This window comes from Novosphingobium sp. TCA1, from assembly GCF_009811895.1.
GTDB lineage: Bacteria > Pseudomonadota > Alphaproteobacteria > Sphingomonadales > Sphingomonadaceae > Novosphingobium > Novosphingobium panipatense_A.
In genome coordinates this window covers 1-57,671 of record NZ_BLJH01000017.1, presented here as the reverse complement: position 1 = coordinate 57,671, position 57,671 = coordinate 1, and the positions used below count along the sequence as shown (strand labels likewise).

Here is a 57,671-nt window from a genome sequence, read left to right as displayed (position 1 = left end):
AAGGCGAAGCTCTACGAGGCGGGGCTCAAGGCGGTGTTCGGTCGCTCCTACCTCTACCTCACGGGTTTCTATACCAGGTTCGACCCGCTCAACGCCAGCTTCGCCACGTACAATCCGGTGACCGGCCGCAGCGATCAGCCGATCCAGTTCCTCGGTTCTGCCGAGGACAAGGGCGTCGAGGCCGACGGCCTGCTGCGTGTGGCGGGGCCGTTCTCGATCGCGGGCGCGGTCACGGTGCAGGATCCGAAATATATCAACTTCACCAGCAGCACCGGTGCCGACGCCGGGGATGTGCTGGGCAAGCAGATCGTGCGCCAGCCGAAGATCTACGGCAACATCCGCCCGAGCCTGGACTTCGACTTCTCCAGCGGCGACCGGTTGAGCCTCTACGGCCGCTACGACTATATCGGCAAGCGCTACGTCGATGTCACCAATACCACCGCCCTGCCCGCCTACGGCTATTTCAGCGCGGGCGTGACTTTCGACCACGGACCGTGGAGCCTTCAGGTCGTGGGCGACAACATCACCAATGCCCATGGCTTCACCGAAGGCAATACCGCCGGAGACACATTGACCGGCCAGGGCACGCCCGAGGCGATCTTCGGTCGCCCGCTATGGGGCCGCAACGTGCGCTTCGTCCTTGGCCTGAAGTGGTGATCGCCGCCCGCTGACTTTCCCGGCCCGAACATTCGCGTCCGGGCCGCTCCATGCCGCGCCCTCGGTAGGTGGCGGCTCCCTTTCGATCATGGAATTGACCGATGAAGATCATGCCAATCGCCGTGGCAGCCCTCGCGCTCGCCTCCAGCACTGCCGCCCTGGCCGCCTCCCGCCCCGACGAGACGATAGCCGAGATCCGCAAGCCCCGGGGCCGCCTGATCGTCGTCGCCCATCGTGGTTGCCACGAAGCGGCGCCGCGTCACGGCCTGCCCGCCGCCGCCGAAAATTCGGTACAGGCGCTGGAACACTGCGTGACCATGGGTGCCGACATGATGGAAACCGACGTCCGCCTGTCGAAGGACGGTTATCTCGTCATCATGCATGACGAAAGCGTCGATCGCACCACGACCGGCACCGGCCGCGTCGCCGACCTCACGCTGGCCCAGCTCAAGACCCTGCGCCTCCGCGAAAACGAGGGCGGCGAGAACGCGGCGGCGACCGACCAGCACGTCCTGACGCTGGACGAGATGCTGGCGCTGGCCCGGGACCGGATCGCGCTCAACATCGACGTCAAGGACCCGATCTACCCGCAAGTCATCGATGCCGTGCGCAGGGCCGGAGTCCAGAACCAGGTCACGCTGAAGACCCGCGTCGGCATCGGCTCGCAGCCGCTGGCGTCGATGGCGCCTTACGATCAGGTGCCGTTCCTGGTCATCACGCAGGACGGTGACGACAGCGGCAAGGGTATCCCCGGAATGATCTCCGCGCAAATGGCCGGGAACACCAAACCCGTCGGCATAGAACTTCCCTACCGCCTCCCGCGCGAAGCCCTGCCTGCCATTGCCAGGCGCGCGCAATCGCTGGGCGTTCGCCTCTGGGTCAACATGCTGGACGGCAACTTCGTCGTCGGTGCGGGCAGCGACCGGGACGGGTTACGCGCGCCGGATGCCGTCTGGGGCGGCCTGGTGCGCAGCGGCGTTTCGATGCTCCTGACCGATGAGCCCGAAGCCATGCTCGCCATGCGCGACAGGAACTGAAGGCGTCTTCGTTCAGGCGGCGAGCGCTTCCGCCCGTGCATCCAGAACGACCCGATTGCGGCCGTCGCGCTTGGCACGGTAGAGCGCGGCGTCGGCGGCCTTGACGAGCGTGGAGCCATCGCGCTCCATGCTCTCTTCCCAAGTCGCGATGCCGAAAGACATCGTGGTCGATCCCAGCGTGCGACCGCCCTGGCTGACCATCAATTCGCTGATCGCCTGACGCACGGCTTCCACCCGCTTGGCGAGAACCCCCGCCGACGAGCCGGGCGCGATGATGGTGAATTCCTCGCCGCCGAACCGGCAGACCACATCGCCGTCCCGGAAGCGGCTGCGCATCTCGGCCGCAACGGCCTGCAACACGGCATCGCCTGCCTCGTGGCCGAACTCGTCGTTGAAGCGCTTGAAGTGATCGACATCGCACATGACGACGCTGAGCGGACTGCCGGTGCGCGTGGCCCGGGCGATCTCAAGCGCGAGCGTTTCCTCCATGTAGCGCCGGTTGAACAGGCCGGCGAGCGGATCGCGGATGGTCTGTTCGCGCAGGCCCCGCTGCAACCGGTGATTGACCAGGGCGGAGGCGATATTCTCGGTGAGCACCGTCAGGCGGAAACGATTTTCGGCGCCGACCACGCCCCGCAGATAGAGCACGCCGATCACTTCGCCGCCTGCCAGCAGAGGCTCGCAGTGATAGTGGTCGGCCTCGGCGCCAACGTGCGCGCAGACGATGTCGGAACCCGGCTCGACGACGAAATGGCTCTGCCCCCGGCGCAGCGCCCAGCACTGGTCCGGCGCAAAGCCCGCCGTCTCCACCTCGATCCCCGCCCATGCCGCGATCGGCACGAGGAGATTGCGCGAGTTGTTGTGCGCATAGAGCGCGCCGGGAATCTCGGGCAGGACGCGCGGCACGAAGACGCGGATGATCGAGGCGAGTTCCTCGTCGGTGCGGGCGGCCTGCATGCGGTGGGCCATGCCGCCGAGCAGCTCGATCACCTCGCCGCGCTCACGCAGGACATCGGCGTTGGTGCTGAGTTCGAGGTTGGCCAAGCGCAGGCGTTCTTCACTGACCACCTGGTCGGCCACGGCGGCCTGGAGTTCCTCGGCCATGGCATTGTAACCGCCGGCCAGACGCTCGAACTCGCTGGATTCCATGACGGCATCGATCCGGGCGCTGCGGTCTCCCGCGCCCAGCTGGCCCATCACCGTCATCATCGCATCGACGGGACGGCGAATGCGGCGGATAAGGGCCGCCGCCATCAGGGCGATGGCGACCACCGCAAGGGGCGTGCCGATCATCACCAGCCAGCGAATGTAGTTGAGCCGGCGCTCTACCGCCGCCATCCGCGACACCGAAAGCGCCCGCTCCTCGTTCAGGAGATCGCCCACGCGGGCCTCGACCAGCACCATGAGATTGCGGCCCCGCCCGCTGGCGGTGAGCGCCTGGGCGCCTGCAAAATCCCCGGCGCGCGTGAGTTCGGCCGATTCCGCCAGGTGGGCGCCGCGATCCTCGATCAGCATGCGGATCTGGCGCGAGCGCTCCGATTGCGCGGGATTGTCGGCAGTCAGGCGCACGAGTTCGGCGGCATCCCGCTTGGAAGCCGCGATTTCGGCAGCTACGGCCTTTCCGAATTCGGGATCACGCGTCAGCACGAAGCCGCGCTGGCCGGATTCCGCCTGTTGGAGATGTCCGAGCGCGCGGTTGGCGGTCTTGAGCACTTGCGCGGAATGGGTCACCCAGGTCAGGCTGCCGCGCATCTGCGCCGATCCGTCGAGCAGCAGCCCGGCCAGCACCGCCAGCATCAGACAAAGGATGCTGCACAGCACCACGATCCGGTTGGACAATGATCCGACCAAGGGAAACTCCGTAAATCCGCCAGAGGCACGCCTTTGGCCAATCAGGGAGGCGATGCAACCAAAAACGTTTGTTTTTACAGGATCTCACAGCCTGTCGCGGCAAGAGCATATCGTCCGCTTGGCCCAAGCGTGACCGTTTTGTCACCCGAGGCCGAGAAAATCGCGCCCATATCTCGCAGATAATGCGAATCTCTTGCAACAGTGTCGCGGATTGTTACAGAGCGCCGAAAAATGAGGGAAGCCATGCACCTTACCATTCGTCGCTCCATCTTGGTCCTGCCCCTCCTGGCAGGCGCTGTACCTGCCCTGGCCCAGGATATCGATCCCGACGCACCGATCGTGGTTACGGCGGCCCGCACCGCCCTGCCGGTGAACGCCCTGCCGCTCACCGTCGATGTGATCGACAACCAGACGCTCAACCAGCAGGTTGCCATCGGTGGATCGGTGGTCGATGCGGTCTCCGCCCTCACGCCGTCCTTCTCGCCGACCCGCCAGAAGCTTTCGGGCGCGGGCGAGACCCTGCGCGGGCGTTCGCCGCTCTATGCCATCAACGGCATCCCGCAGACCGCACCGCTGCGCGATGGCGCGCGCGACGGGTTCACCATCGATCCGTTCTTCGTGGACCGCGTGGAAGTGATCTACGGCTCGAATGCCTTGCAGGGGATCGGCGGCACCGGCGGCATCGTCAACCAGGTCACTGCCGGACCGCCCAGGCAGGACGGAATTTCGGGCCGCGTGCTGGTGCAGGGCAATGCGGACACCGGCTTCCATGGCGACGGAATCGGCGGCAAGGCCGCAGGCCTGCTCGGTTGGCGCGGCGGTCGCTTCGACGCCATGGTCGGCGCGGCCTTCGAAAAGCGCGGCGTGTTCTACGACGGCCACGGCGACCGGGTGGGCACCGACCTCACCCAGGGCGAAACCCAGGACAGCCGCTCCTGGTCGCTGTTCGGCCGCTTCGGCTATGCGGTTTCCGACACGGCCCGGCTCGACCTGATGTTGAGCCGCTTCGAGCTAAAAGGCGACGGCGATTTCGTTGCCGCCAACGGCGATTACACGAAGGACATTCCCACCACCTCGGTTCGCGGCACGCCACCCGGCGTACCCGCCACCAATCGCACGGAAAGCGTCGCGCTGACCTATACCGACAGCGCGCTCTGGGGCGGCAACCTCATGCTCCAGGCGTTCTTCAACCGTTCGCGCGACACTTACGGCGGTGAAATCGCCCCGATCGCCACGTTCCAGGATGCCTCGATCGCGCCGATCGGGACCCTGTTCGACCAGTCGCAGAACCGCAGCCGCAAGTTTGGCAGCAAGTTCTCCTACGAACGCCAGATCCCCGGCTTGGAGGCGCTGACGGCAACGGTCGGCCTCGACCTGCTGTTCGACAAAACCGAGCAGCGCCTGATCGCGACCGACCGGACCTGGGTGCCGCCTGCCGATTACCGCAGCCTAGCGCCGTTCGCCCAGTTCAACCTTGCGCTGCTGGGCGACAAGCTGCGCCTTGCGGGCGGCCTTCGCCACGAGGACGTGCGCATCAAGGTGCCGGACTATCATACCCTGGCGAGCTACGGCGGCGGCTTCGATGTGGACGGCGGCACCCCGCGCTTCAACGATACGCTGTTCAACAGCGGCGTGATCGTGGAACCCGTTCCCGGCATCCGCGCCTATGCCAGCTATGCCGAAGGCTACACCGTGCCCGACGTCGGCCGCATCGCGCGCGCCGTGAACCGGCCCGGCGTGGACATCGACAACTACGTGAACATCGAACCGATCGTTTCCAACAACCGCGAAATCGGCGTGGAAGTGAAGCGCGGCCCGCTGGACGCCAGCGCCGCCTACTTCTGGTCGACCAGCAAGAACGGATCGCTGCTGGTGCAGACCGGCGGCGTGTTCGAAGTGCAGCGCCAGCGCGTCGAGATCCAGGGCCTGGAACTCAACCTTTCGGCCAAGACCCCGATCCCGGGACTGGTGCTTTCCACCGGCTATGCGCACCTGATCGGCCGCACCGACGGTTCGGACGACGACGTCTTCTCGGTCGATCGCGATCTCGACGGCGCGAACATTTCGCCCGACCGCCTCAACCTGGCCGCCAGCTACCAGCACGGACCGGTTTCGGCACGGGTGCAGACGCAGTTTTATCTTTCCCGCAAGTTCGAACGCTCGCCCGGAAACTGGGACAATACCTATAGCTTCGGCGGCTACAACGTCACCGATCTCAGCCTGCGTTACGATACCGGCTACGGCGCACTGACGCTGGCGGCGCAGAACATCTTCGACAAGTTCTACATCGACTATTACACCCAGACAGTTCGCCCGACCGATAACGCGCATTTCTTCGCCGGACGCGGCCGCAACTTCACGCTGGGCTGGGACTACCGTTTCTGATGAAGCTGCTGGATACCCTGCATCGCTGGACGGGGGGCCTGATCGGCCTCCTCCTGGCGACGCTGGGACTGACCGGAACCGTGCTGATCCATCGCGATGCCTGGATCATGCTGCCCCATGCAGGCGACGTGCAGGCACAGCAGACCGACCTGCTGGCGCGAACGACCCAGGCAATCATGGCGGATCCGGCAGCGCGTCCGCAGTCGATCACTTATGCGGGCGCCGACTTCGGGCTGGACCGGCTCGCCTTCAAGGACGGGTCGGGTGCCTACGTCAGCCAGACCGGCATGCCGGTCGCAAGCTGGGACAGCCAGTGGCAACGCCCGGAGCTTTGGCTTTCGGACCTCCACCAGCACCTCTTCGCTGCCGAAACCGGCGAGACGCTGATCGGCATCGCCGGTCTCTGCGGTCTGTTCTTCGTTATCAGCGGCACGATACTCTGGTGGCGCACCCGGCGGACTTTCGAATGGCGGCTCTGGCCCGCGCGCATGACCCGGCCTTCGATCGTGCGCCACCACCGCGACCTCGGCGTGATCGCCGCGCCGCTTCTGGCCCTGTCGCTGGTGACGGGATCGGTTCTGGTGTTTCGCCCGTTGGCCTCCGTGCTGTTCGGCCCCGGCGCACCGCAGGAAATCGACCATGCCCTGGCGGCACCCAAGGCGGCGCCCAAGGCTGCATCGTCCGAACTCGGTGCCCACCTCGATTGGGGCGCGATGATCCGGCAGGCCAGAGCCCGCTTTCCCGATGCGGAAGTGCGCAGCCTTTCCTTGCCGCGCGGCAAGAGCGGCCTCATCACCTTGCGCATGCGTGGGTCCGGCGAATGGCTTCCCAACGGCCGTACCACCGTCTGGTTCGCAGCGAACACCGGACGAATGGTGGCTGCGCGCGATGCCGCGCAGCTATCGCGCACCGTCACCGGCTACAACATGCTCTACCCCCTTCACGCCGCGAAAGTCGGGCAGCTGCCTTTTCGCCTGCTGATGTCGGTATCGGGGCTGGCGATGGGCCTGCTGGGCACACTGGCGGTATGGACTTTCTGGTTCAAGCGGCCGAAGATTCGCCGTAGCTGAAAAGCCGGGCTGGAGAATGTGTGAGCGATCCCGATCGAATCCGGCATCTCGCGATCGAAGGCAGCGCCATCCGCGACATTCCCTCGTTCTACGACGAGATCAACCGCGTTTTCATGGCCGATGAGGACTGGCGCCTTGGCCCAAGCCTGGATGCCCTGAACGACATGCTCTACGGCGGCTACGGCGCGCTCATGGGCGCAGACGCGGCCTTCATCACCTGGCACGACATCGAAATGAGCCGCGCCGCGCTGGGCATCGAAACCACGCTCCGCTTCCTGCGCGCCCGCGCTGCGGAGCGAAGCCAGTTCAACGGCAGCCCGATCGCCGGGCAGATCGCCGCACTGGAAGGCCTCGGGGGAACGACCTATTTCGATGTGGTGATGGAGGTCTTCGCCGATCATCCGAACATCGCGCTCATCCACGCGTAACCCGGCAACTACCGTCAACCGGCAGCGAAAGTGAGAGCCTCGATCTTGTTGCCATCGGGATCGCGCACGAAGGCGGCATAATAGTGGGCATCATATTCGGGCCTCAGATCGGGAGCACCTTCGGCCAGCCCGCCCTGCGCGATCGCCACTCTGAAAAACGCATCGACAGCAGCCCGCGTTTCGACCTCGAATGCCGCATGAACGCCGTTACCGGGCGAAGCGGCATTCCCGTCTGACGGAAGATTGAGGCTGAACACCGTGATCCCCGCGCCATAGCCCACCGCATCCGCCACATCCAGCGTCCTGCGCATGCCCAGCTCCCGCATGACCGGGTCATAGAAGGCGCCGGCGCGTTTCAGGTCGCGCGTGCCCAAGGAAATGTGATGCAGCATCGAGCGGAAACGGCGTGCCTGACGGGAAAGTTCCGGGCTCAACCGTGATTTCACAAGAACCCTCGCTCTGGCCTTGCAAAGTGGTAGAACAGAATTTATGACCACATGTAAATACCAATTGGAGAGGATTGGATGGCATCCACTAAGTGGGCCTTGGCAGCAGGCAGCGTCCTGGCGGGTATCGTCCCGGCCGTTATGGCCCCTGCGACGAGCGCGGCTGACTACCTTGTGCGGGATATGCCCGGCTACGAAGCAGCGCTGCGCAAGGTGCAGCCGGGCGACTCGATCGTTCTGGCCGACGGAACCTGGCGCGATGCCCAACTTCTTTTCCAGGCAACCGGCACCTCGACGCACCCCATAACGCTCACGGCCCAGACCAAGGGCAAAGTCGTCCTCTCCGACGCATCCTCGCTGAAACTCGCAGGCCGATATCTAGTCGTGTCCGGGCTGGTCTTTCGTGACGGTCATGCGCCGGGTGAAGAAGTGATCAGTTTCCGGCGCGATTCCCGCAATGTCGCCGTGCATTCGCGCCTGACCGAAGTGGTGATCGACCATTACAACCAGCCCGATCGTCGCAAGGAAGACCGCTGGGTCTCACTCTACGGGCAGGACAACCGCGTCGATCACAGCTGGTTTGCAGGTAAGGGCAATGCCGGGGTGACGCTGGCCGTCATCCGGCCCAAGGGGCAGCCGGAAGCCAATCGCCACCGCATCGACCACAACTACTTCGGCCCGCGCCCGCCCCTCGGATCCAACGGCGGCGAGACGATCCGCATCGGCACGAGCGATGAATCGCTCTCGGATTCCGCCACACTGGTGGAAAGCAACATGTTCGACCGCTGCGACGGCGAGGTGGAGATCGTCTCGATCAAATCGGGGGCGAACGTGGTGCGGGGCAATCTGGTGTACCAGTCGCAAGGCGCGATCGTGCTGCGGCATGGCGACGGCAACCTCGTGGAACGCAACGTCTTCATCGGCGGCGGCAAGGCCCATACCGGCGGCGTTCGGGTCATCAACCGGCGACAGGTGGTGCGCGGCAACTACATGGAAAGGCTGGCGGGCACGGATTTTACCAGCGCACTCGCCGTGATGAACGGCGTGCCCGGCTCCACCATCAACCGCTATCATCCGGTTTCCGAGGCTGAAATAACGCACAACTCGATGTTCGCGATTGCGCGGGTGACCCTGGGCGCAGGCGCCGATGCCGAAAGGACCGCACCGCCTACAGGCAGTTCCCTGCGCGGCAACCTCTTCACGGCCGCCGATCCCGGCCCCCTGTTCCAGGTGGAAGCTGACACGAAGGGCATCGCCGCCACAGACAACGTGGCCGACCGACCCGCTCCGGCCGGACTCGCCGCCGGTATCCGGCACGCCCCCATTGCCTTGCGACGCGCGGAGAACGGCCTGCTCTATCCCGTGGATCCCGCGCTGGCGAAACTGGGAGCCCCGCGCGACCTTGCTCCGCTGCGCCCCGAAGATCTCGGCCCGGCGTGGTATGCAAAACCGGCAGGCACGAAGGCTTTTCCGGCAGGCCGCACCCTTTCGGTCTCGCCAGCCGGTCTGGTGCAGGCCATGGCACAGGCGCAATCCGGCGATGTCCTGCGCCTTGCCCCCGGCCATTATGAGCTGGCCTCCACCCATCATATCGCCGTGCCTCTCACCCTGAGCGGCCCCGCCGAAGCCGAGATTTCCTTCTCCGCGCCCACTCTCTTCACACTGGACGAAGGCGGCCGCCTTCGCCTCGAAGGACTGACCATTCGCGGCGGACGGGCACCCCGTCAGCCCGGCAATGCCGTCGTCCGGTCGTCCGCCGCATCGACCGTCGCCAACTACACCGTCGAGCTGGACGGAACGCGCTTCGCCGAGATGGATGCCGCCCCCGATTTCAACCTGATCGCCACCACGGCGGGCACTTTCGCCGACCGCATCGTGCTAAGAAACGTGGCAGTGTCCGGCCTTTCCGGCACGGTACTGGCCGCCGCCGCCGAAACCGGCGGAAAGGGATACTATGCCGCCGAACATATCGAAATCGACGGCTCCCGCTTCGACAGGATCGGCAGCCTGGCCGATATCCTGCGCGGCGGCACGGACGAAAGCACGTTCGGACCCGAATTCATCTTGCGAAACAGTCGAATCACCGGAAGCGGGCCAGTGTTGCTGACGCTGTCCGGGGTTCAGTCCACTCGGATAGAAAACAACGACCTCATCCGCAGCGGCGAGGTCCGCGTGGCGCACAGCGTGGGCGCGCCGGACACGCGCATTCTGGGCAACCGGTTCGATACGACGCCCGAACCCAAGATCACGCGGCTCTATCCGCAAGGCACGCCGAGCGTTCAGATATCCGGCAATACCCGTTCGGGAGAGACCTCATGATGCTCCGCTCGCTTCTGCTTGGCGCTGCAATGGCCGCGATGACGCCGCTGCCTGCACATGCCGCCACATCCGATGACGGACATCCGGTCCTGATGAACGCAGCCGCCCTTTCCGGCTTGGGCACCCAGGCAGCCCGCTATCCGCTCTATGCCGAGGAACTCGCGCGGGTCCGCAAGGAGGTGGAAGCGGCCATGCGCGCGGGCGTGAACGTGCCGGTGCCGAAGGACGCGGGCGGCGGCTTCAGCCACGAACAGCACAAGCGCAACTACATGGCGCTCTACGGCGCAGGCCTGCTCTACCGCCTCACCGGCGAGCGCCGCTACGCCGACTATGCCCGCGACATGCTGATGGCCTATGCCGGGCTTTACCCGACGCTTGGCCCGCACCCCGCCGCCTCGAACCAGGCTGCGGGGCGACTGTTCTGGCAGAGCCTCAACGACAGCGTCTGGCTGGTCTACGGCGTGCAGGGTTACGACGCCGTGCGCGAAGCGCTGACGCCGCAGGAGCGCAAGACGATCGACGACAAGGTCTTCCGCAAGATGGCGGAGTTCCTGTCCACCGGATCGCCCAAGGTCTTCGACCGCATCCACAACCATGCCACCTGGGCCAATGCGGGCGTGGGCATGACCGGCTATGTCCTGCGCGATGCCGACCTTGTCGAGAAGGCGCTGAAAGGCCTCGACAAGAGCGGCAAGGCCGGGTTCCTGCGCCAGTTGGACCTGTTGTTCTCGCCGGACGGCTATTACGCCGAAGGGCCCTATTATCAGCGCTACGCGCTTCAGCCATTCGTCATTTTCGCGGCCGCGATCGAGGCGAACGAACCGCAGCGCCATATCTTCGCCTATCGTGACGGGATCGTGCTCAAGGCCATTCGCACCACGATCCAGTTGACCTACGGCGGCTACTTCTTCCCCCTCAACGACGCCGTGCCCGACAAGAGCCTCAAGACCGAGGAACTCTACCAGGCCGTGGCGATCGGCTACGGCATGACCCGCGATCCGGCGCTGCTTTCGATCGCGCAGTGGCAGGATCGCACGGTGCTTTCGCCGCAGGGGCTGGAGGTCGCACGCGATCTGGCGGCGGGCAAGGCACGACCCTTCCCCTTCGCCTCGATGCTGCTGCGTGACGGGCCGCAAGGCGACCGGGGCGGCCTGGCGATCCTGCGCGACGGCCCCGGCAACGAGGATCAGGTCCTGCTTGCCAAGAACACCGCCCAGGGCATGGGGCACGGCCATTTCGATAAGCTGAACTGGCTGCTCTACGACAATGGGCAGGCCGTGGTCACCGACTACGGCGCCGCGCGCTTCCTCAATATCGAGGCCAAGGACGGCGGCCGCTATCTGCCCGAGAACGAGACCTGGGCCAAGCAGACGGTCGCGCACAACACCCTGGTGGTAGAAGAGACCAGCCATTTCGGCGGCGACGAGAAGCGTGCGGACGCGCTCGCACCGCGCCAGCTGTTCTTTTCGGCGGAAGGCGAAACCCGCGCTTCGATCGCGGAAATGAAAGAGGCCTGGCCCGGCGTGACGTTCCGCCGCGCGCTCTTGCAGGTTAAGGTCGAGGGCCTGAAGAGCCCGATGATCGTCGACCTGCTCAAGGTCACCGGCGGCAAGGCGGCACGCTACGACCTGCCGCTGCACTATGCGGGCCAGTTGATCGACACCGGCTTTCCTCTGCAATCGAACGTGACGACAAGGCCGGTGCTCGGAAAGGCCGACGGCTATCAGCACCTCTGGGTCGATGCGACGGGCAAGCCGGATGCCGCAAACGGCGTGGTGACGTGGATCCAGGCCGGGCGCTTCTACAGCTACCGTATCGCGACTCCCGGAGTGACGATGATCCTGGGCGAAAGCGGCGCCAACGACCCGCGCTTCAACTTGCGCCGCGAGCCTTTCGTGATGCAGCGGCTGGACGGCGCGAAAGACGCCGCTTTCGTCAGCCTGCTCGAACCGCACGGCCGTTACGATGCCGCGGCGGAAACCACGACAGGCAGCGACAGTGCCGTGTCCGCGTTCACGCATGCCCGGCAGGATGGGGTCGATGTCATCACCATAACCTTGCGCGACGGCAGGCGCGTGATCCTTGCAGTGGCGGACGATGTTGCCCCTGACACGGCCCATTCGCTCCTGGTGGCGGGGAGTTCCCTGAAATGGAAGGGCCCGGTCGGGCGTCTCGATCTGGCCGCGACGAAAGCCGGGGAGACGGCGAAGTGAAGAACTTGCGCTGGATGGTCATCGGCCTGATCGGGCTGGCCACCGTCATCAACTATATCGACCGCAACGCGCTCGCCGTGATGTGGCCCGCCGTTTCCCGGGAAATCGGCGCGGACAAGTCCGACTACGCGCTCCTGGTGACGATCTTCATGCTGGCCTATGCCGTGGGCCAATCCGCGTTCGGGCGGATATTCGACGTGATCGGCACGCGCATGGGCTTTGCCGTGTCGATCCTGTTCTGGTCGCTTTCCATCGGCCTTCATTCGCTGGTCCGCTCGCTCAGTCTGCTAGGCCTTCTGAGAGTGACGCTCGGCTTCAGCGAGGCCGGGAACTGGCCGGGCGCGGCCAAGGCCAATGCCCTCTGGTTCCCCCAGAAGGAACGCGCCCTGGCACAGGGGATCTTCAATGCGGGGGCCTCGCTCGGCGCGATCGTCTCGGCCCCGCTGGTCGCACTGCTGTTTACCGGCTTCGGCTGGCGGGTCACGTTCCTACTGATCGGCGTGCTCGGCTTTCTATGGCTGCTGCCCTGGCTGTTCCTCTACCGCGCCGATCCCGCCGCACATCCCTGGCTCACGCAGGCGGAGCGCGATCACATCGCGGGTGACGGCGAAGATCGTGCCGAGGCGGCAGGCTATGCCCCCGGCTGGACCGAAATGCTGCGCCACCGCGAAAGCTGGGCGATCATTCTCAGCCGCTTCTTCCTCGATCCGGTCTGGTGGCTCTTCGTGTCCTGGCTGCCGATCTACCTTGCCGAGACCTTCGGGTTCGACGTGCAGCAGATCGGCCTGTTCGCCTGGGTTCCCTTCGTGGGCGCCATGGCGGGCAGCCTGACCGGCGGCTGGCTTTCCGGCGCGCTGATCGCAAGGGGGCGCGGCGTGAACTTCGCCCGCAAGACCGCGATCACGCTGGGCTGCGCGATCATGCTGCCGCCCCTGCTGCTGACCATGCACGCCGCGACGCCGCTCTATGCCGTTCTGCTGATCGCGGTGATCCTGTTCGGCTTCCAGATGGCGATCAACAATATCCAGACCCTGCCCGCCGACTACTTCGGCGGCGGCACGGTCGGCTCGCTGGCAGGTCTCGGCGGCACGGCGGCGGTGGCGGGAACGCTCGTCACCACCTGGCTGGTGCCGGTCATGACCAAGGCCAGCTACGCCCCGATCTTCGCGCTCGCGGCAGCGCTGGTTCCGGCATCGCTCCTCTGCATCTGGCTGCTCGGCGGCCGGATCGCTCCACTTTCCTCCTCAAAGAACAAGGGCTAACCCATGCGTTTCAAGGACAAGATCGCCATCGTTACCGGCGGCGGGCGCGACATCGGCAAGTCGGTGTCGCAGGCACTGGCGCGCGAAGGCGCGAAAGTCGTCATCAACTATCGCAGCAACCGCGAGGAAGCCGCCCATACGCTCGCGCAGATCGAAGCCGCAGGCGGCACGGCGATCCTGCACCAGGCCGATGTCAGCAAGGCCGAAGACGTGGCGGGCCTGATCGCCGCCTCGATCGCCGCCTTCGGTGAGGGCATCGACTATCTGGTCAACCTTGCGGGCGGCATGGTGGCGCGCAAGACCCTGGCGGAAATGGACGAGGCCTTCTTCGACCATGTGATGGACCTGAACCTCAAATCCGCCTTCCTCGTCACCAAGGCCGCGCTGCCGCACTTCGCCAAGGGCAGCGCGATCGTCAACGTCGCCTCGCTGGCCGGGCGTGACGGCGGTGGCCCCGGCGCGAGCGTCTATGCCACTTCCAAGGGCGCCCTGATGACGCTGACGCGAGGCTGGGCCAAAGAGCTCGGGCCTCAGGGCATTCGCGTGAACGCGGTCTGCCCCGGCCTCATCGGAACCAGCTTCCACGACACGTTCTCCAAGCCCGAGGGCCGCGCCGCGACCGCCGGCAACACGCCGCTGCGCCGCGAAGGCCATCCCGACGAAGTGGCCGGTGCGATCGCCTTCCTGCTTTCCGAGGAAGCCGCCTTCCTCACCGGCGTCAATCTCGACATCAACGGCGGCCTCTCCTTCTCCTGAAGCCGCGCCTTTCCAGGGAAATACGACATGATGCGACAGGCATGGATGGGCGCCGCCGCGGCACTCGCCCTTCTCGCTCCGGCCCTCCAGGCGCAGGAGAACGACAGCAGCGAGGGCCGAACCATTCGCAAGGATGCGGAGAAACTCGCGCCCTACAAGATCATCCTCGTCGGCGATTCCACGATGGCGCCGATGAGCGGCTGGGGTTCGCTGTTCTGCGCGCATCATGTCAAGTCGTCGGTCGCCTGCCTCAATCTGGGGCGCGGGGGCCGCTCGACGCGCAGCTACCGGCAGGAAGGCTCGTGGGACATCGCCCTGGCCGAAGCGCGGGTGCCGGGATATCGGCGTACCTACGTCCTGATCCAGTTCGCCCACAACGACCAGTCCTCCGTAGCGGAGCGCTGGACCGACATGGAAACCGAATTTCCCGCCAACCTGAAGCGCATGGTCGGCGAAGTCCGCGCGGCGGGCGCCCTGCCCGTCCTGCTCACCCCGCTCACCCGCCGCGAGTTCCGGCAAGGTACGCTCGGCAACAGCCTTGCCCCTTGGTCCGCCAAGATCCGTGAAGTGGCGCAGGCGCTGTCGGTGCCGCTCGTGGATCTCAACCGCAGCAGCGCGGCCGCGGTTCAGGCGATGGGGCCGGAAAAGGCCATGGAACTCGCTCAGGCGGGACCGAATGCGCAGGAACGGGCCGCCGCCCAGGCAGGCACCACGCTGAAACCGCGCGCTGCCGCCGAGGCCCGCCTGCCCGATGTCCCCACGCAGCCGGACGGCCCTCGCGCCCAGTTCCAGCGCAAGTTCGACTATACCCACGTCGGCGATGCCGGCGCCGAGCTCTTTGCCGGTCTCGTCGCCGGAGATCTGGTCCGCGCCGTCCCCGAACTGGGAAGCCAAGTCGCGCCCTGACGCGAGAACGACAGGTTCACGACGGTCCCACGACGCAAGCTCGCGTGACGCCGCCCTACGCGCGTGATCTCCGCGCGACACGATGTTCATACCAATTATAAAATTATCGTCAGGCCATATTGGTATGTTAATATGGATTGACAATATCGGCCCTAAAGGTCAGCACATAACAAAATACCCATAAGGGAGAGGAATCATGACGCTGCCTATCCAGCGAACCCTGCCGCGCGGCGCCGTCCGCCGCTGGCTGCTCACCAGCGCTGCCATCACCGCCGTTACCGGCGCCGCTTCGGCCGCCGCGCAAGAAGGACAGCCGACGCCGGACAGCGATGCGCCCAGCGCCCCCGAGATCATCGTCACCGGCCTTCGCGAAACGCTTCAGACGTCCATCAATGCGAAGCGCAAGGAAACCGCCATCGTCGACACCCTCTCCTCCAAGGAGATCGGCGACCTTCCTGCGCTTTCGGTAGGCGAAGCGATCCAGACCATCACCGGCGCCACCACGCACCGCGAAAAGGGCGGCGCTTCGGAAATTTCCCTGCGCGGCCTGGGCTCGTTCCTCAGCAACACCACTTTCAACGGCCGCGAAGCGTCCAACGGCAGCGGCGACCGGGCCGTGAACTTCAACCAGTTTCCCTCGGAACTCATCAACGACATCAAGATCTACAAGTCGCAGCAGGCCGATCTCGTGGAAGGCGGCGTGGCGGGCACCATCGAATTGGGAACGCTGAAGCCGCTCGATTTCAAGAAGCGCCGCCTCCAGCTGGAGATGAAGGGCAGCTACAGCCCCTATCAGGAACGCATCACCGGATCGAGCGCCTGGGGCTGGCGCGGGACGGCCAGTTTCGTAGACCAGTTCGACGCCGGATCGCTAGGCGAATTCGGCATCGCCATCGGCGTCCAGCGCAACAAGACCAACAACCCGGAAGAAACCTACGCGGCCAGCTCCACATGGGTGGCCTGCAACCCGAACGTCACGGTGGCGAACGGCAATTGCTCGGAAGTCAGCCGCGACCAGGCGGCGGCAGGAACGCCCTTCGTGCTGGTGCCGAACGCGGCGACCTATCGCCAGATCAGCGAGAGCGACAAGCGTGACGCCCTGTTCGGCGCGATCCAGTGGCAGCCCAGTCCGACCCTGGATATCAACCTGGACGTCCAGTATTCCAAGCGCGACTATGCGGAAGACCGCCGCGACCTCAACCTGTCGGAACTGCGTTATGGCCTGAGCGATATCGCCTACGACGAAAACGGGGTTCTCACCCACATGGCGGGCAAGACCTCGCTGGAAGCGGTCGGCACCCTGCTGGAGCGTGACGAGGAATATCTCGGCGGCGGGCTCAACATGGCATGGCAGGCCAGCGACCGCCTTACCCTGAAGGCCGATGCCTCCTATTCGCGCACGATCCGCACCGACGTGGAACGCTCCGTCCGCCTGCGCACCGACCCGCTGGATATCTATGGCAACCGCACCCCCGTGAACAATCAGCGCGTCGGCTATGTCTACGACCTCGCGCCGGGCAGCTATGCGCCGACGCTCACGCTGGACCCGGCCTTCGACGTCAACGACCATGCCCTGTTCAGCGACGACGCCCGGTTGCGGCGGGACGAATTGCAGCGCCGCAACGAGATCATCGCCGGGCGTTTCGATGCTACTTACGAGATGGACGGCTTCCTGCGCAGCATCGCCGCCGGCCTGCGCGTCTCGAAGCTGACCTATTCGGACTACGACGACCGGGTGGAGATCACCCAGGACGATCGCAACCTCGACCGCGACGTCAACCTGTCCTGCCGCACGATCTTTCCGCAGCGCGACTATCTGTCGAACGCGCCGGGCAACCAGCTGTCGAGCTGGGCCACTTTCGACCCGATCTGCCAGTTCCAGGCCTACCTTGGCACCGAGGATCCCGGTCGCAATGCCGACGTGCGCTCGGTGGCCAATCGCGACGTGACCGAAAGGACTTTCGCCGCCTACCTCATGGCCAACTACGAAAGCACCATCGGCGACATGCCGGTACGCGGCAATTTCGGCGTCCGCGCGGTGCAGACGCGCGTCACGTCGGACGGGTTGCGCAGCGATCTGCAGGTAGTGACCAATTCCGACGGTTCGATCCGGCTCGTGGACAGCGGCGTGTTCGATACGGTCTCCATCAAGAACAAAACCACGCGCTTCCTGCCCAGCATCAATGCGATCTTCGAACTGAAGCCCGACCTGCTGCTGCGCGTCGCCGGTTACCGCGCGATGTCTCGCCCGGCTCCCAGCGCGCTGGGCGCGGGGCGCACCATCCAGCTTGAGGACGGCACCAATTTCGGTTCGGTGGAGGACGCCATCAGCCTGATCACGGCAAACGGCTCTCCCCGCCTCAAGCCGCTGATGTCCTGGAATGCCGATGCCGCGCTGGAATACTACCTCAACCGGGACTCGCTCTTCGCAGCGACGGTCTACTACAAGCAGTTCACCGGCGGCTTCATCCCGGTCGTGATCGACGAGGACTTCTCGATCGGCGGTCAGAACTACACGATCCCCGTGGTCCAGACCCAGAACAGCTCGGACAAGAGCCGCGTCTATGGCCTGGAAGTGACCCTTGCCAACCGCTTCTCCTGGCTTCCCAAGCCCTTGGACGGCCTCGGCGGCAAGCTCAGCTACAGCTATGCGAACTCCAATTTCCGCAACGAGGACATCCGTCTGGGCGCCGTCTTCGACCCGACGACCGGCGTGACCACGCCGGGCATGATCCCGGCGGCGAACCTTTCCGGCTACTCCGAACATGTCGTGTCCGGGCAGCTCTACTACCAGCTTGGCGGCTTGAACCTCCAAGCCATCTACAACTACCGGTCGAGCTATTATCAGGACTTCGTCGGTGGCAATTCGCAGCTTCGCTACGTGCGCGGCAACCAGACCCTGGACCTTCGCGCCTCCTTCGACATCAACCGCAACATGCAGTTGCAGTTCCAGGCGGTGAACGTCTTCGACGAACCCAAGATCACCGACATGCCGGTGCCGGGAAGCATCCGCCAGTACCACTACTATGGCTCGCGTTACTTCATGGGCCTGCGCGTCAAACTGTAAAATCGACCCGGCGTTTCCGGGTCGCGAAATTGGTCAGGCAATTGCTTCGTTTTGGCATGGAAGCTATGAGGCGGACATGACAGCAGGAAAGAAGAATCGTCATGGCTGACAGGTTGTTCCAGGGCATCGCAGACCAGATCGTCGCCCTGATCGACGAAGGCGTGTTTCCGCCCGGAACGCGCCTTCCCGGCGAACGCGAACTGGCCGAGCGCTTCAACGTCAGCCGCGTGACGATCCGTGAGGCGGAAATCGCCCTTCAGGCGGTCGGCGTCATCAAGATCAAGACCGGCTCCGGCGTCTATGTGGCCGATCGCGGCGCGCGCGGCGACGATGCCCTGCCCAAGGTGAGCGCTCTCGAACTGACCGAGGCGCGTTCTCTGTTCGAATCCGAAGCTGCCGCGCTGGCCGCTCCGGTCATCTCGGACGAAGCGCTGGACCGGCTCGACGAACTTCTGGCAGCCATGGCGACGGAAGAGGATGACGAGAAGTCGACCGAGATCGACCGCGAGTTCCACATGCTCATCGCATCGGGATCGGGCAATGCGGCGATCACCCATGTCATCCGCACGCTCTGGCGCCTGCGCACGGAATTGCCGGAAATCCGCCACACCCACGAAAGCGTCTGCCACCATGACGGCATGACCCGGCAGGACGAGCATGCCTCGATCGTCGAGGCCCTGCGCGGCCGCGATCCCCAGGCGGCGCGGCTGGCGATGCGGCGGCACTTCAATCGCCTGCTGGGATCGATGCTCGATGCCACCGAGGAACAGGCCATTTCCGAACTCAAGCGCAAGGCGCGGGAAAGCCGCGAACGCTTCCTGATGAGCGCCAAGATCGGATGAGCGGGGCCGCCTGCTCCAATCTGCCCGTAGAAGTCGTGAACCTTCTCGCCATCAAGTCCGGCGCGCAGGAGCCGGAGCGTTTCGACGACCTCCTGCGGCGCCCCGGCATCCGCATCGAGAGGATCGAATCCCACGGCCACACCACGCCCCCGGACGAGCCCTATGTTCAGGCCTGGGACGAATGGGTTCTGGTCGTGACCGGCGAAGCGGAACTGGAGATAGAAGGCGAAGGCAGGCGTCGTCTCGCGGCAGGCGAAGCGCTGCTGATTCCGGCAGGAACCGCGCACCGCGTGACTTATACCGCCGACCCCACGGTCTGGCTGGCCATTCACCTCGGTGAGGCGGAGACCGACTAGAACTTCAATCCGACACCCTGTTCGGCGATGACATAGCGGACCGGCGGGCCGTTTCCTTCGGCAAGCTGCCGGGTGATCGTCCCGACCGTTTCCGCCTTGCCATCGATCGCCGGCTTGATGTGGCCGATCACCACGGGAAGGCCTTTCACCTTCTCGCCGCCGCCCGCCAGCCCGGTCAACCGGGACAGTTCGCGGTGCAGCCAGGCGGGTGTCAGATGTCCGAAGAGTTCCGCATCCTTGCGCGGATCGGGATAGGATGTCTCGATGATGATGGCGCGCAAGTGCCCGGCGCTTACCAGCGGCGCCACGGCCTGCCAGAGCGCTTCGAGCCGCGTCGATCGCTCCACGGCGTCCGGCCCGGTATCGCCCATGCAGAGCACGGCTTCCTTGCCAGCACGGATCAGGAATGCCGTGGAGAGGGCGCCGCTGTGCGAAAGCGGAAAGGCCGTGACCGTCAGCCCGGTCTCCCCGACCGGCACCGGATCGCTCCCTGCCGTCAGATCCTGGTAGCGATAGCGCGCCAGCAGCGGTGGTTTTCCGCGATCGCCCATATTGGGCCAGGCACTCCAGTTGAAATAGTCCGCCGCCAGCGCCGCATTCACTTCCGGCAGCGCGAAAATCGGCTTGGCGCTGTCGTCGGGCGAGACCATGACCAGTCCGGCGACATGATCCAGATGAGGATGGGTGATCAGATAGGCGCCGATGCGCCGATGCAGCACGTCGCTTGCCTGCGTCCCCGCCGGAAACCCGCCCTTGGCGATGGCCGCCCTGATGCCCGGCACCAGCGTTCCCGCGTCACAGGCAAGGCCCTGCTCCCGCCCATGCGCCGCGATGAGCCAGGCCGAGGTCGATCCCTCTACCACGCCGCCCTCCACACCCAATGGCACGATATCGAAAGCGGGGTCCTTGACCGCCGCCGACAGAGGCGCGGCGAGAATTGTTGCGGCCAGGACGGCGCTCAGCGGGCCGGACTGTCGCAAAAATGTCATCATTTCAGTAAGCACATGGCCGGATTACGATTTCTTGTGGAGCGGCGAAAGAAATTTATCGGAAATGTCACAAACCGCCGCTAAGGGCCGCCGCATTCGTAAAAGAACACCGGTGCTGCGCAGATCCCGCCAGCCTCGCCAGCGACAAGCGCGAGGCGGCGTCGCATGCACCGGCCATGCGCAAGGGGTGCAACGATGAAGATGAAGACTTACTGGCTGGCCAGCGTGCCGGCGCTTCTTGCCGGTGCCGCACCGGCCCTGGCCCAGGAAGCTCCCGCCGATACGCTGGATGCCTCTGCCGACATCGTCGTCACCGCCCAGCGCCGCCCCGAGAACATCCGCGACGTGCCGATCGCCGTTTCGGTGCTCAGCGGGGACAAGATCGCCGCCATCTCCGAAGGCGGCGCGGACATTCTCTCGCTGGCCGGTCGCACCCCCAGCCTCTACGTCGAAAGCTCGAACGGCCGCTATGCCCCGCGCCTCTACATCCGCGGCCTCGGCAACGTGGACTTCGACTTCAACGCTTCGCAGCCCGTTTCCGTCGTGCTCGACGACGTGGTGCTGGAGAACGTCTACCTCAAGGGCTTCCCGCTCTTCGATCTCGACAGCGTCGAAGTGCTCAAGGGACCGCAGGGCACCCTGTTCGGCCGCAATACCCCGGCCGGTGTCGTCAAGATGGACACCCGCCGCCCCGGCGACCACGCCGAGGGTCAGGCGCAGTTCACCGTCGGCGAACTCGGCACGATCCGTGCGGAAGTAGGTGCGACCATCCCGGTTTCCAGCACACTGTCGCTTCGCGTCGCTGGCCTCGCCAACCACCGCGAGGACTGGGTGAACAACGCCTACGACGCCTCGTTCACCAAGCGCGGCAAGGACCTTGGCGGCTTCGACGATATCGCCGGGCGCATCCACGCCCTGTGGAAGCCCGACGATCGGCTCTCGGTACTGCTGACCCTTCAGGCCCGTTCCTATCGCGGCACCGGCACGCTCAACCGCGCCAATGTGCTGACGACCGGCTCGAACAAGCTCAACGACCGCTACGACCGTGACACCGTCTACTACGACGGCGGCCGCAACAATCCGCAGGCGCAGGACACGACTTCCGAAGCGCTGCATATCGACTACGACCTCGGCAGCGCCACTCTTACCGCCATCGTCTCGGCCTATCAGGGCAGCAGCTCGGGCCGCGGCGACATCGACGGCGGCGTGCTGGGCACCACCGCGGGTAGCGGCACGATCCCGTTCAACTCGGAAACCGGCACGCTTTCCAGCGATCTCGACCAGCAGACTTACGAAGTCCGCCTCGCCAGCAATGGCGACACCCGCTTCGGCTGGCAGGTCGGCGCGTTCTACTGGCGCGAGAAGTTCGAACTGATCTCGGCCTCTTGGAACGGCACCGGCGGCATCAACCCAACGGTCATCTCCGAACTGCGCCAGAAGAGCGACAGCTGGTCGGTCTTCGGCCAGGTCCACTACGACGTGACCGACAGCCTGCGCCTGACCGGCGGCGCCCGCTGGACCCGCGACCAGCGCGACCTCGACGCCGCCCGCACGCTGGGCGCGCCCTTCGCGGATTCGCGCCATGCGGGTGACAAGCAGCCGAGCTGGGACGTCAGCGCGCTCTATAAAGTCAGCCCGCAGGTCAGCCTGTTCGGCCGCATCGCCCACGGCTATCGCGGTCCCTCGATCCAGGGCCGTATCGCCACTTCGAACATCCTGACCACGGCGGATTCCGAGACGATCACCTCCTATGAGGCAGGCATCAAGGCCGCCACGCCGGACAACCGCTTCCGCGTGGATCTGACCGGCTACATCTACGACATCAAGGACCCGCAGTTCACCGCCATCGGCGGCCAGGGCAACTTCAACCAGCTGATCAACGCCCGGCGCGGCAAGGGTCGCGGCGTCGAGTTCGAGGCCACCGCCAACCCGGTTCGCGGCCTCCAGTTCAACGGCGGCGTCTCGTACAACTTCACCAAGATCGACGATCCCGACCTGCTCGTCGCGTTCTGCGGTGCTGCCTGCACCGTGCGCGATCCGATCGTGAACGTTGGCACCACCCGCCGCGCCGCGATCAACGGCAACCCCTTCCCGCAGGCACCGCGCTGGCTGTTCAACTTCAACGCCTCGTATACTTACGAGCTGGCGAGCGGCAGCAAGCTCTATGCCCAGACCGACTGGGTCGCGCAGAAGGACTTCAACCTGTTCCTTTACGATGCGACCGAATTCCACGTCGGCACCAACTTCGAAGGCGGCGTGCGCGCGGGCTGGCGCTCGCCTTCCGACGCGGTGGACGTCTTCGTGTTCGGCCGCAACATCACCAACGAATCGAACGTGATCGGCGCGATCGACTTCAACAACCTGACCGCCTTCGTGAACGACCCGCGCGTGATCGGCGCGGGCGTCGGCTTCCGGTTCTGACCCTTCCCGGCGGCCTTGCGCCGCCGGTATTATTCGAAAGGCCGGAGGCTCTCAGCCTCCGGCCTTTCCCTTATCTCGCCACGAAGCCGCCGATCCCCGCGGCCGCAAGGTTCCCCGCAGGCAGCGCGGTTTCCGCGAAAGTAAGGCGCAGGAAGCGCGCGGTTGCCGCCTTGGCAAACGTGATCCGCTGGGTGGCGAGCGCATAGGCGATATTGCCGAACTCTCCCGCACCGCTGCGCGTCCAGCTCTTTCCGTCCAGACTGGTCTCGGCGACATAGCCCTTGGGCGGCGCGGCATCGGCCATGACTTGGCGCGACGGCGTGAGGGTGAACCCGGCCAGGGCAACGCTGCCGCCCAGATCCACCGTCACGCTGGCAGGCTTACCGGGCTGCGGGGCGGGCTGCTTCCAGATCGTCGCCGCGTCGTTGTCGAGCAGGCGTTCAGCGCCCGGCGCGCTGGCCGTGACGATCGACCATTTCGTGGTGTCGAGCACGGTCGGGTCGGTCGAGACGATCGCGGGCACGTCCACGGGCGCCACCGCAGCAAAGAGCGCGAATTCCGAGATCGCCGGGGCCGCACCGCCCTCCAGAATCACCAGCCGCACCCGGCGCGGTGCGATCTGTTGCGGCAGGCGGATGATGCGCTGGGCGCCGATGCATTCCTTCTCGGCCAGACGCTGCCACTGCCCGTCGATTTCCGCCTCGACCGCGAAACGGGTCACGCGCACGCCGAGTGGCAGATATTCGCGCAAGCGCACGACATCGAAGCGCGTGCCCGGTGCGAGGTCTAGCGTCAGCGTCGGCGTCACCACGGAGTCGGGCGTAGACCAATAAGTCTTGCGCTGGCCGTCCAGCACCTGCGCGGGTGCGAAGCGGCTTCCGCGCGAGGCGCTGGCATGGGCGACGCTGCCCTGCGCGAGGTCTTTCGCGAAAGTCGCGCGGATCGCATCGCCGAACGACTTCAGGATCTTCACGTCCTGATCTGCAATCCTGCCGCGCCGATCGGGCGGCAGGTTCAGGTTGAGGTTGGTGCCACGGCCCACGGATTCGTCGTAGAGGCGGATCAGCCGTGCCGGGCTCTTGACCTTGGAGTCTTCGTCCGCGTGATAGAACCAGCCCGGACGGATCGACACGTCGGTTTCCGCCGGCCACCAGATTTCGCCGCCGCGCAGGCCGGAGTTGCCCACGGCCTGCTCGTAGGGGACGTTCGGCATCGTCGGCCAACAAGGATCGCCCGCGACGCCGTCCTCGTTGCCGACCCAGCGCACGTCGGCGCCGAGCGGGTCGAAGGTGCAGGCATCGGGCTGGAGTTCGTGGACCAGCTTCACGATCGAGGGCCAGTTGTAATACTTCGGCGCGTCGATCTTGCGGGCCTCGCGGGCACCGCCGTAATAGCCGTCGCCGCCGTTGGCGCCGTCGAACCAGACTTCGAACAGCTTGCCGTAGCGCGTGCAGAGTTCGGTCAGCTGCTTGCGGTAATAGTCGATATAGGCCGGGCGGCCGTACTCGGCGTGATTGCGATCCCAAGGCGAGAGATAGACGCCGAACATCATGCCCGCCTTGCGGCAGGCTTCCGACATTTCCGCCACGATATCGCCCTTGCCCTGCTTGTAGGGGCTGTTGCGGATCGAGTGCTCGGTGAGCTGGGTCTGCCAGAGGCAGAAGCCGTCATGATGCTTGGCGGTCAGGATGACGCCGCGCATTCCCGCCACTTTCGCCGCCGCGACGATCTGGTCGGCATCGAAATCGGTCGGGTTGAACCACTTCGGGTCCTCGTCGCCGTAGCCCCATTCCTTGTCGGTGAAAGTGTTCATGGCGAAATGCACGAAGGCGTACATTTCGTGAGCGTGCCAGTTCCACTGCCGCGCCGAAGGGACGGCGCCCGAAGGCTGGGGCGCGGCGGCCTCACCGGCGGCGCGGCGCGCGGCCTGCGCGGCGTCGGCGCCGAGCGCAGTCGCCGCGACGGCGGAAGCGGAGAGGAAACGGCGGCGGGAGAAATCCATCGGTGAGTCCTTGAAACGCGCGCGCGTCAGAGCGGCGCGGAGAGCAGTTCGGGCCGGGTATCGGCCAGCTTGACCAGCAGTTCGCCGAAGAGGCCGTTGGCCCAGGCGAACCAGTCGCGCGTGAATTTCGACGGGTCGTTGCTGTCCACCGCCTCGTGGATGAAGCCGGTGCCCGCATCGCTGTCGCGCAGCATGCGCAGCATCGCGCGGATGACCTGCGGGTCGCTGCTCGACAGTGCGCGCACGATCAGGCTCATCGGCCAGACCTGCCCAAGGCCGACATGCGGCCCGCCGATGCCCTCGATTCTCGATCCCCGGAAGAAGTAGGGGTTCGCATCCGACCAGCATGCATCCGCCGTGGTTTTCCAGAGCGGGTCGGTAACGTCCACGCATTCCAGGAAGGCGAGGCCCAGCAGCGAGGGGACGTTGGCGTCGTCCATGAACATCGCGTTGCCGAAGCCGTCCACTTCATAGGCCCAGACCCGGCGCCCATCCGGCAGCAGCATCGTGCCCCACTGGCGCAGCGCCGCTTCCACTTCGTCCGCCAGAGCGCGAGCATCGGCGGCAAGCGCCGTGTCGCCGCGCGCCTGCTCGGCCACGCTGGCCATCTCGCGTAGCGATGTCACCGCGAAGAGATTGGCGGGAATCAGAAACGGATAAGTGCAGGAATCGTCCGAGGGACGGAAACCGCAGTGGATCAGCCCGACCGACCGGCTCGGCGCGCCCCAGCCGTCAAGCTGCATGGTCTCGGTCGGCCGGTTGCTGGTGCGCAGGAAGCGATAGGGTCCGGGCGAGCCCTTGCGCTGCTGTTCGCGCAAGGTGCGCACGCAGGCGCGCGAAGCCTCGGCCCAGGTCTGGTCGAAGGGCAGCTTGTCCTGCGTCTGGCGCCAATAACGGAAGCCGAGCCGCATCGCGTAGCAGAGCGAGTCGATCTCCCATTTGCGCTCGGCGACGCCGGGCTTCATTTCGGTCTGGTCCTTCAGCGCCCAGGACAGGTTCGTCTTCGCAGACGGATCGCGCATGAAGGCGTTGGCGTAAGGATCGATCAGGATCGAGCGCGACTGGCGGGCGATCAGCCCCCGGAACAGCGCCGTCAGCGCCGGGTCCTTGTTCACCAGATGAAGGTAGGGCAGGACCTGCGCCGTGCTGTCGCGCAGCCAGAGGCAGGGGATGTCTCCGGTGATGACAAAGGCATCGGGCCGGCCGTCCACCGTGTCCATGTAGACCGTGGTGTCGAGCGTGTTGGGATAGCAGCCCACGAACATCGCGCGCAGCTTGGGATCGGCGATCTTGCGCGAGACGCGGTCGATCTCGGCCTCCACCGCGCGGCTGACATATCGGCGATCCGACACAGCCGGGCGGCCTTCGCCTGCGGGCATCGGAATGGTCGCCGCACGGGCCGTGGCCGGAAGGGCAAGCGCAGCGGCGCCCGTCATGGCACCGGCCAGAGTGCTGCGGCGGTCGAGGTTCATCGTGTCATTCATCACTTCGGCAGCTCCTGTGCCTGTCCGGTCAGGGTGAACGAGACCCAAGCGCCCGCGCCGTCACCCGGCTGTCCGCCGCCGATCCACACTTTGTAGTCGCCCGGAACGACCTTGCGCGTACCCCGGCGGTCCACGACCGAGAGGCTGCGCGGGTCGATGGTCAGCGTGACGTCCCGCGACTTGCCCGCCGCCAGCGGAACGCGCGTGAATGCGGCAAGCTGACGCTGCAAGACGCCCTGCGTCATGATCGGACGCGGCTCGATCACCGGCGGCACGACATAGGCCTGCACCACTTCCTCACCCGCCATGCTGCCCAGATTGCGCAAGGTCGCCGTGACGGTAACCGGCTGGCCCAGCGCGGGCGCGGAGACCTTGGCGCCTTCGTAGCCATAAGTCGTATAGCTCAGGCCGTGGCCGAAGCCCCAGAGCGGCTTGCCGGTGAAGTAGCGATAGGTCCGCTCCTTCATCGAATAATCAACGAAGGCGGGCAGATCGCTGGTAGACTTGTAGAACGTCACCGGCAGACGGCCCGAGGGGTTGTTGGTCCCGGCCAGCGTTTCGGCAATGGCAGTGCCGCCCGCCTCGCCTGGATACCATGCAGTCAGGACGGCATCGGCCATAGCCGGATCGATCGAGACCGCACTGCCGTTTGTGAGCACGACGATCACCGGCTTCCCGGTGGCATGGAGCGCCGCCAGCAGCTCGGCCTGTGGCTCCGGCAAGGCAATATCGCTGCGGTCGCCGCCGACGAAGCCCGGCACCTGCACCTGAAGCGCCTCGCCTTCGAGATCGGGCGAGAGGCCGAGTACGGCGACAATCGCGTCGGCCTGCGAAGCCGCTTTCACTGCCTCGGCGCGCTGGGCGTCGGCGGGCGGCAGCCACATGAGGCGCAGGCCTTCGTCCTCGCCGTAATGGTCGAGTTCCAAGCTGATCGGCTGCGGCGTGCCGTCGGAGGTAATGTCGAACTCGACCCGCTGCTTGCCGAGCACGCCCGCGTGGAGCTCCTTGCCGCCTACGCTCAGGCGCACGTCGTCATGGCGCCTGCAATCCTTCCAGCAGGCCGGAATGTCGAGCGCGAGGCGATAGGTCCCCGCTCCCGGCGGCACCAGCGAGCCGCTCCAGCGCACCTTGAAGCCCTTGGCGTCGAGGCCCTTCGGCGCGGTACGGGTTAGGTTGAAGTCCACGCGGCGATCCTGCCGCACGAACACGCGCTTGCCGGACATGTCGAGATATTCGGCGCGCAGGCCCGGCTTGCCGTCCGCGACCAGCGCGGTTTCCGGCACGACGACGGGCGCGCCCTCGGCCAGCACGGAGCCTTGCGCATAAGCGACGTTCGCCGCGCCGAACTGTCGGCGGATGCCTTCCAGCGGCGTCACCGGATCGGCGGCGGTGCCGTGGTAATTGGCCTCGATCACCGAGAGATCGTCGGCATTGGTGCCGATTACGGCAAGGCGGGTTCCGGCCTTGAGCGGCAGGCGGTTGTTCTCGTTCTGGAGCAGGACCACCGACTTGCGCGCGGCCTCCAGCGCCAGAGCGCGGTGCGCGGGGGTGTTGACCTCGCTCGGCTTGATCTTGCCCCACGGATTCTTCGCGCCGAACGCGATGCCGAGCTTGTAGCGGGCCTCCAGCGAGCGAGCGAGCGCGCGATCGACCTCGGCCTCGGTCAGCAGTCCGCGCGCAACCGACTGGGTGAGCGCGGCATAAGTCGTGCCGCAGTCGAAGTCGGTGCCCGCCTTGATCGCCGCAGCCGAAGCCTCGGCGGCGTCGTAGCGGTAATTGTGGAACATCCAGATGTTCGCCACCGCATCGCAGTCCGACACGACGAAGCCCTTGAAGCCCCAGTCACCGCGCAAGGTATCGTTGAGAAGTGTCCTATCGGCGCAGACCGGCACACCGTGCGTCGAGTTGTAGGCGCACATCAGCGAAAGCGGCTTCGCCTCGGTCACGGCCTTGCGGAAGGCGGGCAGATAGGTTGCCTCGCGGTCCTGCGGGCTGACATCCACGTCGAAGCTGTCTCGCCCGGCTTCGGGGCCGGAGTGGACGGCAAGGTGCTTGGGCGTCGCGATCACGCGCGGATGGAGCGGATCAGGTCCTTGCAGCCCTTTGATGAAGCCCACGGCCAGCGAACCGGTGAGGAACGGATCCTCGCCATACGTCTCCTGCCCCCGGCCCCAGCGTGGGTCACGGAAGATGTTGATGTTGGGCGACCAGATCGTCAGGCCCTCGTAGATGCGCCGGTCGGCACTTACGGGCTTGGCGTTGAACTTGGCGCGCGCCTCGGTCGAGACGACGGTGCCGACTTTCTCCATCAGCGCCGGATCGAACGTCGCGGCAAGGCCGACTGCCTGCGGGAACACCGTGGCCACACCGTTGCGGGCAAGGCCGTGAAGACCCTCGTTCCACCAGTCATAGGCAGGCAGGCCCATGGCCTTGGCGGCAGGCGCGGTGCTCTGGAGCTGGTCGGCTTTCTCGGCGAGATCGGCCTTGGCGATGGCGGCGAGCACGGCGGGATCGGCCTCGCCCGCCAGGTCCTGCGCGGCGGCAGGCGCCGCCAGAACCATGGCGAGAGTGATCGGGAACAGCGCCTTCATCACTTTTCTCCCGCGAGGGTGCGGAGAACCAGCGCCTTGCGCAGCGCCGCCGCATCGGCCTTCGAGGTGATCTCGATCCGCACGCTCTCGCCCGCGAGCAGGTCGAAGCCGTTGTCCGAGGCTTGCGCATCCACCGAACCGAAATCGAGCATGACCGCGCGGGCCAGCGCCTTGGCGGTGATCGTCACCGCCTTGCCGTCCCAGCTCATGGAGAGGCTGGGTGCGGGGTAGGCCATGGCCTTGGGCAAGGCACGCTCGACGATCTGGCGCGAGACGGTCTTGCCGCCGATCGCCAGTTCCGCCACCGCATAGCTCGCCTCTGCGGGGGCACTCGTGAAGACCGCAGCGTCCGACACATCGGGAACGGTCGTCGCCGTCGTCGGCGCGAGCGTCACCGTTCCGCCCGCTCCGCCCAGCTTGCTGCCGTCCATGGCGTAGCCGGTCAGGCGCCACTCCGCCGCGACCGGGCTGGTGGCATCCGAAGCGAAGGTGACCTTGGTGGCACCCTGCTTGTGCTCGGCCACCACGGCCTGCGGGGCGAAAAAGCGCCGCGCGGCATAGTGCAGCAGTTTCCAGCGGCCGTCGTAGTCCACACTCGCCCACGAGATCGAGGGCCAGACATCGTTGAGCTGCCAGTAGAGCGAGCCCAGCGTCACCGGCGCGCAGGCGCGGTGATGGCGCGCGGCCATGTCGATCGCCTGCGCCTGATTGACCTGCGTCAGGTAGACGAAGTCCGCCAGATCCTTCGCCGGACGCAGCCTTGCGTCGAGGTAGAACTTCAGGCGCTCGTTGCCCTCGCCTGCGAGGAACTTCTGGTGCGCCTTCATCACCGGGCTGTCCGGCGCCTGCGCGGCGTCGCCCGCAAAACCGCGGATCGTCGCCATGACCGGCATCGCCTGGAAGCCGTATTCCGACATGAAGCGCGGGCAGGACAGCGTATAGTTCTCGACCGGCTTGGAGCCGGACCAGACGTCCCAGAAATGGCGGTCGCCAGCGGCATCGGTATCGACCGGACCTTCGTAATCGGTCGAGGGCGAACCGGGCCAGTAGGGTGTCGTCGGCGCATGATCGGCCACGGCCTTCCGCAGCACGCGGTCGAACAGCACGGTCATGGAAGTCGCCATGCGCTCGTGCTCGTCGGCGCCGACCGCCTTCTTCCACGCCTTGCGGTCGCTCCATGTCTCCCAGCCGGAGATCACTTCGTTGCCGCCCGCCCAGATCACGATGGAAGGGTGCGAGCCGAGCCGCTCGACCTGCTGCTCGGCCTCGATCCGCACGTTCTCGCGGTAGGCCACGTCGGCCGGCGGCACCGCGCCGCCGAACATGAAGTCCTGCCAGACCATCAGGCCCATGCGGTCCGCCATGTCGTAGAAGCTGTCCGGCAGATAGTAGCCGCCGCCCCAGACCCGGATCATGTTCATGTTCGCCGCGCGGGAATCCTCCAGCAGCGACTGCATCTTCGCGTCCGTGACGCGCGAGGGGAACATGTCGAAGGGAATGAGGTTCGCGCCCTTGGCGAAGACCGTCACGCCATTGACGCGGAAGCCGAACGCGCCGCCACCGCGCACAAGTTCAACCTCGCGCAGGCCGATATTGCGCGCCGCCTTGGCTCCGGCGCCCGCGCCGGAAGCGATTTCGCCCGAGACCTTGTAGAGCGGCTGGTCGCCGTAGCCGACCGGCCACCAGCGCTTCGGCGCAGCGACCGTCAGCGGTACGGTAACGACGCTCTCGCCCGCATCAAACGAGGCCTCGCGAGAGACCGGAGCCAGCGCCTGCCCGTCCGGTCCGGTCACGCGCGCGGTGAATTGCGCCTTGCCCGGTCTGTCGGCCACGACGCGGAACTTCGCTACCAGCCGCGCCTCGTCCTTGCCGAGCGCTTCCTGCACCACCTCGAAGGCGCCGAGCCGCGCCTCGTCCCAGGCCTCCAGACGCACCGGCCCGGAAATGCCCTGGTTGACGATGCGCGGGCCCCAGTCCCAGCCGTAATGGTACTTGGCCTTGCGGATGTAAGCAGAGGTCTGCTTGCCCTTGGGCTCATCCCCGAAGGCGGAATCGTATTCGCCCGGCAGCGGGTGCGCCTCGGCCAACACCATCGGCTGCAAGGTGCGGATCGGCGAGGCAAAGCGCACGAGAATCTCGTTGCGGCCCTGCTTCAGCAGCGACTTGGCGGCAACGCGCCATTGCCGGTGCCCGTTATCGGCCTTGAGCACCTGCTGGCCGTTGATGAAGACGGTCGCAAAGGTATCCAGCCCGTCAAACACCAGGTCGAGATGCTCGCGGCCCATGGCCTGAGCGCTCACATCCAGCGAGCGGCGCAGTTCCCAGTCGGTCAGGCCCGCCCACTGGATCGCCGCCTCGTTGGTGCCGAGGAAAGGATCGGGCACCTGCCGCGCGGCGATCAGGTCCTGCTGCACCGTGCCCGGCACTTGCGCACGGAACCAGCGCGCTGCCTTGGGATGCGCCTTTGCGGCAGCGGCATCGCTCGGCGCGATGCGGACGTGCCAACCTTCATCCAGAGCGGTCTGCGTGGGCGGGGCCGCCAGTGCGGTCCCCGAAACACCTGCCAACGCGGCGATTGCAAGCGCGCCGGCAAATCTCACTGCGCCTTCTCCCCGTAGACGACCTTTTCGACCGCATAGAACGGATCAGACAGCGGCGAGGTGAACTGGAAGCAGACGTCCGCCTCGTCCTTGAGTTCCGGCCGGTCGGGCAGGTTCGCGGTGAAGGTGTACTGCTGTGGCGCCGTCTTCGGATCAGGCAGCGGGAACGAGGCGAGCACGGTCGCGCCCGGCATCGGGGCATGTTCCTTCTGCTTGCGATTGGCGTTCTTCTCGGCCGCACGGCAGCCCGCGCTGATGACCAGTTCACCGTGGGTGGTAACCGCGAAATGCTCGATCAGTGCCGATGCCTCATGCGCAAGGCCATAGTTGCGCGGCAGGCGGGCGACCGAAACGGTGATCGACTTCGCATGGGCCAGCGGCGCGTGATCGTCCGCCTGGCAGGTATCGAAGATATTGGCGTTATAGGCCGGGCCGTTGCTGGTCGCATCGGCGGTGAGCGGCACGCGCAGGCCCTGCGCCCCGCGCGGGCAGGCAGCCAGCGTGGAGGCGGTGGAGGTCAGCAGCGTCTCGCGCGCCGTATCGTAACGACGCGGCGCGGAAAGCCGGGTGCCGTCCGGCGCGAAGCTTGCGGCGGTAACCACCGTCCCCGGCTTTACGGCAAGCGCCTTGGTGTAAGCCGCAGACTTCGCGCCCGGCTCCTTGCCGTCCAGCGTATAGCGGATCGTGCCATAGGCGGCCTGGTTCGCCAGCGTCACGCCGATGCTCTTCGCCTCAAGCTGCGCACCGCGCGTCTGGGTGGGGGTGAAGGCAACGCCGAAGGCGCTGTCCGATACTTCGAAACCGCCCTGCTTCCAGCGCTGGATCTGCGGCGTCAGCCGCGCGAGGAAGCCGGGATAGTCCTTCTTGCCCGTGACCTGCGGCGACCATGCCGTCTCCGCGATCGCGCCCACGCGCGGGAACAACTTGTGCTGCAACTGCCAGGGTGTGACGATATATTCGCTCCAGGCATTGCCCTGCACGCCCAGCACATGCTTCGCCTTGGCGGCGTCGATGCCCTTGGGCATCGGATCGTAGCGATAGACGGCCTCCATCGACTGGATGGAGATACGTCCCGGCGCCTCGTTCGGCAGGGTCGATTCCAGATTGTCGAGATAGAGGTTCGGCGCGGGCGAGAGCACCACGTCGTGCCCGGCATTGGCCGCGTCCACCGCGCCCTGCTCGCCCCGCCAGCTCATCACCGAGGCCGAGGCGGGCAGCCCGCCTTCGAGGATCTCGTCCCAGCCGATCAGGCGGCGTCCGTGCTGCGCGAGATATTCGCCGAACCGGTCGATCATCCAGCTCTGCATCTCGTTCTCGGTCTTGATGCCCAGTTTGCGCATCTGCGACTGGACTTCGGGCGAACGTTCCCACTGATCCTTGACCGCCTCGTCACCGCCGACATGGATGAACTGCGAAGGGAATACCTCCATCAGTTCGTCCAGGATGTTGCGCACGAAGGTCATGCCCGCCTCGTTCGGATTGAACAGCCAGGGATTGACGCCCCAGTCGTGCGATACTGCGGGACGGTCGCCCAGCACGCCGAATTCGGGATAGGAGGCGACCAGTGCCTGCGCGTGGCCCGGCAGGTCGATCTCAGGCACGACGGTAATCCCGCGCTCGGCGGCATAGGCGACCAGCGCCTTGAGCTGTTCCTGCGTATAGAAACCGCCATGCTTCGGACCGGGGCCGCCGCCGGTATCGGGCGGCAGGCGCCAGGCGCCGATACGGGTGAGTTCGGGGTAACGCTTGGATTCGAAACGCCAGCCCTGGTCGTCGGACAAGTGGAAATGCAGCGTGTTGAGCTTCACCTCGACCATGCGGTCGACGATCGCATAGACCGATTCCATCGGCTGGAAATGCCGCGAGGGATCGACCATCACCCCACGCCATGCGAAGCGCGGCGAGTCCTGAATGGTCAGCACCGGCACCGAAACGCCCTTCGCCGCCGCGCCGCCATCGGCCGTCAGCAGTTGCAGCAAAGTCATCGCGCCATAGATGAAGCCCGATTTGCCCGAAGCCGAGATCACCGCGCCGCCGGAAGTCACCGTCAGCCGGTAGGCTTCCGCGCCGGAGATGGCGGCATCGCGTTCGAAGCGGATCGGGGCAGCGGAAGCCGCGCCGGGAGCGGCGGAAAGCACCAGGCCGTTGGCGCGCTTCACATGGTCGGCAAGCAGCCTGGCTGCTTCTGCAGCGTCCGCGTCACCGGCAGGCAGGGCGATCGCCGATCCCGGCGCGACCAGCAGCTTGCCATTGCCCTGCTGGACCGAGGCAGGCCAGGGCGTGAGCGGAAGAGAGGAGGATTGCGCGGCGGCAGGCGCCGAAAGAACTGCCGAGAGGCCCAGTGCGGCAAGGATCGCGCCGGTCACGACGCCTCCGCTGCGAAGCTGCCGATATCCCTTGACCGTCATTGCCGTCTTGCCCCTCATGTCCTTGCCCTCGTTGTTTATTGGTGCCGGAGCAGGAAGGTAACCAAAATATATCCTTTCTCGCAATAGGTCTTATTCCATTCCTGCGAATTGGGCTTGAATTGCGACCATTTGCTGCGATTGTCAGGCCAACCTTACCAATGTAAGCCATTCGCATAGAATGGATCGAAGGGGGATCGAATGTCATTTTCCGACCGGATTGGTCGTCTGCGCGAAGACAACGCTGCGCCGCTGTACATCCAGCTCCAGCAGCTCATCCGCGATGCCATATCCGAAGGCGTGCTCGATCAGGCCGAAGCGATCCCGCCCGAGCGTAACCTGGCGATCGAATACGACGTTTCGCGCATCACCGTCCGCAAGGCGATCGCCGGTCTGGTCGAGGAAGGCCTGCTGACCCGGCGACGCGGCGCGGGAACGTTCGTCGCCTCGCGCGTGGAAAAGAGCTTTTCGCGGCTGACCTCCTTCAGCGAAGACATGGCCGCACGCGGCAAGCGCGCTTCCAGCACCTGGGTCTCGCGCATGAGCGGGCCGGTAAATCCCGAGGAATCCATGGCGCTGGGCCTCGCCCCCGGCAGCACGGTCCTGCGCTTCACCCGCATCCGCCTTGCCGACGACGAACCTCTGGCCCTCGAAATCTCGACGATCGCCGGACATTGTCTCGCCAGCCTGGATGTCGTCGAGGATTCGCTTTACGCGGCGCTCGAAAAGAGCGGCAATCGCCCGGTCCGCGCGCTCCAGCGCCTGCGCGCCGTGCCTTTCGGGGCCGAGCACGCCAAGATGCTGGGCGTCGAATCCGGCCATGCGGGGCTGCTGATCGAACGCCACGGCTTCCTGCGCGACGGCCGCACCGTCGAATTCACCCGTTCCTATTATCGGGGCGACTCCTACGACATCGTCGCCGAACTGATCGAGGGTTCATGAAACGCCGCGAATTGCTCCTGCGCGGCGCCTCCACCGGCGCCGTCGCGACCCTGCTCCCTGCCTTCTCGGCGCCCGCATTCGCTGCCCCGACAAAAGCCTTCGGGCCGGGAATGCCGGACGGGCTGCCGATGCCCGCCGCCCTCCCCGGTCCTTCGCCGCGCCTTCCTGAAACGGACCCCTCGCGCACCCTGCTCGAACGCGGCTGGCGTTTCCACGAGGGCGAGGTTCCAGTCCCGGAACCGACCGACCACAACGCCACCTACCTTTCGGTCAAGGCCGGCAACGCGCGCGGCGCGGCGGCCCTGGCCTTCGACGATTCCGACTGGCAGGCCGTCGATCTCCCCCATGACTGGGCCATCGCCCAGGATGTGAACGAAAACGCCAATGTCTCACAAGGTTACCGTCCGCGCGGGATCGGCTGGTATCGCCGCCTGCTGCGGCTGGACGAAAGCCAGAAGGGCCGCCGCCTCGAACTGCATTTCGACGGCATCGCCACCCATGCCACGATCTGGGTAAACGGCAGCGAAGTCGCCCATTCCTGGTCCGGTTACAGCAGCGTCATCGTCGACCTGACGCCCTTCGCCCGCTTCGGAGACGAAGTGAACTGGATCGCCGTGCGCGTCGATGCCACCGCGCGCGAGGGCTGGTGGTACGAAGGTGCCGGTCTCTATCGCCACGTCTGGCTGGTCAGCCGCCCGGCCGTGTCGATCGAGACGGACGGTGTCTACTGCGATCCGGTCGCGCAGGACGACGGCACCTGGCATGTCCCGGTCGCGGTCAGCCTGTCGAATGTCGGCGAGAGCATGGCCCAGGCGGAAATATCCACCCGCCTGCTCGATCCCGAGGGCCGTGAAATCTATCGCACGAAGGGAACGATCACGGTTCCCCCGCTCGAACAGGCTCAGGTCGTCAACACCTTCGATCCCGGCAAAGTCCGCCTCTGGTCGCCCGACAGCCCGACGCTCTACTGCGTCGAGGTGGATCTGCTGCACGAAGGCAAGGCCGTCGATACCCGGCGCCAGTTCATCGGCTTCCGCACGGTGCGTTTCGATCCCGCGCGGGGCATGATCCTCAACGGTGTGGAGACCAAGCTCAAGGGCGTGTGCATCCATCAGGACCACACCGGCGTCGGCACCGCCATCCCCGATGCGCTGGCGCTCTGGCGCCTGCAACGCCTGAAGGCGATGGGCTGCAACGCCATCCGCATGTCGCACAATGCCCCCGCCAAGGAAGTGCTGGACTGGTGCGACCGGCTGGGCTTCGTGGTCATGGGCGAGAACCGCCTGTTCAACCCCGCGCCGGACTATCTGGCGCAGCTTGAATGGATGGTGCGGAGAGACCGCAACCACCCCTCGATCGTGCTCTGGTCCGTGTTCAACGAGGAGCCGATGCAGGGCACGCATGCCGGCGTGGAGATGGTGCGCCGCATGCGCAAGGCCGTGCGCAAGCTCGACACCCAGCGGCCGGTAACGGCGGCGATGAACGGCTCGTTCTACAACCCCGAGAACGTCTCCACCGTCGTCGATGTCATGGGCTTCAACTATTATCAGGGCGACTACGACAAGTTCCATGCCCTCCACCCGGACAAGCCGATCACCAGTTCGGAAGACACCAGCGCCTACGAGACGCGCGGCGCTTTCGAGAGCATCCCGGCCCAGCAGGTCATCACCTCGTTCGACAAAGAAGCTGCCTCCTGGGGCGCGACCCACCGCGACACCTGGAAGATGATCGCCGAGCGGCCTTTCGTGGCGGGCGGTTTCGTCTGGACCGGTTTCGACTATCATGGCGAGCCGACGCCCTATGCCTGGCCCTCGACCAGCAGCTTCTTCGGCGTGATGGACCTCTGCGGCTTCCCCAAGACCGCCTTCGGCATCCATTCCGCCCATTGGCGCGACGATGCCCCGGTGATCTGGCTGGCGCCCCACTGGACGTGGCCCGGAAGTGAAGGGCAGACATTGGAAGTCTTCGCGATCACCAATGCCGAAGCCATCGAACTACGCCTCAACGGCGAAGTGATCGAGCGGGTGCCCGCCGCCGACCGGATCATGGGCCACACTTTCCAGGTTCCCTATCGCCCCGGCCGGATCGAGGCGCTGGCGCTGCGCGGCGGCAAAGTCGTCGCCAGCGCCGTCCATGAAACCACAGGCGAACCGGTCGCACTGCGGCTTACGCCTGCCCGGCAGGCACTGGCCAGCGACGGCGAGGACGTACAGGCCATCACGGTGGACTGCGTGGATGCTCGCGGCCGCCATGTGCCCACGGCCAACATCCCGGTGGATTTCACGATCTCCGGCGGCCGGATCATCGGCCTGGGCAACGGCAATCCGAACGACCATTCCAGCGAGAAGGGCAACAAGCGCGCGCTGTTCAACGGTCTGGCGCAAGTCATCGTCGAAGGCGACACGAGCGGCCAGCGACTGACCTTGGAGGCCAAGGCACAAGGCCTGCGTTCCGCACGCCTCAGCCTCGCCCGCGCGCCGCGCGAACCACGCGCGCAAGTCCCGGTCGTCCCGGCGGAAATGCCGATCGCCGACTGGCGCCGCTCGGCCCTGTTCCCGCAGAAGCCCGATCCGGCGCTCGCCCCCGTGGACGGCGACAACAATTCCTGGGACTTCGTCCGCTCGGGCATCGCCGCACCCGCCGGAAATGCCGGATGGCGCAGCTATCGCACGCGCTTCACGCCGTGGAAGAAAGTCGCGGTCGCAGGCGGCACGCTGCACTTCGCCGAGATCACCGGCGCGGCGGAAGTCTGGCTCGACGGCAAGCTGGCCGCGCGCAAGACCGACGCTGCGGGGGGCGCCCTCACCGCAACGATCCCTCCGGGCAGCGGCGTGCGCACGCTCGTCGTTCTGGTGCAGGCGGCTGAGGGCAAGCCCAGCGGGCTGACCGGCAGGGTCTACGTCTCGGCCTGAACGACTGGATAACCGAGAGCGGATGCCGTAACCTCCTTTGCACATAAGGAGAACCGGCATGAACGCCCTTCTCGGCGGCCTCCTGGCCGCCGCCGCTCTCGCCCCGATCCCCGATCAGGCCTTGGCCGCCTCCAGCCAGACCGGAATCGCCTCCGCAGACTCTGGCACAATGACCGCCCGTGCGCGCCGTTTCGTGGCGCAACTCACGATCCCTGGGGCGAACGACGAGCCATTCGCCCGGTTCGCTTATCCGGTCTGCGTGGGAAGTGCCGGACTGCCGCCCGAAGCAGGCGAAATCGTGGCCGAGCGGATCACCGCCATCGCTGCCTCCAGCGGGCTGCCGATCGCCGCGTCAGGTTGCGCGCCGAACCTGATGGTCGTCTTCGTGGAAGACGGCCAGGCGGCGGTCCGCGCCTTGTCTCGCGCAGGTTCCGGCGCGCTCGTCGGCCAGTCGCGCGCGGACATCGGGCGCATCCTCGACCGATCCGGCCCGGTACGGGCATGGCTGCAAACGCAAGTCCGCAGCCGCGACGGCGATCGCCCGAGCTACTCGTCTACCGGATGGACGACCTTGACCGCCCAGGCCTCCACGCGGCTATCCGCGTCGATACGCCGCGAGATCGTCAGTTCCGTAGTGCTGATCGACCGCGAGGCGATTGCGGACCGGGACTTGCGGCAGGTGGCCGACTATGCGGCGATGCGGGCGCTGACCGGCGCAAGGCTCGATGAAACGGCAGCCATGGAGCCGACCATCCTCACGCTGTTCACGCCGCACGGGAATGCCGCCGCACCAGCCGGGCTGACCGCTGAAGACAGGGCATTCCTCAGCGCGTTCCACATCGTGCGAGATGACATGGCCGAAACGCTTCAGCGCCCGCGCATCGTCGATCGAATGACCCGTGTTGGCCTCGCCGTTTTCGACGAAACGCAGGCGCCCTGACAAGCTCAGGCCGCGATCCGGTCGAGATCCGCCATCGCAAACAGCAGGTGGACCACGCCGCCTTCCGCCCTAGCAGCAGCGCGCACGCCTCTTGCCACAGCAAGCGCCGCTTCATCGATCGCTGCCGGATCGGCCAGTTCTACCCGGAGACGGTTGCCATAGCGCACTACACCGCACACGTTTCCTTCGCCGCCGAGCGCCTGCACGAGGTTCGCCGGAAGCTGCATCTTCGCCGCGTTTTCGGCGGCCGCCGATACCGAGGCGGCAGGCGGAGTGGCGGCAGCAGGACCCGCCGCGATGGCCTCGCGGATTTCCACCGAGACGATGTCCGCAACCGGGCCGAGGATCACCTGAAGCGCCTTGTCCGAAGGGCGCACGATGCCCCGCGCGCCGAGTGCCTTCAGCCGCGCTTCGTCCACCCCGCCGTGATCGACGATGATGAGGCGCAGGCGCGTGGTGCAGGCGGAGACTTCCACGAGGTTGCCGCTGCCGCCCAGCGCGGAGAGATAGGCATGCCCGCGCGTCTCCTCGACAGACGCCTCTGCCTGCGCGGGTGCGGCGAGATCGTCGTCCTCGCGGCCGGGGGTCTTGAGGTTCAGCTTGCGGATCGCGAAGGCGAAGACGGCGTAGTAGACAGCGAAGTACAGCAGTCCCACAGGCACCAGCAGCAGCGGGCGCGTCGCCTTGCCGAAGTTCAGCACATAGTCGAACAGGCCTGCCGAGAACCCGAAGCCCAGGTGCATGCCCAGCGCATCGGTCAGCCACATCGCCCCACCGGTCAGCACCGCGTGGATCGCGTAGAGCACCGGGGCGAGGAACATGAAACTGAACTCGATCGGTTCGGTCACGCCCGTCAGCAGCGAGGTCAGCGCAAGGCTAAAGAACATGCCGCCCACGGCCTTGCGCCGCTCTGGCCGGGCCGCCCGGTACATCGCGAGGCAGGCGGCGGGGAGGCCGAACATCATCACCGGGAAGAAGCCCGTCATGAATGGTCCGGCCGTCGGATCGCCTGCGAAGAAGCGGCGGATGTCGCCGTGGGCGCCGTTGTAGTCGCCGAAGACGAACCAGAAGAGGTTGTTGAAGACGTGGTGCAGGCCGGTCACCAGCAACAGGCGGTTGATCAGCCCGAACAGGAACAGGCCGAACCCGCCGAGCCCGGTGATCCCCTGGCTCACCCCGTCGATGCCGATGACGATGGGCTGGAAACCGAAGCCCACGACGCAGGCGATGGCGAGACCGGCGACGCCGGAGACGATGGGAACGAAACGGCGTCCGCCGAAGAAGGCGAGGTATTCCGGCAGCTTCATCGCCGCGAAGCGATTGTAGAAATTGCCCCCGACAAGGCCCGAAATGATGCCGATCGGCACGTCGAGCCTGCCGATGGCCTGGCTCTTGGCGGCCGCAACGGCCACCGCGAAGGCCTCTTTGGAAAGCGCGGGATCGATCCCCGGCGGCACCGGCATCAGCACTTTGGCGCCTTCGGTGGCGACCAGGAAACAGACGATGCCTGCCAGGCAAGCCGCACCATTGCCGTCACGCGCATAACCGGTCGCGACGCCGATCGAGAACAACAGGCCGAGGTGCGAGAACAGCGCATCGCCCGCCGCGCTGAGCAGCGCGATGTCGAGCAGGTCCGGCTGACCGAGGCGAAGCAGCAGCCCCGCCACGGGAAGAACCGCGATCGGCAGCATGAGCGCACGGCCCAGCGGCTGCAACGTTTCGAGAACCCGCCTCATGCCCCGTGCTCCTTCAGAAATTCCCTCGCCAATTCGCGGACCTCAGCGGCCGAAGCGCATTCCAGCGCGCGCGCGGCAAGATGGCGGCAGCTCTCGATATCGAGGCAAGTGACCAATGCCTTGATATCCGGCACTTGCGCGGGGGTCGCGGAAAGCTCCGCCACGCCCAGGCCCAGCAGGAGAGGCACCGCCAGCGGGTCCGATGCCAGCGAACCGCACACGCCGGTCCAGCGCCCATGCCGCGCACTGCCCTCGCACGTGAGCGCGATCAGGCGCAGGACCGAGGGGTGCAGTCTGTCGATGGCAGCGGCGACGGCCGCGTTGCCGCGATCCATGGCCAATGCATATTGCGTGAGATCGTTGGTACCCACCGACAGGAAGTCCGCCTCGCGCGCGAGAATGTCTGCCGTCGCGGCAGCGGCGGGAGTCTCCACCATGATGCCCAGCGAAACCGGCTCCGTCAGGCCCAGCCGCGCTGCCACGCTCTCCACGACCGCGCGCACGGCGCGCAGTTCCGAAAGGCTGGCGACCATCGGCACCATGATCCGGCATTGCCCCGAAGGACGAACGCGCAGAATCGCCTCGACCTGGGCTTCGAGCAGTTCGGGATGGGCAAGGCCCACGCGAATGCCCCGCAGGCCCAATGCCGGGTTTTCCTCCGCGGCCATCGGCAGGAACGGCGCAGGCTTGTCGCCGCCGATATCGAGCAGACGCACGATCAGCGGACGGCCCTCCAGCGCATCGGCGATGGCCTGATAGGTTTCCGTCTGCTCCGCCGCGCCGGGCGCCTGCGCCCGCTCGACAAAGAGGAATTCGCTGCGCAGCAATCCGCAGCCTTCCGCGCCGTTCGCCATGGCCTGACGGGCATCGGCCAGCGAGCCGAGATTGGCGAAGATCTCAATCCGGCTGCCGTCCGCCGTATGGCACGGCCCTTTCGCTTCCAGCGCGGCGGCGCGGCGGGCCGCCTGCGCGGCAAGCTGCCCACGAACCCCTTCGATCCGCTCCTGCGATGCCCCGGTTTCCAGACGCGCGGCAGCGGCATCGACAACCACTTTCGCGCCCTCCGCCACCGTATCGAGCCCCGTTCCCATAGCCACCAGCATCGGGACGCCCAGCCCGGCAGCAAGAATGGCAACGTGCGAAGTCGGCCCGCCGTTGATCAGGCAGATCGCCGCCAGCCGCTGCGGATCAAGCGCCATGAGCTGCGAGGGCAGGAGATCCTCGGCAAGGACCACTGCGTCCTCCGGCAATGCAAGACCGGAGGCCTCGTCGCCGGTCAGCGCGCAAAGCACCTGCCGTTCGAGATCGCGCATGTCATCCACACGCTCGGCAAGCCGCGCATCGCCGGAGCGCAGCAGCAGTTCCACTTGCGCCTCGATGGCCCGCCGCCATGCGGCGCCTGCGCTTTCGCCGCCTGCGATCGCCTCATGCGCCGCAGCGAGCAGGTCTTCGTCTTCCAGCATGACCGCATGGGCCGCCAGGATCGAGGCGGCGTGATCGGGCGCACCTTCGCTCTCTCGCGCAATCCTTGCCCGAAGCTGCGCAAGGGTGTCCTCCAGGAGCGCCCGCTCGGTCGCGGCATCGCCAGAACCTTCGGAGATTGCCACTTCGGCCTGTCGGTAGCGGACAGCCTGCCCCACCGCCACACCGGGCGCGGCGATCACGCCCGCAAGCGTACCGTCCGCCGCAATGGCCGTGACGCGGCGCATCGCCGGGGCGGAGACGGCTTCCCGCACGGGCGGCGCGGGCTGCTCGTCGCCCTGGGCCAGTTCGCCCATGCCGCTTGCGATCAACGCTTCCAGTGCATCGAGCACTTCGGCCGCCTGCGCCCCGCGCGCGTGAAGCGAAATGCGGTCTGCAAGCTTGATGCCGAGCGCCAGAACGCCGACCGGGCTGCGCAGGCTTGCGGACTTCCCTGCAATCTCGATGCGCACTGCCGCATCGAATGCAGTCGCGACCTGTCGCAGGCGCGCAGCCGGACGGGCGTGAATGCCGTGCCGCAAGGGCACCGGCACCTCGCGGACCAGTTCCGCCCCCGTCGATGACGCAGATCCCGTCGCTACCGCGCCCTGCCCACTAACCCGGCACAAGGTCATAACCGTCTCGCCAACCTTGACCGGGCCGGGATCGCGCTTCGATTCCAAGCTCCATTCCTCGCTGGAGAGGAGCAATACCGGCGTCATCGCGCTCGCCGCGCCGGTCACTACGGCGTCGATATCGAACCGCACGAGGGGATCGCCCATGGCTACCTGCTCGTCCTGCACCACCAGCGGCGTGAAACCGCGTCCGCCCATGGCAACGGTATCGACGCCGAGGTGAACCAGGAGTTCCGCCCCGCCTTCAAGGCGCAGCGTCACCGCATGGCCGGTCGCGGCGATCGAGGCGACTGTGCCCGCGCAAGGCGCGTGAAGGACCGAGCCGGTGGGATCGATCGCCACACCGTCGCCCAGCATGCCTCCGGCGAAAACCGGATCGGGAATTTCCTCAAGCGGCGCCAGCCAGCCTTCGAGCGGGGCGGCGATCACGACCACATCTTGTTCGGTCGTGAGCGGCTGATCGGCGGTCATGGTAGGGGAAACGGAGGCAGTCATCGGATTGGCTTGTCCCCAGTAATTCGCTTTCAAAACACCCGTTCGCCGGCAATCCAGGTGGCCTGGGGTGCCATGGCACGATCGAGCTGGACGAAATCGGCGGTATGCCCGGCTGCTATCGTGCCGCGCTCCGAGGCCAGCCCCAGGAATTCCGCCGGCTGCACCGTCGCCATGTCCACCGCCTGCGCCACCGAAAGCCCGGCCATGTCCACGGCATTGCGCACGGCGCCCGCCATGTCGAGCGACGCCCCTGCCAATGTGCCGTCAGCACCGACGCAGCGCCCTTCGGCCACGGTAATCTCGCGGCCGTCGAGTTCGAAACGCGCAAGGTCGGAACCCACGCAGGGCATGGCGTCGGTGACCAATATGAATCGGTCGAGCGGACGGCTCGCCAGGGCGACGCGCATCACGGCGGGATGGACGTGGTAGCCGTCGGCGATCAGTCCACACCAGGCCGACCGGTTTTCGAGCGCCGCACCGACCATGCCGGGATCACGATGATGCAGCGCCGACATGGCGTTGAACAAGTGCGTCACGCCGGTCACGCCCATCTCGAAAGCGGCGCGCGCGGTTTCGTAGTCGGCGTCGGAATGGCCCATCGCCAGCACGACCCCGGCCTCGATGAGCGCGCGGGCCTGATCGGCGTCGAGATATTCGGGCGCGATGGTGAAGAGCACCCGGCCCGCCCGCGGGCGGATCAGCAGGTCGACAAGGGCATCGTCCAGCTTGCGCAAGTTGCCCTCGGAATGGATGCCGCGCCGCCGCACATTGAGCACGGGGCCTTCGACGTGGATGCCGATGCAGCCGGGGACGTTCCTGGCAATGGCCTCGTCGGTGGCATCGAGCCCCGCCGCGATCACGTCGGGCGTGGCGCTGATCAGGGTCGGCAGCATGGCAGTAGTGCCGAAACGCGCGTGGGCCGCGGCGATCGTCGCTATGCCTTCCGGGCTGGGCGCGTCGTTGAGCAAGACGCCGCCACCGCCGTTCACCTGCACGTCGATGAAACCTGGGACCAGCCAGCCGCGTTCGAGATCGACGATCTCATCGGCGTCAACGCCGCGCTCGATGCGGACGATCCTGCCGTTTTCCACGGTCACCACGGCACCGCGCGACCATGCGCGCGCCAGATAGACGTTGCCGTTGACGAAGGCGATTTTCATCAGAGAGTCTCGGTAACCTTGCGCAAGTGGGCTGGATTGTCCGGGTCGAGACCGCGCGCAAGCGAAAGTGCATTCACTTGCGGATAGAAGGCCTGGATCATCAGCAGCGGTTCCAGCGCGGCATGGCCGGCAAGCGCGACCAGCGTGGCGTTCCCGAAGGGCTCGGCGGCATCCAGCATGAGGATCTGCGCGCCGCGCCCGGCGAACTCCCGGGCCGCCGCGCGCACACTCTCGCCGCTGGCATCCGATGTCGCGAAAGCCACGATCGGAAAGCCCTCGTCGATGATCGTCATCGGGCCGTGGCGCACTTCGGCAGCGCTATAGGCCTCGGCATGAAGCGCGCAGGTTTCCTTGAGCTTGAGCGCCCCCTCCTGCGCCACCGCAAAGCCATAGCCCCGCGCGATGACGAAAAGATTGTTCGCGGCCGACAGGCCCGCAACCAGATCAAACGGCGCTGTACTCGCCGCCACTTCCAGCGTTTCCGGCAGGCCCGCCAGGGCGGACCCCAGTTCGGCATCATCCGTCCAGTGCGCAACCAGCGCCGCGACACCGGCCAACGAGGCAATGTAGGACTTGGTCGCGGCTACTGACTTTTCGGCGCCGGCGCTGAGCGGAAGCACCCATTGCGCCAGATCGGCAAGCGGCGCGGTTTCGTCATTGACCAGCGCCACGACGCGGGCACCGGCCCGCCGATGCGCTTCCACGGCGGCGAGCAGGTCGGGGCTGCGACCACTTTGCGAGATGGCCAGCACGAGAACGCGGCCCGGCTGCATCTCAGCGCCGAACACCGACGACACGCTGAGCGCGGAAGACGATACCGGAACGCCCGCCAGGGTCTCGATCAGGTACTTCGCGTAAGTCGCCGCATTGTCGGACGATCCGCGCGCGCACGTCACCACCACCGAGGGCGGATTGTCGCGCAAGTCCTGCGCGAGAGAGGCCAGCGCATCGTGGTTGCGCGACAGGAAGGCGCGCACGGCCTGAGGCGCTTCGGCGGCCTCGCGGGCCATCAGGGAAGCCATCGGCGGCGTGGAATTCGCGGCTTCGGACATTGCGGCAGGATCTCCTTCGCACCGCTCCTGCGGCGAACACGCGCCGGGCGGGAGCATCTGCTTACCAATATCGAATAAGTTCTATATTGGTATTCCCGAACTCCGGGCAATGCGCAATTGGTTTCGCACTTTCGCTGCGTTTTAATTCGCAGACCCAGCAGCCTCCACCGAAAACAAGCCTACCGATCCATAATGGCCGCCTTCAGTCTCGCCACTTCGGAGGCATCCGTTATCGGCCGGAGGCCTTTCTGAAAACCCAGTTCCTCAAGCCGCCCCGATTCGCCCGTCCGCACGCCGGGAAGGCGGCAGGAGGCATGAAACTCCTCGATCCCGGCCTTGCGCAAGACCGGAACGGCCTCTGCCGAGACGCCGGACCCCGCCAGGATCACGATGCGCCCCGCCGCCAGTTCATTGAGGTGTGCCAGCATGCCCGCACCATCGGGGGCGCGAACGGCTCCGCCCGAGGTCAGAATACGGTCGAACCCCATGGCCACGGCCTGCTCCAGCCCGTTTTCCATATCGTCGAGCAAATCGAAGACACGGTGCAAGGTGAGCGACAGACGCGAGCCGCGCGCCGCACCTGCGCGCTGGGCATGTGCCAGCCATGTCCCGAGGGCCGAGAGATCGAGCCCGCCCGCACCTCCCGCGCCGATGACCACCCCGGCCAGCCCGGCTTCTGCCGCGAGATCGATGTCATCGCAGACCAGCGCGACTTCCCGCGCGTCGTAGAGAAAATCGCCCTCTCGCGGACGGCAGAGCATGTGAACCGGGATCGGCGCCTCCGCCGCAATGCGAACGAGCGAACGGGGCGGGGTCAGGCCGCCGAGCGCCAGCGCGCTGCAAAGCTCGATCCGGTCGCCGCCCCCTGAAACGGCGGCAGCAATTCCAGCAGCATCTTCAACACAGACTTCGAGCACATCCGCCCCTTTTCAAGCAGTCCCTCAATCCACACCGATGATTCGCCCTGGCAGTGGACTGCTGCGAATTGGACATATTTTGGCTTGTCATGCCATCCCGTTCTGCCGGACGCATCATTGGTGCTGAACACAGCCGGACCGATCAAACATCCGGTTTTCTCCCGAAATCCCTACGAACGCGCACACCGATCGCGGCCAAGAAAAAATTTACGGTGGACATGCGGATCTATTTTGGTGACATTTAACCGAGACATTGGAATTTTATTGGCATTGTCCTCGCAGGGTTTCGAGCACGCATTCCGCAAAGCCTGAAGCGCGCTCACGGGTTCGGGTCATGAGGTAAAAGATAATGAAAATTGTACGCGCCATGCTGTTGGCGACCAGCGCCAGCCTGGGCTTCGCCGCCCCCGCCCTTGCGCAGGATAATTCCCAGGACAATTCACAGCAGACCGCGCAGAACGACCAGAACGCGATCGTCGTCAGCGGTATCCGCGGCGCACTGACCAACGCGATCAACGTCAAGCGCGATGCGGACGCAGTGGTGGATGTCATCACCGCCGAAGGCATCGGCAAGTTCCCGGACCGCAACGTCGCCGAATCCCTCTCCCACATTCCGGGCGTCAGCGTCGATCGCCAGTTCGGCATCGGCGAGCGCGTTTCCATCCAGGGCACCGATCCGGCGCTCAACCGCGTGCTGATCGACAACCATTCGATCGCTTCCGCCGACTGGGGCGGCAATGCGGGCGACGTGACCGGCCGCACCTTCAACTATTCGCTGCTGGCGCCCGAAATCGTCTCGCAGATCGAAGTGTTCAAGTCGCCCGAACCGCGCATCGACGAAGGTTCGCTGGGCGGCACGGTGATCGTGCGCACGCGCAAGCCGCTCGATCTCGACAAGAACACGATCAACGGCTCGATCGGCTACGGCTACAACGACCGCTCCGAAATCGGCAATCCGCGCGGTTCGCTGCTCTATAGCTGGAAGAACGACAGCGCCACTTTCGGCATCCTCGTCGCCGGTACTTACGACAGGGATTCGCTGGCCCGCGCCGGTGTGGAATACTTCGGCTACAACAGCGGCTCGGATTTCACCTCGACCGACGCCGCCGGCAACGTCACGCTGAACAACCCCGATGCCGTGCTCACCGGCGGAACCGCCGCCGACCTGGCCAATGCCCGCTATCCCTACGGCATCAACCACGCCTACTTCAAGCAGACCCGCGAGCGTATCGGCGGCCAGTTCGCCGTGCAGTGGGCGCCGAGCGACCGGCTTGAGTTCAACCTCACCGGGCTGCACATCGAAGGCACTTACAACAACTTCAGCCAGTCGCTCTATGTCGTGCCGACCTGGGCTGCCGGTTCGCTGGAATCGGCCACGATCGCGAACGGCCTGGTCACCGATGCCGCGTTCGGCGCTACCGACCTGCCTTCCACCAGTTCGCAGCTGGACATGAACTACCGCAAGACCAAGGTGCGGACGGACAGCTACAACCTCGCCTCAAGCTGGAAGGCTACCGACAGCCTGACCCTTTCGGGCAATGTGGGCTGGACCAAGGCGACGGGCGGCACCAACCCCGAATACCTGATGAACATGCAGTCCAACATGCCCTTCAGCTACAGCTACGGGCAGAACCGGACTTCGGTGAACTTCTCCACCCCGCCGACCGACCCCAACGCGTTCTTCCGTTCCGATCTTCGCGACGTCACCCTGCCCGACGGCAGCACCGTGCGCGCCTACCAGATCGGCGGCATCGCCACCTCGCGCCAGCTGGACAAGGAATACTACGGCCAGTTCGACGCCAAGTGGGAAGTCGAGGACGGCTTCTTCAAGGCCGTGCGCATGGGCGTGAAGGCATCCGACCACGTCAACAGCCTGAGGGCCACGGGTTCGCAGGTCTACCTGACCGATCCGGTCAGCATGGCGGACTACGACTACACCCTGACCCCCTCGGGCCTGTTCAACGGCCTGGGTTCGGGCGGCAACGCCAACCAGTTCGCGACCCTGCGCAGCGGCGACGTGATCGACACGCTGGAGAACGGCCTCTACGTCGACACCGGCCTTGACGAGGGCACCTCGTTCAAGGTGCGCGAAAAGTCCGCAGCGGCCTATGTCCAGCTGGACTTCGAGACCGGCCCGATCCGCGGTAACGTGGGCTACCGCGCGGTCTATACGCAGGACGTATCGGACTATTTCCTCTACACGGCCGAGACCGACAGCTATTCGCCAACCCGGGCGAAGAACGACTATCTCAAGGGCCTGCCCAGCATCAACGTAAGCTGGGACGTCAACGACCAGATCAAGGTTCGCGGCTCGGTCGCCAAGGTCATCGCCCGCCCGCGCTACGGCCAGCTGGCCGGCGCTTTCAGCCGCAACGACACCCAGCTGACGGCAGGCGGCGGCAACCCCGACCTCAAGCCCTATGCCTCGACGAACTACGAACTGTCGGCAGAATGGTACTTCGGCCATAGCGCCCTGCTGTCGGCCGAGTATTTCCGCCGCGAGATCTCGTCCTACATCGTCACGACCACCAACCAGCAGGTCCTGTTCAACAACCTGACCCAGCAGAACGAGACCTACATCGTCTCCAGCCCGGTCAATGCCTCGAACGCGACCGTCAACGGGGTGTCGCTGGGCTTCCAGACCCCGATCTGGGGCGGCTTCGGCATTCTGACCAACTACACTTTCGCCGATGCGAGCGGCGGCCGCGATGCGGACGGCAACGTCCTCAACCTGCCCTACCTCTCGAAGCAAACGATCAACGTGATCCCCTACTTCGAGAAGGGTCCGTTCCAGGCCCGCGTGAGCTGGAACTGGCGCAGCCACTACTTCACCGGCATCGGCCGCCTGAACTCGGTGGATTCCACCGACGGATACCACCAGTTGGATGCGTCGATCTCCTACAAGATCAACGACCACTTCACGGTCCAGGCCAACGCCCAGAACCTGCTCGATTCCACCTATTACTCGTATAGCGGCAGCAAGAGCGCGCCGACGGCCTTTTACAAGAACGGCCGCGTCTTCGCCGCGACCGCTCAGTTCAGCTTCTAAGTCCCGTGCAAAAGCGTGTAGGTCCCTCTCCTCCTCACCAATGATCTGCATGCACACGGGCCGGCGTCCGTCCTCAGGGTCTTCCTGCGGGACGGGCGCCGTCCTTTTACATATAAGGGGATGCCTGAGATGACCGATCTGAGTCGCCGCCACCTGATGTCGGGCACCTGCCGCCTAGCGCTGCTGGCCGCCGCCGTGCCCGCCGGCGCGACGCGCGCGCTGGCCGCCCAGGCCGATCCGGCCGTGAAGGTCGATCCGTTCATCGGCACCGGCGGCGATGGGCACACGTTCCCCGGCGCGACACTGCCGTTCGGCATGGTCCAGCTCAGCCCCGACACCGACACCGCGCGCTGGGACACCTGCTCTGGCTACCATCACGGCGACGCCTCGCTGCTGGGCTTCTCCCACACCCATCTTTCCGGCACCGGCATCGGCGACATGCTGGACGTCCTCGTCGTTCCCTGCCGTGGCGAAGTACGGCTCCAGCCGGGGCCGCTCGACCGGCCGGACGAAGGCTATCGCCTGCGCTACGGAAATGAGGCGGCGGAGCCCGGTTACTACCGCGTCCAGCTTGAAAACGGCGTCACCAGCGAACTGACCGCGACACTGCGCAGCGGCATCCAGCGCCATGCTTATCCGGCAGGCGACGGGCACCTGCTGATCGACTTGTCCCACCTCGTCCTGGACTCCTCGGACAAGTATCCCCTGATCGACGACGCGCAGCTCACGCTGGAAGCCGACGGCACGCTTACCGGCCAGCGCCGGGTGTTCCGCTGGGCCAAGGGCCGCCATATCTATTTCGCGATGCAGTTCTCGCGCCCGCCGAGCCGCATCGATTTCTTCGGTGACGACGATGCCGCGCAGCCCGCTGGCAGCACGCAGGTCAAAGGCCGCCGCCTGAAGGCGGCAGTCCACTTCGACGATGCCGGAAGCGCGCCGATCGTGGTGCGCACCGCCGTTTCGGCCGTCGATGTCGCAGGCGCCCTCGCCAATCTGGCAGCAGAGGCGACCCATTTCGATTTCGATACCTACCGCCAGGCCGCCGCGAAAGCATGGGCCGACGAAATGAGGCATGTCTCGGTGACGGGCGGCAGCGCCGAACAGCGCACGATCATGGCGACCGCGCTCTATCACGCCGCCATCGGTCCGACGCTGTTCTCCGACGTGGACGGCCGCACCATAGGCCTCGACCGCAAGGTCCACCAGCTTGCGCCCGGCGAGAAGGCCTATAGCGCCTATTCGCTCTGGGATACCTACCGGGCATTCCATCCCTTGCAGACGCTGCTGCGGCCCGCGCTGGTCGAACAGTTCGTGGCCGATCTCATCCGCCAGACCAGGCAAAGCCCCTATGGCCCGCCCGTCTGGCCGCTTCAGGGCGTCGAGACCGGGTGCATGATGGGCTGGCACTCCGTACCCGTACTGGCGGAAGCCATGGCCAAGGGTATCCCCGGCAACTACGCAGAAGCCTGGCCCAATATCCGCAGGCGCTCGTTCGACTTCACGATGCCCGTGCAGGACAATGCGCGCGGCATTCCGGCCTACGACGCCAAGGGCTACGTTCCGGCCGACAAGGTCTTCGAAAGCGTGAGCCGCACGCTGGAATATGCCTATGACGACTACGCCGCCGCAAAGATCGCGAAAGCGGCGGGGGCCACCGACGACGCCGCAAGGCTGAAGGCCCGCTCGGGCAACTGGAAGAACGTCTTCGACACCGCCACCGGCTTTGCTCGGCCCCGCCTGGACGACGGTTCCTGGACGGAGCCCTACGATCCGGTCGAACTCGGCCATTCCGACAAGTGGCGCGACTTTACCGAAAGCAACGGCTGGCAGGCGACTTTCCTCAACCAGCACGACGTGTACGGCCTGGCCGAGGCCATGGGCGGCCCCGAAGCGCTGGAAGCCAAGCTCGACGCACTGTTCAATGCGCCCTCGACGCTGCCGAAGAACGCCCCGCCGGACATCAGCGGCATGGTGGGCCAATATGCCCACGGCAACGAACCCTCGCATCACGTCGCCTACCTCTACGCCTGGACCGGCGCGCACTGGAAGACGCAGGCCACGGTCCGCCGCCTCCTGGCGCTCATGTACCGCGCCCGTCCGGCAGGCGTGATCGGAAATGACGACTGCGGGCAGATGAGCGCCTGGTACGTACTCTCGGCGCTGGGCTTCTATCCGGTCGATCCGGTCAGCGGGATCTACATCTTCGGCAGTCCGCTGTTCGAAGAGGCGCGCGTCCGGCTCGGCAACGGCCGCGAACTGATCGTGAGCGCTCCGGGCAACCGTTCCGACCGGCCCTATTACGGCCGCGTCGAATGGAACGGCCAGCGCCATGACCGCTGCTGGATCAGCCATGAAGAGCTGATGAAGGGCGGGCGCCTGACCTTCCACATGCAGAACGTGCCCGAACTCTCCTTCGGTCAGGACCCGCGCAACCGCCCGCCGCGGCAGGGCTGAGGATCCGCAGGACCGGGAAGGCCATGGCCGCCCGGTCCGCCGAACCTCGCCTCGCCTGGACCGCATGAGACCAATTAGCGACATATTCCGACGAATGGCGCAAAAATGTAATGCCAATTTGATTTTTTGAATTGTATTTATTTAATACCTATGACAGCTTTGTTGCAGGGCAGGCTTTGGGAAGGGCATGCCGGTCATGAAAATCGACGGGACCTTCGGGTCGGGGAACAATGGGCATGGGAATCTCGCGTCGTGATACCTTGGGACTTGCCTTGGCCGGAACGGTCGCAGCTGGAACGGCGCGCGCCGCACCGCTAGCAGCAAGCAGTACCGCCGATACCGCTCTTGTCGTCTCGACATGGGACTTCGGCGCCGCGGCCAATGCCGCTGCCTACGCCGCCTGGAAAGCAGGCGGCACGCTGATCGATGCGGTAGAGGCAGGCGCGAAAGTGCCTGAAGCCGATCTGACCAATCACTCGGTTGGCCTGGGCGGCTACCCGGACCGCGACGGCCACGTCACGCTCGACGCCATCATCATGGACGACCGTGGGCATGCCGGTGCGGTCGCCGGCCTGGAAGGCTATGTCCACGCCATCTCCGTGGCTCGCCGGGTGATGGACCGCACTCCGCACACCATGCTGGTAGGCGAAGGCGCTGCCCAGTTCGCGCGGGAACAGGGCTTTCCATCGCAGAACCTGCTCACGCCGGAAGCCGAAGCGGCCTGGCGGGAGTGGCTCAAGAAGGCCGAATACAAGCCCGTCGCCAATATCGAGAACCAGCGCGGCACGGCGCTCGATCATGATACCATTGGTATTCTCGCCCGGAGCCCGGACGGCAGGCTGGCAGGCGCCTGCACCACCTCCGGCATGGCCTTCAAGCTGCGGGGCCGGGTCGGGGATTCGCCCCAGGCGGGCTGCGGACTGCTGGTCGAGCCGGGTGTCGGCGCGGCCACTGCAACCGGGGTGGGAGAGGAAGTCACCCGTATCGCAGGCGCGGCGCGCGTGGTCGGCTCCATGCGCATGGGCATGTCGGCCATGGCGGCCTGCCGCGAAGCCGTGGAGCATATCGTCGCCTTGCGCGGCGAAGCGGTGAAGGACGCCCAGGTGGCCTTCCTGGCGATCGACCGGAACGGCAAGGTCGGCGCCTTCTCCATCCTGCCGGGCTTCACTTACGCCGTGACCGACGCGAACGGCCGCACCCGCGTGCAACCGGCCGGCAGCCTGCGCCGCGCCTGATCGCGCCTGATCGAGGCTGACGGAAAAGACCAGTTTCCCGGCGCTACCGGCGCCGGAAGCGGGACGCGTGCGTCTTGATTGACCAGTTCAATACCAAGTCAAAACCATCACCAGGGAAGTAAGGGGTCAACGAATGAGGAATATCACGAAGTTGTTGTTGGCGACGACCTGTATCAGCGGGCTCGCCACCCCGGCTCTGGCGCAGGACAATGCGCCGGATGATGCTGCAGGCGCCGCCAGCGCTTCCGGCGGCTCGATCGTCGTCACCGGCTCGCGCATCAACCGTCCGAACTCGACGGCAGCTGCGCCGATCGTCTCGGTCACCAACGATGCCATCCGCGCGCAGGCTGCGGTGAACATTGAGGAAGTGCTCAACCGCATTCCCCAGATCGCACCGGACAGCCAGCAGAACTACCAGGATTCCGACGGTCGCCAACGCATCAAGCTGCGCAACCTCGGCTTCGAACGCACGCTCGTCCTGGTGGACGGCAAGCGCGTGGGCACCATGAACGGCATCGACGCCAACATGATCCCGACGTCGCTGATCAAGCGCGTGGACGTGCTGACCGGCGGCGCCTCGGCGGTCTACGGTTCGGACGCGGTTGCCGGTGTCGTCAACTTCATCATGGATGACGACTTCGAAGGTCTGCAGCTCAACGGCAACTACAACTTCTACCTGCACAAGAACAAGCGCACGCTGATTTCGGACGTCACCAGCCAGTACGGGTTCGACCAGCCCGCACGCGGCACCAGCGCCGACGGCGGCCGCGCCGACCTGTCACTGACCTTCGGCAAGAAGCTGTTCGACGACCGCTTCCACATCAGCGGCTACGTCAACTACCGCGAAGCGGCGCTGGTGCCCTATTCCGCCCGCGAAACCGCAGGCTGCCAGCTCGTCGAAGCGGTCAAGGACGGCCCGCTCACCTGCACGACTTCCACCTACACGCCGTATGGCTATATCTCGCCCCGCGCGGGAGCAGCCAGCGGCAACCAGTACGTCAACAACCCCGACGGCTCGCGCACGCTCGTCCCCTACAGCGATGCCATGGCCGCCAATCCCTATGACGGCTACTCGTTCCAGCGTGAGGACAAGCGCTGGAATGCCGGCGGCTTCACTTCCTTCGAGCTGTCCGACGCCGCCGAACTCTACGGCAGCGTCATGTGGTTCCGCGACCGTTCGACCAACCCCTATCCGGCCCGCGTCTTCGCGCCCAGTTCCTATGGCGACGGCAATTCGCCCTACTACGTCAACTGCAACAATCCGCTCATGTCGGCTTCGCAGGCGCAGACCATCTGCGGCGCCGATGCCGGTACTTCGACGCTGGCACCGGTCGACGTGCGCTATCGCTTCAGCAACGTGAAGGATATCGAGGACGTCTATTTGAACAAGGGCCTGCGCGCGACCGCAGGCGTGCGCGGCCAGTTCGCGCAGGGGTGGAGCTATGACGTCGGCGGCGTCTACGCCCGCAACCGCATGGACATGACCTGGGGCCAGCCCGACTACGACCGCGTCAACAACGCGCTCAACGTGGTCAGCGTGAACGGCCAGCTGCAATGCGCCAGCGGCACCGCGGACGGCTGCCTTCCCTTCGACGCCTTCAGCGCCAATTCGACCACCAACAGCCAGGCGCTCTACGACTACCTGACCGACGGCGGCTTCGGCACCTCCACCACGATCAACACCCTCTATAACGCGGTGGCGACCGTTCAGGGCGATCTCGGCACTTACGGGATCCAGTCCCCCTGGGCCGAACAGGGCGTGGCGATCGCGCTGGGTGCGGAATTCCGTCAGGACAAGCTGAAGAGCTATGCCGACGACGTCTGGCGCACCAACAACGGCGGATCGGACAGCAACCTTTCGCAGCATGTCTGGGAAGGCAACGTAGAGCTTCAGGTTCCGATCATCGAACATAAGCCCTTCGCGGATCTGCTTCAGTTCAACGGCGCATTCCGACTGTCGAAGTACAGCTCCAACCCCGATACCTTCTCGACCTGGAAGGCCGAGGCGATCTGGGCGCCGATTTCGGACATCACGTTCCGCGGCTCGATCAACAAGGCCCAGCGCGCACCGACGGTGGTGGAAGCCTATCAGGGCTCCAACATCAGCTACGACCGTATCAACACGACCTACAACGACATCTGCGCACCGACGGTAACCTATACCACGGGTGCCAACGGCCAGCAGATCCCGGTCTACGGCGCTCCGGCGGCCTCGCGCGAAGTCTGCGCCGCCACGGGTCTGGCAGACAGCCTCTACGGCAGCCCGACCCTGGTCTGCCCGACCGACATCGGCTGCACGGTTCGCCGCGGCGGCTATACGGTCAACCCGGAGACGGCCTATACCAAGACCTTCGGCGTCGTGCTGAAGCCCTCTTTCCTCCCCGGCCTCGTGGTTTCGGTCGACCGCTTCCTGATCGATCTCGACGATTCGATCGGGTACAACGACTACGACTACTTCTCGAACGGTTGTCTCCAGACCGGCAGCGACTTCTTCTGCTCGATGTTCGTGCGCAATGCCGACGGCACGCTTTCCAGCAACCCCGGCACCAACCCGACCACGGGCTATATCCGCGGCGGCACCACCAACTACTACAAGAGCAAGTCGCACGGCTGGGACTTCCAGGGTCAGTACACGACCGGTCTCGGCAAGTACGGCAACCTGTCGCTCGACTTCGCGGGTTCGCTTACCACGCTGGCGGGCGGTCAGGATTCGCCGATCCTGGCGAAGTACAACTGTGCCGGTTACTACGGCGGACCCTGCGGCCAGCTGATCCCCAAGTGGACCCACAGCCTTCGCGCCACCTACACCACCGACAACCGCTTCTTCAACGCCTCGTTCAACTGGCGCTATGTCGGCCCGTTGACCAACGTCAGCAACTCGGGCGATCCGGCACTGGGCTGGAGCGAAAGCAGCGAGCGCGAGACGTTCTACCGCATCGGCGCGCAGAACTACTTCGATCTCGCCCTGACCTTCCGCGTCGACGAGGCCTATTCGTTCCGCATCTCGGCCAACAACATCTTCGACAAGCTGCCGCCGTTGCTGCCAAACTCCTACAACTACGGCCTGTCGCGGAGCAACACGCTCTCGGCGCGCTACGACTCGCTGGGCCGCCAGATCGCGGTAGGCGCAACGGTCAACTTCTGATCATACTAATAGAGCGGCTGATCCGGTTCGGATCAGCCGCTCCAGTTCGTTTCGGACTGGCGGGGCGGCTCAAAGGCCGCCCCCTTTTTTTTCCTCAGAGACCGTCCAGGCCCTTGCTGACCAGGATGTTCACGGCGACGCGGCGGTTCTGCGCCTTGCCCTCGTAAGTCTCGTTATCCGCTACCGGATCCGCCTCGGACATGCCGGTGGGGGTCAGCATGCGATAGGGCTTCCAGTGGCAGGCCTGCTGGAGATAGTTCACCACGCTGCCCGCACGCTTTTCACTGAGCACCTGGTTGATTTCGGGGGTGCCCGTCGAGTCCGTGTAACCCACGACGAGCAGCAGGGCGTTGTCCATGCCTTCCGCCGAAGTCGCGGCGGCGCAGAGGTCCTGCTTGGCCTGCGGCGAAAGCACGGCCTTGCCGGTGTCGAAGTTCACGTTCGTCGTGCTCTTCACGTTGTACTGGTCGATATCGCCCATGCGGCCGCGCAGGGCTTCGGTCGCGGCGGTCTGTTCCGCGAAGCGCTGGTCGGTGCCGTTGTGGATCATCGACGCAGTCTTCAGATCCTTGTTCTGAAGATTGATCTGGCTGGCGAGCAGGCCGTCGCCCGATTGCAGGGTCTTGACGGTAACCGGCAGGCCGTTGAGCAGCTGGGTTGCGGCCAGCTTGTTGCTGGCAAGGCCGAACAGGCCGCCGCTGGCCTTGATCTTGGTGGCGTCGTTGATGGCGACGACCGACTTGCTGCCATCCGCCGCGGTGACCTGCATCCTGTCGCCGCTGCGTGCGGAGATGATGCCCTTGACCTCGGGGCCCTCGGTCATCTCGGCCTGATCGGCCGGGCGCGAGCCATATACGGTGGCCGAAACGTCTGCTTCCGGCGGCTGTTCTTCCGTCTGCGCGGCAACTGTGCCCGAAGCGGTTCCGCCGATCAGGGCCAAAAGCAGGAGAACTTTGGATTTTTTGGAATTGATCTTCATCGCGTTACTCCTCCAAACTTGACCAATAGGGCCTGCGTAATCGCAGTTTTTCATCAGACCGCCGCGCCGAATTTGGCGTCTTCAGCGATCCAAGCCCCCTTGTCTCGTCTTGCATGATGTGCGGCATCTCTGCTGCATTTGAACACTAGGGATGACATGGGTGTTCAGATCTACCTTTCGGCTACATGAACGCCCTTGTTAGTGCCCTTGCCGCTGCCGTTAGTTCGAGCGCTTCTTGCGGCGAACCGATGTTTACTGCGCTGCACAACAAGCTTCGCGGTCGCCGCAGGAGACCGGCTCAAACTGCCGTGAAGGCGGGAAGGCCCCATACCAGCGCCTATACCAACGGTTGATTCCCGCGCCGCCGCTCCTCAGACAGAATGCAGGCGCGCGAGCCTGATCGCCTCACCGGCCAACTTTTCAACTTCATCGAACAATTTTCTCCATTTTATCCAGCTACACCGATGCACGA

At 65.7% G+C, this 57,671-nt stretch carries 35 protein-coding genes (1 of these 35 running past the window's edge); 21 read left to right on the top strand and 14 right to left on the bottom strand.

Annotated elements, in window-relative coordinates:
• Together NTCA1_RS18235 and NTCA1_RS18230 are read left to right on the top strand one after the other, a co-directional pair.
• Positions 1-657, top strand: the end of a protein-coding gene (locus tag NTCA1_RS18235; RefSeq protein WP_201282536.1) for a TonB-dependent receptor. 1,833 nt of this gene lie to the left of the window's left edge; only the last 657 of its 2,490 coding nucleotides appear in the window; its start codon lies beyond the left edge, outside the window; the stop codon is at positions 655-657.
• Positions 658-758: 101 nt separating this feature from the next.
• Entirely contained in the window at positions 759-1,694 is a 936-nt protein-coding gene (locus tag NTCA1_RS18230) for a glycerophosphodiester phosphodiesterase family protein (RefSeq protein WP_159831303.1), read from the top strand.
• Positions 1,695-1,706: 12 nt separating this feature from the next.
• Here the strand turns inward: NTCA1_RS18230 and NTCA1_RS18225 are convergent, their stop codons facing one another.
• Positions 1,707-3,491 (bottom strand): diguanylate cyclase, encoded by a 1,785-nt coding sequence (locus NTCA1_RS18225; RefSeq protein WP_201282539.1) that lies wholly within the window; start codon positions 3,489-3,491, stop codon positions 1,707-1,709.
• 297 nt (positions 3,492-3,788) lie between these two features.
• Between NTCA1_RS18225 and NTCA1_RS18220 the strand changes: the two genes are divergently transcribed.
• Genes NTCA1_RS18220 through NTCA1_RS18210 form a run of 3 tightly spaced genes read left to right on the top strand, consistent with a single transcriptional unit; the run spans position 3,789 to position 7,428 of the window.
• Positions 3,789-5,930: a TonB-dependent receptor gene (locus NTCA1_RS18220; protein ID WP_159831302.1), complete on the top strand. Its 2,142-nt coding sequence runs from the start codon at positions 3,789-3,791 to the stop codon at positions 5,928-5,930.
• The gene (locus NTCA1_RS18215; protein WP_159831301.1) at positions 5,930-7,000 is read left to right on the top strand and encodes a PepSY domain-containing protein; all 1,071 of its coding nucleotides are present in this window, start codon (positions 5,930-5,932) and stop codon (positions 6,998-7,000) included. Before NTCA1_RS18220 ends, NTCA1_RS18215 begins: the two co-directional genes overlap by 1 nt.
• Before the next feature lie 20 nt (positions 7,001-7,020).
• Positions 7,021-7,428: a barstar family protein gene (locus NTCA1_RS18210; RefSeq protein ID WP_236549437.1), complete on the top strand. Its 408-nt coding sequence runs from the start codon at positions 7,021-7,023 to the stop codon at positions 7,426-7,428.
• A gap of 14 nt (positions 7,429-7,442) precedes the next feature.
• On the opposite strand, the gene NTCA1_RS18205 is transcribed toward NTCA1_RS18210, so the two are convergent.
• Positions 7,443-7,862, bottom strand: a complete 420-nt coding sequence (locus NTCA1_RS18205; protein WP_236549436.1) for a VOC family protein — start codon at positions 7,860-7,862, stop codon at positions 7,443-7,445.
• Positions 7,863-7,952: 90 nt separating this feature from the next.
• Between NTCA1_RS18205 and NTCA1_RS18200 the strand changes: the two genes are divergently transcribed.
• From NTCA1_RS18200 to NTCA1_RS18165, 8 genes are all read left to right on the top strand, one after another.
• On the top strand, positions 7,953-10,193 hold the full coding sequence (locus NTCA1_RS18200) for a polysaccharide lyase 6 family protein (RefSeq protein WP_236549435.1): 2,241 nt from the start codon (positions 7,953-7,955) through the stop codon (positions 10,191-10,193).
• On the top strand, positions 10,190-12,406 hold the full coding sequence (locus NTCA1_RS18195) for an alginate lyase family protein (RefSeq protein WP_159831300.1): 2,217 nt from the start codon (positions 10,190-10,192) through the stop codon (positions 12,404-12,406). The genes NTCA1_RS18200 and NTCA1_RS18195 overlap by 4 nt, the downstream gene beginning before the upstream one ends.
• Positions 12,403-13,668 (top strand): MFS transporter, encoded by a 1,266-nt coding sequence (locus NTCA1_RS18190; RefSeq protein ID WP_201282535.1) that lies wholly within the window; start codon positions 12,403-12,405, stop codon positions 13,666-13,668. The genes NTCA1_RS18195 and NTCA1_RS18190 overlap by 4 nt, the downstream gene beginning before the upstream one ends.
• Positions 13,669-13,671: 3 nt before the next feature.
• Positions 13,672-14,424 (top strand): SDR family NAD(P)-dependent oxidoreductase, encoded by a 753-nt coding sequence (locus tag NTCA1_RS18185; protein ID WP_159831298.1) that lies wholly within the window; start codon positions 13,672-13,674, stop codon positions 14,422-14,424.
• A 27-nt stretch (positions 14,425-14,451) separates the two neighbouring features.
• Positions 14,452-15,330, top strand: a complete 879-nt coding sequence (locus tag NTCA1_RS18180; protein WP_159831297.1) for a rhamnogalacturonan acetylesterase — start codon at positions 14,452-14,454, stop codon at positions 15,328-15,330.
• A gap of 196 nt (positions 15,331-15,526) precedes the next feature.
• On the top strand, positions 15,527-18,397 hold the full coding sequence (locus NTCA1_RS18175; RefSeq protein WP_159831296.1) for a TonB-dependent receptor: 2,871 nt from the start codon (positions 15,527-15,529) through the stop codon (positions 18,395-18,397).
• 101 nt (positions 18,398-18,498) lie between these two features.
• Positions 18,499-19,239 (top strand): FadR/GntR family transcriptional regulator, encoded by a 741-nt coding sequence (locus tag NTCA1_RS18170; RefSeq protein ID WP_086489884.1) that lies wholly within the window; start codon positions 18,499-18,501, stop codon positions 19,237-19,239.
• Positions 19,236-19,595 carry a cupin domain-containing protein gene (locus NTCA1_RS18165; RefSeq protein ID WP_201282534.1) on the top strand — a complete coding sequence of 120 codons (360 nt, stop codon included), beginning with the start codon at positions 19,236-19,238 and terminating at the stop codon, positions 19,593-19,595. Before NTCA1_RS18170 ends, NTCA1_RS18165 begins: the two co-directional genes overlap by 4 nt.
• Here the strand turns inward: NTCA1_RS18165 and NTCA1_RS18160 are convergent.
• A complete protein-coding gene (locus NTCA1_RS18160) occupies positions 19,592-20,587 on the bottom strand; it encodes an MBL fold metallo-hydrolase (protein WP_201282533.1) in 996 nt (331 codons plus the stop codon). The two genes, NTCA1_RS18165 and NTCA1_RS18160, sit on opposite strands and share 4 nt — an antisense overlap.
• A 192-nt stretch (positions 20,588-20,779) precedes the next feature.
• Between NTCA1_RS18160 and NTCA1_RS18155 the strand changes: the two genes are divergently transcribed.
• On the top strand, positions 20,780-23,005 hold the full coding sequence (locus tag NTCA1_RS18155; RefSeq protein WP_159831295.1) for a TonB-dependent receptor: 2,226 nt from the start codon (positions 20,780-20,782) through the stop codon (positions 23,003-23,005).
• A gap of 70 nt (positions 23,006-23,075) precedes the next feature.
• Here the strand turns inward: NTCA1_RS18155 and NTCA1_RS18150 are convergent, their stop codons facing one another.
• Genes NTCA1_RS18150 through NTCA1_RS18130 form a run of 5 tightly spaced genes read right to left on the bottom strand, consistent with a single transcriptional unit; the run spans position 23,076 to position 34,108 of the window.
• The gene (locus tag NTCA1_RS18150) at positions 23,076-25,007 is read right to left on the bottom strand and encodes an alpha-L-fucosidase (protein ID WP_159831294.1); all 1,932 of its coding nucleotides are present in this window, start codon (positions 25,005-25,007) and stop codon (positions 23,076-23,078) included.
• A 26-nt stretch (positions 25,008-25,033) separates the two neighbouring features.
• The gene (locus NTCA1_RS18145) at positions 25,034-26,491 is read right to left on the bottom strand and encodes a glycoside hydrolase family 125 protein (RefSeq protein WP_236549445.1); all 1,458 of its coding nucleotides are present in this window, start codon (positions 26,489-26,491) and stop codon (positions 25,034-25,036) included.
• Positions 26,491-29,082, bottom strand: coding sequence for a glycoside hydrolase family 3 C-terminal domain-containing protein (locus tag NTCA1_RS18140; protein ID WP_306439303.1), 2,592 nt, complete (start codon positions 29,080-29,082; stop codon positions 26,491-26,493). The genes NTCA1_RS18145 and NTCA1_RS18140 overlap by 1 nt, the downstream gene beginning before the upstream one ends.
• Complete coding sequence (locus NTCA1_RS18135) at positions 29,082-31,682, bottom strand: glycoside hydrolase family 2 protein (RefSeq protein ID WP_236549434.1); 2,601 nt, start codon at positions 31,680-31,682, stop codon at positions 29,082-29,084. The genes NTCA1_RS18140 and NTCA1_RS18135 overlap by 1 nt, the downstream gene beginning before the upstream one ends.
• A complete protein-coding gene (locus NTCA1_RS18130) occupies positions 31,679-34,108 on the bottom strand; it encodes a beta-N-acetylhexosaminidase (RefSeq protein WP_236549433.1) in 2,430 nt (809 codons plus the stop codon). The genes NTCA1_RS18135 and NTCA1_RS18130 overlap by 4 nt, the downstream gene beginning before the upstream one ends.
• Before the next feature lie 180 nt (positions 34,109-34,288).
• On the opposite strand from NTCA1_RS18130, the gene NTCA1_RS18125 reads away from it, so the two are divergent.
• The 3 genes from NTCA1_RS18125 to NTCA1_RS18115 are packed head-to-tail and all read left to right on the top strand — an operon-like array spanning position 34,289 to position 38,881.
• Positions 34,289-35,029, top strand: coding sequence for a GntR family transcriptional regulator (locus tag NTCA1_RS18125; RefSeq protein WP_086489880.1), 741 nt, complete (start codon positions 34,289-34,291; stop codon positions 35,027-35,029).
• On the top strand, positions 35,026-37,941 hold the full coding sequence (galA, locus tag NTCA1_RS18120; RefSeq protein ID WP_159831293.1) for a beta-galactosidase GalA: 2,916 nt from the start codon (positions 35,026-35,028) through the stop codon (positions 37,939-37,941). Before NTCA1_RS18125 ends, galA begins: the two co-directional genes overlap by 4 nt.
• Before the next feature lie 58 nt (positions 37,942-37,999).
• Entirely contained in the window at positions 38,000-38,881 is an 882-nt protein-coding gene (locus NTCA1_RS18115; RefSeq protein WP_159831292.1) for a hypothetical protein, read from the top strand.
• A gap of 5 nt (positions 38,882-38,886) precedes the next feature.
• Here the strand turns inward: NTCA1_RS18115 and nagE are convergent, their stop codons facing one another.
• The 5 genes from nagE to NTCA1_RS18090 all read right to left on the bottom strand — a co-directional run bounded on the left by nagE (position 38,887) and on the right by NTCA1_RS18090 (position 46,337).
• Positions 38,887-40,617 (bottom strand): N-acetylglucosamine-specific PTS transporter subunit IIBC, encoded by a 1,731-nt coding sequence (nagE, locus tag NTCA1_RS18110; RefSeq protein WP_159831291.1) that lies wholly within the window; start codon positions 40,615-40,617, stop codon positions 38,887-38,889.
• The gene (gene ptsP, locus NTCA1_RS18105; protein ID WP_306439302.1) at positions 40,614-43,208 is read right to left on the bottom strand and encodes a phosphoenolpyruvate--protein phosphotransferase; all 2,595 of its coding nucleotides are present in this window, start codon (positions 43,206-43,208) and stop codon (positions 40,614-40,616) included. Before ptsP ends, nagE begins: the two co-directional genes overlap by 4 nt.
• A 29-nt stretch (positions 43,209-43,237) precedes the next feature.
• Positions 43,238-44,371 (bottom strand): N-acetylglucosamine-6-phosphate deacetylase, encoded by a 1,134-nt coding sequence (gene nagA, locus NTCA1_RS18100; protein ID WP_374705203.1) that lies wholly within the window; start codon positions 44,369-44,371, stop codon positions 43,238-43,240.
• Positions 44,368-45,420, bottom strand: a complete 1,053-nt coding sequence (locus NTCA1_RS18095) for an SIS domain-containing protein (RefSeq protein ID WP_159831289.1) — start codon at positions 45,418-45,420, stop codon at positions 44,368-44,370. Before NTCA1_RS18095 ends, nagA begins: the two co-directional genes overlap by 4 nt.
• 179 nt (positions 45,421-45,599) lie before the next feature.
• Positions 45,600-46,337 carry a copper homeostasis protein CutC gene (locus NTCA1_RS18090; RefSeq protein WP_159831288.1) on the bottom strand — a complete coding sequence of 246 codons (738 nt, stop codon included), beginning with the start codon at positions 46,335-46,337 and terminating at the stop codon, positions 45,600-45,602.
• Between the two features lie 349 nt (positions 46,338-46,686).
• On the opposite strand from NTCA1_RS18090, the gene NTCA1_RS18085 reads away from it, so the two are divergent.
• The 4 genes from NTCA1_RS18085 to NTCA1_RS18070 all read left to right on the top strand — a co-directional run bounded on the left by NTCA1_RS18085 (position 46,687) and on the right by NTCA1_RS18070 (position 56,220).
• Positions 46,687-49,386, top strand: a complete 2,700-nt coding sequence (locus NTCA1_RS18085; RefSeq protein WP_159831287.1) for a TonB-dependent receptor — start codon at positions 46,687-46,689, stop codon at positions 49,384-49,386.
• Positions 49,387-49,515: 129 nt separating this feature from the next.
• Positions 49,516-51,840 carry a GH92 family glycosyl hydrolase gene (locus tag NTCA1_RS18080; protein ID WP_159831286.1) on the top strand — a complete coding sequence of 775 codons (2,325 nt, stop codon included), beginning with the start codon at positions 49,516-49,518 and terminating at the stop codon, positions 51,838-51,840.
• Positions 51,841-52,076: 236 nt separating this feature from the next.
• Positions 52,077-53,075: a N(4)-(beta-N-acetylglucosaminyl)-L-asparaginase gene (locus NTCA1_RS18075; protein ID WP_159831285.1), complete on the top strand. Its 999-nt coding sequence runs from the start codon at positions 52,077-52,079 to the stop codon at positions 53,073-53,075.
• 133 nt (positions 53,076-53,208) lie between these two features.
• Positions 53,209-56,220 (top strand): TonB-dependent receptor domain-containing protein, encoded by a 3,012-nt coding sequence (locus tag NTCA1_RS18070; RefSeq protein ID WP_236549432.1) that lies wholly within the window; start codon positions 53,209-53,211, stop codon positions 56,218-56,220.
• 94 nt (positions 56,221-56,314) lie between these two features.
• Here the strand turns inward: NTCA1_RS18070 and NTCA1_RS18065 are convergent, their stop codons facing one another.
• Positions 56,315-57,199 carry an OmpA family protein gene (locus NTCA1_RS18065; RefSeq protein ID WP_159831284.1) on the bottom strand — a complete coding sequence of 295 codons (885 nt, stop codon included), beginning with the start codon at positions 57,197-57,199 and terminating at the stop codon, positions 56,315-56,317.
• Between the last annotated feature and the right edge of the window lie 472 nt (positions 57,200-57,671).

Excerpts from the sequence above, each read along its gene's own strand:
- NTCA1_RS18170 (WP_086489884.1), top strand. The coding sequence starts at position 18,499 with ATGGCTGACAGGTTGTTCCAGGGCATCGCAGACCAGATCGTCGCCCTG.
- nagE (WP_159831291.1), bottom strand. The coding sequence starts at position 40,617 with ATGAGGCGGGTTCTCGAAACGTTGCAGCCGCTGGGCCGTGCGCTCATG.
- NTCA1_RS18220 (WP_159831302.1), top strand. The coding sequence starts at position 3,789 with ATGCACCTTACCATTCGTCGCTCCATCTTGGTCCTGCCCCTCCTGGCA.
- NTCA1_RS18125 (WP_086489880.1), top strand. The coding sequence starts at position 34,289 with ATGTCATTTTCCGACCGGATTGGTCGTCTGCGCGAAGACAACGCTGCG.
- NTCA1_RS18070 (WP_236549432.1), top strand. The coding sequence starts at position 53,209 with ATGAGGAATATCACGAAGTTGTTGTTGGCGACGACCTGTATCAGCGGG.
- NTCA1_RS18150 (WP_159831294.1), bottom strand. The coding sequence starts at position 25,007 with ATGGATTTCTCCCGCCGCCGTTTCCTCTCCGCTTCCGCCGTCGCGGCG.
- NTCA1_RS18185 (WP_159831298.1), top strand. The coding sequence starts at position 13,672 with ATGCGTTTCAAGGACAAGATCGCCATCGTTACCGGCGGCGGGCGCGAC.
- NTCA1_RS18180 (WP_159831297.1), top strand. The coding sequence starts at position 14,452 with ATGATGCGACAGGCATGGATGGGCGCCGCCGCGGCACTCGCCCTTCTC.
- NTCA1_RS18195 (WP_159831300.1), top strand. The coding sequence starts at position 10,190 with ATGATGCTCCGCTCGCTTCTGCTTGGCGCTGCAATGGCCGCGATGACG.
- NTCA1_RS18165 (WP_201282534.1), top strand. The coding sequence starts at position 19,236 with ATGAGCGGGGCCGCCTGCTCCAATCTGCCCGTAGAAGTCGTGAACCTT.
- NTCA1_RS18215 (WP_159831301.1), top strand. The coding sequence starts at position 5,930 with ATGAAGCTGCTGGATACCCTGCATCGCTGGACGGGGGGCCTGATCGGC.
- NTCA1_RS18230 (WP_159831303.1), top strand. The coding sequence starts at position 759 with ATGAAGATCATGCCAATCGCCGTGGCAGCCCTCGCGCTCGCCTCCAGC.
- NTCA1_RS18175 (WP_159831296.1), top strand. The coding sequence starts at position 15,527 with ATGACGCTGCCTATCCAGCGAACCCTGCCGCGCGGCGCCGTCCGCCGC.
- NTCA1_RS18065 (WP_159831284.1), bottom strand. The coding sequence starts at position 57,199 with ATGAAGATCAATTCCAAAAAATCCAAAGTTCTCCTGCTTTTGGCCCTG.
- NTCA1_RS18225 (WP_201282539.1), bottom strand. The coding sequence starts at position 3,491 with ATGCTGGCGGTGCTGGCCGGGCTGCTGCTCGACGGATCGGCGCAGATG.
- NTCA1_RS18130 (WP_236549433.1), bottom strand. The coding sequence starts at position 34,108 with ATGAGGGGCAAGACGGCAATGACGGTCAAGGGATATCGGCAGCTTCGC.
- NTCA1_RS18095 (WP_159831289.1), bottom strand. The coding sequence starts at position 45,420 with ATGTCCGAAGCCGCGAATTCCACGCCGCCGATGGCTTCCCTGATGGCC.
- NTCA1_RS18115 (WP_159831292.1), top strand. The coding sequence starts at position 38,000 with ATGAACGCCCTTCTCGGCGGCCTCCTGGCCGCCGCCGCTCTCGCCCCG.
- ptsP (WP_306439302.1), bottom strand. The coding sequence starts at position 43,208 with ATGACTGCCTCCGTTTCCCCTACCATGACCGCCGATCAGCCGCTCACG.
- NTCA1_RS18075 (WP_159831285.1), top strand. The coding sequence starts at position 52,077 with ATGGGAATCTCGCGTCGTGATACCTTGGGACTTGCCTTGGCCGGAACG.
- NTCA1_RS18140 (WP_306439303.1), bottom strand. The coding sequence starts at position 29,082 with ATGAAGGCGCTGTTCCCGATCACTCTCGCCATGGTTCTGGCGGCGCCT.
- galA (WP_159831293.1), top strand. The coding sequence starts at position 35,026 with ATGAAACGCCGCGAATTGCTCCTGCGCGGCGCCTCCACCGGCGCCGTC.
- NTCA1_RS18085 (WP_159831287.1), top strand. The coding sequence starts at position 46,687 with ATGAAAATTGTACGCGCCATGCTGTTGGCGACCAGCGCCAGCCTGGGC.
- NTCA1_RS18080 (WP_159831286.1), top strand. The coding sequence starts at position 49,516 with ATGACCGATCTGAGTCGCCGCCACCTGATGTCGGGCACCTGCCGCCTA.
- NTCA1_RS18160 (WP_201282533.1), bottom strand. The coding sequence starts at position 20,587 with ATGATGACATTTTTGCGACAGTCCGGCCCGCTGAGCGCCGTCCTGGCC.
- NTCA1_RS18200 (WP_236549435.1), top strand. The coding sequence starts at position 7,953 with ATGGCATCCACTAAGTGGGCCTTGGCAGCAGGCAGCGTCCTGGCGGGT.
- NTCA1_RS18155 (WP_159831295.1), top strand. The coding sequence starts at position 20,780 with ATGAAGATGAAGACTTACTGGCTGGCCAGCGTGCCGGCGCTTCTTGCC.
- NTCA1_RS18145 (WP_236549445.1), bottom strand. The coding sequence starts at position 26,491 with ATGAATGACACGATGAACCTCGACCGCCGCAGCACTCTGGCCGGTGCC.